Consider the following 52,076-nt stretch of genomic DNA (forward strand, 5'->3'; position numbering starts at 1 on the left):
AGGAAGAACACGCCGCCGAGCGCGGCGTACACCGCCAGCGTCACCAGATTGGCCGCGGTGAACACGCGCGAGGCGAACAGCGCGGGCGGCACCAGCGGGTGATCGCTGCGCAGTTCGATCAGCACGAACGCGGCGAGCAGGGCCAGCCCGCCGACGACGAGCAGCGGCATGGTGTCGATCAACCCGAAGGTCAACGCGCCGAGTGCGAGCGCGACCACGACGGCGCCCGGCACATCCAATCGGGTGGTGGCATTCGGATCACGGCTCTCCGGCACATGTTTCACCGCGACGAGCACGACCACCACCGCGAGCGGCACATTGATGAAGAAGATCGAGCGCCAGCCCGCCACCTCGATCAACCACCCGCCGAGGAACGGTCCGAGCGCGCCGGAGATGCCGGCGAAACCCGACCACAACCCGATCGCCGCGCCCTGATCGCGCTGATCAATGGACGAGGAGATCAGGGCGAGACTGCCCGGGGTCAGCATCGCGCCGGCCACGCCCTGCAGAAGCCGGGCGAGCACCAGCATCTCGATGTTCATCGCGGCACCGCACAGCACCGAGGCGAGCGCGAAACCGATGGTGCCCCAGACGAATACCTTGCGCCTGCCGAGCCGGTCACCCAGTGAGCCGCCGAGCAGGATGAACGACGCCAAGGTCAGCGTGTAGCCGTTCAACGTCCACTGCAGACCGGCGACGTCGGTGTCCAGTGATTCGCCGATCCTGGGCAGCGCGATGTTCACGACGGTGGCGTCGAGCGAGGCCACCGACGAACCGAGAATGGTCCCGAGCAGAATCCAGCGCCCGGTGGACGATTTCAGCCGCGGCAGATCAGTCGTGCTCACCGACCCAACATAGGCCCTGTCTCATAAGACCAGGCCAGGCGGCGAGCTGGACCGTGGAGGCCGCACCGGATGGGACTTACGAGACAGGGCCTCATGGGCAGGATCGAACAGCGGCGGTATTCCGGAGGGCTCAGAGCTCCTGGACGCAGACCACGAACTTGCGTTCCTCGTAGACATAGCCCGAGCCGCTGTCGCACGCGCTGACATCGGCGGCGCCCTCGACTCGGTTGACCACCTTGACGCCCTTCTGCGGTGTCGCGCCGGTGCAGTCGATCCGCTTCGGGTCGTCGCCGCCGACGTCCATGCAGCCGCCGACGACCCAGTCGATGTCGAGGCAGTAGGCGCCTTGCTCGATGCCGTTGAGGGTCTCTGCGTAGTAGTTGTCGGCATCGCCGACGCACGCGGTGCTCTTGGGCGCCTTGCCGATCACCTTGTAGTTGGCCGCCCTGCTGCCGCACGAGGCCTTCTCGATGGTGGCGTTGCTCGTGGTGCCGCCGAGGGTGACACAGTCACCGATATCGGCCTGGAAGTCGGTCTTGCCGCCCTTGTTGGTGCTGGTGGGCGCGGGCTTGCCGGACGAAGGTCTCGGGGTGACCGAGACGGCGTCGATGGTGCCGTTGTTCACCGCGGGCTGCGCGTGACCGCTGACGGTGGAGCTACAGCCCACCAGTGCGAGAGCGGCGACACCGACCGATGTCGCGAACGCGACACGACCCCAAGTCAGTCGACCAGACACGTACAGTCCTCCCGAGCTGTAGTGCTTCGAACTCGGACCCCCGGAAGAATTCGAAGTGAACAAAGCAGTGCTTGAAATACACGCCATGCATACACCATGGATCGCGGGCACGTCGACCCTGCCGCGGAATCAGGCTCCTAGCAACCGATCTGGGTACAGTGGTGTTTTCGGTGCGAGAGGAGTGGGTCCGTGAAGCCGATCAGCGTGATCGTATGCGCGACTGCCGCGGCGGGGGTCTCGCTGATGTACCAGGGCACCGCGTCAGCAACCGACGTGCAATGCTCTTCGGCGCATGGGACGGACATCACCGTCGTCGACGGCAACACCGCGTGCCGGGCCGCCAGCGATCTGCTGGGTGAGGCCAAATCGCTCGGTATCGACGGCATCGGTTACGCGAACGCCACGGCGGGCGCCCGCGCGGTCGGCATCGGCGTCGCGGGTGGCGTCGGCGCGGGCGAGGGTTCGGGCGGCATTCCGATAGCGGTCGGCGTCGGTCAGGATGCCATCGCGTTCAGTTCCATTGCTCGCGACGAGGTTTCGACCGGGCCCTGGCCGCGGGTCGCGGTGTCGGTCGCCTTCGAGGGGTCGCGGGCGAGCGTGCAGACCGCCGAGTCAGGCGTCGTCTGTCTGGGCGGTGGGGCGTTGGCCTGGAATTCGAGCACCGGCGACATCTGCCTCAGCACCCCGCTGGGCCGCTGGCAAAGCCGCGACGAGCGGTTACCCTGAGGGACGCTCCGATAAGCGGTGGTCAGGAGGTGACCCCATGGTTTCGGCGATGGCAGCAGGCGGCTGCGATGGTGGGTCCGAACGCGGCGAACTCACCGCGCCCAGGGAGATGCTGGTCGATCCCCGGTTCATCCGGCTCGCGGACCAATTCTTCAGCATGTTCGAACAACCCAGCCGCGGTGGCGGCGCGCTGGCGGTCTACCTCGACGGCAGACCGGTGGTCGACATCTGGGGCGGCTGGGCCGCCAAGGATCGGCGCTGGAACGGCGAGACCGTCGCGCTGACCTTCTCCACCGGCAAGGGCGTCGCCTCCACCGTCGTGCACCGGCTCGCCGAGCGCGGCCTGCTCGACTATGACGCGCCAGTGGCCACCTATTGGCCCGAGTTCGCCGCGCACGGCAAGGCCGACATCACCGTGCGCGACGTGCTCTCGCACCGCGCCGGGCTGCATCGGGTGCGCGGCCTGGTCCCCGGCCGCGAGGGCATCCTCGACTACGCGGCCGTGATCACGGCGCTGGCCGAGAGCCCGGCCGACCCACGCCGCATTCGCGCCTCCGGCTACCACGCGATCACCTTCGGCTGGCTGGTCGCCGAGATCGTGCAGCGGGTGACCGGCGACCCGTTCACCGAGGTGGTGCGCCGCGAGATCGCCGAACCACTCGGGCTCGACGAATTCTGGTTCCGCGTACCGGAAACCGAGCGCTACCGGATCGCCAAGATCTTTCCGCACCTGAGCCCGCCCGGTATCCGCTGGAACACCGCGTCGTCGGTGCTGTCCTGGGTGCGGCCGATCCGCGGGCTCGCCGAGGCGGGCATGCCGGAGAGCTTCGACGAACTGGTCCGCGACCCGCGCGTGCACGACGCGGTGATGCCCGGCTGGAACGGCGTTTTCTCCGCGCGCGCACTGGCCAGGATGTACGGCGCACTCGCCAACCAGGGCACGGTGGAACTTCCGCGGCCCGGCGGCGGCAGCCGGACGGTGCCGTTCCTGCGGCCGGAGACCATTCAGACGATCAATCGGGTGCAGCCCGCCGAGAGCCGCGACTACGTGCTCGGCCTGCCGCTGCGCTTCACCCTCGGCTACCACCGGCCGGTGCTGATGTCCAAGCAGCAGCCGCGAAAAGCCTTCGGCCACTACGGCGTCGGCGGGTCCGGCGCCTACGCCGACCCGGAACTGGGCATGTCGATCGCGTTCGTCACCAACCGGCTCGGCAACGCGGTGACCGCGCTCGGCGACGCCAGACTGGCCAGGTTGGCGGCGACGGCGCGGACCACCGTGCGCCGGGCCAAACCCGCGATCACCGTCGATGAGAGCGACAACTGACCGGGCTCGCCGATCGAACCGCCGCGCTGGCCGGCTCGTAGCTATAGATATGGACGGCGCGCACGCGACAACGGTCGCCGAACTCCGGCAGCCGCGGCCGATGCTGGGGCACGCGCTGCTGGCCTGCGTCGATTTCGAACGGTACTTCCGCTGGCGGCGGGCCAGGGACGGCGATCCCATCTACTGCCGCTTTCCCGGCATGGGTTCGGCGTTGTTCACCGGGACCGCCGCGGGGGCGCGCGAACTGTTCCGCGCGCCGGTCGACACCGTCGAGCCGCCGCTGCCCAACCCGATCGAGCCGCTGGTCGGCCCTGGATCGCTGATCCTGACCGCCGGTGCGCGGCATCGCCGCGATCGCACACTGCTCGCCCCCGCGTTCCACAGCGCGCGGATCCGCGAGTACGGCGAGCTCATCCGGACGGCCACCCGGCGGGAACTCGCGGGTGAGACCGGGGCGGCCTGGGTGCCGGGGGCGCGCATCGATGCGCGGGCGGCCGCGCGCTCGATCACCCTGCAGGTGATCCTCACCGCAGTGTTCGGTGTGGGCGGCAGGCAGGACCGGACCGAGTACGCCGCCGCGGTCGGCGCCTTCCTGGAGTCCTACTCCGGGCCGCTGATGCTGCTTCCGGTGTTGCGGCACAAGGCGTTCGGTTACGGGCCGTGGGATCGGTTCGTACGCGCGCGGGCACGGCTGGACAGGTTGATCCGCGCCGAGATCACCCGCAGGCGCGCCGACCCGCACCGCCGCACGACCGACCTACTCGGATTGCTGCTGAGCACCCACTACGACGACGGCACCGCGATCACCGACGCGCAACTGTGCGACGAACTGCGCACCCTGCTCGTCGCCGGACACGAGACCACCGCGACGACCCTCGTCTGGGCGCTGTATCACCTGCATCGCGCGCCGGCGACGCTGGAACGGTTGCGCGGCGAACTCCGCGACGCCGGGCCGCGAACCGATCCGGCGGAGCTGGCGCGGCTGCCCTATCTGGACGCGGTGTGCCAGGAGACGCTGCGGTTGCATCCGCCGGTGCCGATCGTGGTGCGCAGGCTGACCGCGCCGGGAACACTGTGCGGAATCGCCCTCGACGCGGGCGACACGTTGGGGATCGCGGTGCCGCTGCTGCATTCGGATCCCGCGGTCTGGTCCGAGCCCGCACGGTTCGAGCCGCAGCGGTTCATCGAACGCCGGTATCGGCCCTGCGAATTCGCACCGTTCGGCGGCGGGCATCGACGTTGCGTCGGTGCGGCACTGGCGGATTACGAGCTGCGCGTCGCGTTGGCGACCATGCTCGCGGCGGTGCGATTGCGCCTGCCGCAACGCGCGGCACACGGGCGCACGCCAATCTCGGTGCCGCACAACATAGCAACCGGTCCGCATCGGCCGATTCTGTTCGACATCGTGAGTGATTTACATCACGAAGATGTTTGACCGATTCCGCGACGCGGCCCACCAGCGACAGCGCGCGGCACGGCGGACTCGCCGACGTGACCGGTGACTTTCACTCAACCAGGTGAAGACCGACCGGCTATGTGACGGCTACCACACCACGCGGTCTGGCCGAATCACTATGAAAGACAACTGGCTTCATGTCACCCCGGGACGGTAGGAAGGACTGCAGGGTCGGGCCGTCAATACCCGGGGAGTGCTCTGTCGACACCCGGGCGAATGAGATCTTTTGTTCACGCGCGCGTCTACACGTGCGCGCGAGAGATGGAATGGACGAGAAACCTATGCATGTCGCTTCGCACACCGGGTCGCCAGCCGCGCACCGCAGAGGCGCTCGGTTGCCGCGCCGGTTGCGCGCGGGCGCCCTGCTGTCCGCGACGATCGCGGCCGCCGGCGTCCTCCTGGTCGCCCCAGCCAGCGCCGAGCCGTTCCCCTGGTTCGGTTCCGGGTCCGCCGGTTCGGCCAACGAGCCGGCACCACAGCCGAACTTCGCGCCGCCGTCGATCAACATCGCCGACGGCGAGGTCGTCGGGGTGGCGCAGCCGATCATCATCAACTTCAAGGAGCCGGTGCCCGACCACGCGCTCGCCGAGAAGTTCATCAAGATCACCTCGTCGCAGCCCGCGCCGGGCCACTTCTACTGGCGCGGCGACAAGCAGGTGCGCTGGCGGCCGAACGACTACTGGCCCGACAACATCGACGTGCGGGTGGAGGCAGGCGGCACGAGCAGCGCGTTCCGGATCGGCGACGCGTTCGTCAGCACCGCCGACGACAACACCCACATGATCACCGTCACCCGCAACGGCGAGGTGGTCAAGACGATGCCGACCTCGATGGGCAAGCCCAAGCACGAGACCCCGAACGGCATCTACATCGTCGGCGAGCAGCTGCCGAAGATGATCATGGACTCGTCCACCTACGGTGTGCCGACCACCGACCCCGAGGGCTACAAGCTCGAGGTCGAGTACGCGACCCGCATCTCCAACAGCGGCATCTTCGTGCACGCGGCCCCGTGGTCGGTCGGCCAGCAGGGCAAGTCCAACACCAGCCACGGCTGCCTCAACGTGAGCACCGAGAACGCCAAGTGGTTCATGGAGAACTCGCGCCGCGGCGACCCGGTGGTCGTGGAGAACACCCAGGGCGGCATCCTGAGCTCCAGCGACGGTCTGGGCGACTGGAACTAGCCAGCGCCATTCTCTCGAACTGGTCCGTCGGTTTCCCATACGACGGACCAGTTTCGCGTTTACGCTCCCGTCAGCTAGACGCGACAACTGATTTCGGGAGAACATGGGTAACTCGTCGGGTACGCCCAAAACTGAACCATCCGCTGAACCGCCGGCCCGGCGCGATTCGGTCGCCGCATCCGACGACCGGCAGAAGTCCCGGAGAGGCGGGGGAGCGCTCGAGAAGTTAAACAGCTCGGGGGGCATCGTTAACCGGCTGTTTGCTCCTTTCCGTAGAGTGCGCGACGTGCGAATGCGGCCGGAGCGAGTTCTACCCCAACCGCGTGGACGTGGCTGGCGCGGCCGACCCTGGCAGGACTACGCGCTGTTCCTCGTGCTCGTGGTACCCAACCTGGCGCTGCTGACGCTGTTCGTCTATCGGCCGTTGATCGACAACATCCGGCTCTCGTTCTACGACTGGAACATCTCCGACCCGGTGGCCACGTTCATCGGCGTCGAGAACTACCGCGAGTGGTGGGGCCGCACGGATTCCTGGGACATCGTCACCAACACCGTGGTGTTCACCCTGGCCGCGGTGGTCGGCAGCATGGTGCTCGGCCTCGCGCTCGCGCTGCTGCTGGACCGGAAGCTGTTCGGACGCAACGTGGTCCGCTCGGCGATCTTCGCGCCGTTCGTGATCTCAGGCGCCGCCATCGGCGTCGCCTTCCAGTTCATCTTCGATCCGAGCTTCGGCCTGGTGCAGGACGTGCTGCACCGGATCGGCGTGGACAAGGTGCCGGACTTCTATCAGAACCCGCACTGGGCGATGTTCATGATCACGGTGACCTACATCTGGAAGAACCTCGGCTACAGCTTCGTGATCTATCTGGCCGCGCTGCAAGGGGTTCGGGCCGAGTTGATGGAGGCGGCCGAGATGGACGGCGCGAGCCGCTGGACCACCTTCACCAAAGTGCTGCTGCCGCAGCTGCGCCCGACCACCTTCTTCCTCTCGATCACCGTGCTGCTGAATTCGCTGCAGGTCTTCGACATCATCAACGTGATGACCCGCGGCGGGCCACTCGGCACCGGGACGACGACCATGGTGTTCCAGGTCTACGAGGAGTCCTTCCGCAACTTCCGGGCCGGTTACGGCGCGACCGTCGCCACCATCATGTTCCTGGTGCTGCTGACCGTCACGCTGATCCAGGTGCGCGTCATGGATCGGAACGAACAGTGAAAAACGCAGGGGTGGAGACACTCTCGTATCGCAGGCGCCAGCGCGCGGTCATGGTGCTCGGTTACGCGGCCATGGTGTGCGTGCTGATCATCGTCGGGGTGCCGCTGTTCTGGATCTTCATCACCTCGTTCAAGGAGCGGCCCGACATCTACGTGCAGCCCGCGGTGTACTGGCCGCACAGCTGGCGGCCGGAGAACTACAGCGACGCCACCACGACGTTGCCGTTCTGGACCTTCCTGCGCAATTCGGTGATCGTCACCGGTGTCGTGTCCGCGGTGAAGTTCGTGCTCGGGGTGTTCAGCGCGTACGGGCTGGTGTTCCTGCGCTTTCCCGGCAAGAACGTGGTGTTCCTGGTGATCATCGCGGCGCTGATGGTGCCGAACCAGATCACCGTGATCTCCAACTACGCGCTGGTTGCCCAGCTCGGCTGGCGAAACACGCTGGTGGGCATCATCGTTCCGCTCTGTGGCGTCGCCTTCGGCACCTTCTTGATGCGCAACCACTTCCTGTCGCTGCCCTCGGAGGTGATCGAGGCGGCGCGGATGGACGGCGCGAACTGGTGGCGGCTGCTCACCAGGGTGGTGCTGCCGATGTCCGGGCCGACCATGGTCGCGTTCGCGGTGGTCACGCTGGTCAACGAATGGAACGAGTACCTGTGGCCGTTCCTGATGGCCGACGGTCCCGAGGTCGCGACGCTGCCGGTCGGGCTCACCCTGCTGCAGAACACCGAGAACCCGAGCGTCACCAACTGGGGGCCGGTGATGGCGGGCACGCTGCTCACGATGCTGCCGATCCTGCTGGTGTTCCTTGCGCTGCAACGTCACATGATCAAAGGCCTCACCTCGGGTGCGGTCAAGGGTTAGAAACAGGAGAAACCACGTGTCCACTTCTCAGTTCCCCGCGCTGTCGCGGCGCGGATTCCTCGGGCTGGCCGGCACTGTCGCCGCGGGTGCTGTCCTCACCGCGTGCGCGGGCACCGGCGGTGGGTCCAAGCAGTCCGGCGACTCCAACACGATCAACTTCTGGTCCAACCACCCGGGCAGCTCGAAGGACCAGGAAACCGAGCTGATCAAGCGGTTCACCGAGAAGTTCCCCGACCTGAAGGTCAACCTGATCGACGCGGGCAAGAACTACGAGGAGGTGTCGCAGAAGTTCAACGCGGCGCTGTCCGGCGGTGAGCTGCCCGATGTCGTTGTGCTGTCGGATGTCTGGTGGTTCAACTACGCGCTCAACGGTTCCATCGAACCGCTCGACGGGCACTTCGGCGACGCCGGTGTGCGCCTCGACGACTACGTCGACTCGCTGGCCTCGGACTACCTGTTCAACGGCAAGCACTACGCGCTCCCGTACTCCCGCTCGACGCCGCTGTTCTACTACAACAAGGACGTCTGGGCGAAAGCCGGTCTGCCCGACCGCGGTCCGAACAGCTGGCAGGAATTCGACGAGTGGGGCCCGAAGATCCAGTCGGTGGTCGGCGACGGCAAACTCGCGCACGGCTGGGGCGATGCGAAGAACTACCTGGCCTGGACCTTCCAGGGACCGAACTGGACCTTCGGCGGCGCGTACTCCGACGAGTGGACGCTGAAGTTCACCGACCCCGGCACCATCGCGGCGGGCCAGTTCCTGCGCGAGATGATCCACACCAAGAAGTACGCGGGCATCAAGCCGCAGATCGCCGTCGACTTCGGCACCGGCGTGATCGCCTCGACCATCGCCTCCACCGGTGACCTCAAGGGCATCAAGCAGAACGCCGAGGGCAAGCTGGCGTTCGGCACCGCGTTCCTGCCGCATCCGAACGGTCCCGGCGTCACCACCGGCGGTGCGGGCCTGGCGATTCCGGCGCGGATCTCCGATCAGCGCAAGATCAACGCGCTCAAGTTCATCGAGTTCATCACCAACCCGACGAACACCGCGTACTTCTCCCAGCAGACCGGATACATGCCGGTGCGCAAGTCGGCCGTGACCGACCCGACCGAGCAGGACTTCCTCGCGAAGAACCCGAACGCTAAGGTCGCCATCGACCAGCTGCCGCTGACCAAGTCGCAGGACTACGCGCGGGTGTTCGTGCCGGGCGGCGACCAGATCATCGGCACCGGACTCGAACAGATCGGCCTGCAGAACGCCGATCCGGCAACGGTTTTCGGCAACGTCACCAGTCAGCTGCAAGCCATCATCGACCGGCAGATCACGCCGAAGCTGCCCAAGTAGTACCCACGCCCTGGCCGTCGCGGCGGGCCGCTCAGCCGGTCTGCCGCGAGGCCGGGGACGCAATTCGATTCATCCGAGGAAAGGCCGACAACGATGGCAACCGTGCAGTTCGAGAGCGTCACGCACCTGTATCCCGGTGCGCCGACGCCCGCTGTCGACAGCCTCGACATCGACATCGCCGACGGCGAATTCATCGTGCTCGTCGGCCCTTCCGGCTGCGGGAAGTCGACCAGCCTGCGCATGCTGGCCGGGCTGGAGTCGGTGGAGGACGGCCGGATCCTGATCGGCGGCAAGGACGTCACGGGTCTGCCGCCGCGCGCCCGCGATGTCGCCATGGTGTTCCAGAGCTACGCGCTGTATCCGAACATGACCGTCGCGCAGAACATGGGCTTCGCGCTGCGCAACGCGGGCATGAACAAGGCCGACACCATGGCCCGGGTGCAGGAGGCGGCCAAGATGCTCGAGCTCGAACCGCTGCTGGACCGCAAACCCGCGAAACTGTCCGGCGGACAACGGCAACGGGTCGCGATGGGCCGCGCGATCGTGCGCAGGCCGCAGGTATTCTGCATGGACGAGCCGCTGTCCAACCTGGACGCGAAGCTGCGCGTGAGCACCCGGTCGCAGATCGCCGCCTTGCAGAAGCGGCTCGGCACCACCACCGTCTACGTCACACACGATCAGGTGGAGGCGATGACGATGGGCGACCGGGTCGCCGTGCTGCTCGACGGCAAGTTGCAGCAGATCGCCGCGCCGCGGGAGCTGTACGACAACCCGGTGAACACCTTCGTCGCCGGCTTCATCGGCTCACCGGGGATGAACCTGCTCGAGGCGCCGGTGCGCGACGGGGCGGCCGTGCTCGACGACCTGCGAATCCCGTTGCCGCGCACCGCGCAAGCCGGCGAGCGGGTGATCGTCGGCATCCGCCCGGAGTCGTGGGAGGTCACCACCGACGCCGACGGACTCACCGTCGCCGCCGAACTGCTCGAGGAACTCGGCGCCGAATCCTTCGTCTACAGCCACGGCGTGGCCGAGGGCTGGAACAGCCGCTCCGGCAAGGTGGTCGCCCGCGTCGACCGCCGCTTCCAGGTCGCCCTCGGCGACCAACTGCGCCTACGCCCCAAACTCGACGACGTCTTCTTCTTCGACGCCACCACCGAAACCCGCCTCTGACGAGTGTTCACTGACCGTCGTAGTCGAGCTGCGTTTCCGCATCGACAGGCCCTGCCTCCGCGTACGCCTCGTCGTATGATTCCACTGTCCCGGCATCATTGCGGCGAGTACGGCGTCTCTGAGCTTCTGGTTAGTTGATCGTTCTCAACAGTGTCGCCCTAGGCAGAATCGTCTTTGCGGCCGCCGCTGCGCAGGAGTTCGGTTTCGACCTCACCTGCCAGAGCGGTACACAGCTTGGCGTCGGCAGTCAGCAACGGTATGCGGCGCTCGATGGCCAACTGCGCGAACAACGCATCGTACATTCCTAACCGTTTGCGCGCAGCCAGGTCTGCTGCGAGCTCCAATCGATCGGCTGTGATCTCGTGCACTACAACCCCTAGGTCATCAATCACTCGAACCGCCGCAACGAACCCTTCGCGGGTCAACCGTCTCGTCAACAGTCCCTTCTTGCGCAGCACTCCCGCCACTTCAACTCGTGCGAAATCAACCGTCTCGAGCGAGATGGCTCCATCTATGAAGCGCTGCTGCACCTCACGGGCATGCTCGTATCCATCCTGATCGATGAACCAACGCAGAAACACGGCGCTATCGACGAGGTAGTTTTCAGCCACGGTCCTCGTCCCGGAGTCGATGCAGCTCCTCGTCGATGCCGGTAGCTCCGCGCATCCGCTCCTGCACATCCGCCAATGCCGCTGCGGCAGCGATCCGGCGACTACGGCGTGCTCGCTGGCGAGCCAGCTCCAGGACGGGCGCGATCTCCCCGTCCGGTAGCTGGTCGACCAGTTCGTGCAGCTCGTCGCGAAGTGCGCTCATGCTGCGAGTTTACCGCGAGAGCGGTATGTAACTACCAGATGCGGACGCGGGATTCGGGGGGCAGGTAGAGGGCGTCCTCGGGGGTTACGTCGAAGGCTTCGTGGAAGCTGTCGATGTTGCGGACGACCGCGTTGCAGCGGAACTCGGGCGGGGAGTGCGGGTCGACGGTGAGGCGGCGGATGGCCTCCTCGGCACGGGCCTTGGTGCGCCACACCTGAGCCCAGCCGTAGAAGACGCGCTGCAGACCGGTGAGACCGTCGATCACCGGGGCCTCGGCGCCGTCGAGTGAGATCTTGTAGGCCTGCAGCGCGATGGACAGGCCGCCGAGATCGCCGATGTTCTCGCCGATGGTGAATTCGCCGTTCACGGTGTGCTCGTCGGACAGGTCCTTGGGCGAGAGCACGTTGTACTGCTCGATCAAAGCCTTTGTCCGCTTACCGAATTCGGCGCGATCCTCGTCGGTCCACCAGTCGACCATGTTGCCGTCGCCGTCGTACTTGGCGCCCTGATCGTCGAACCCGTGCCCGATCTCGTGGCCGATCACCGCGCCGATGCCACCGTAGTTGGCGGCGTCGTCGGCGTTCATGTCGAAAAACGGCGGCTGCAGGATCGCGGCGGGGAAGACGATCTCGTTCATGCCCGGGTTGTAGTAGGCGTTCACCGTCTGCGGCGTCATGAACCACTCGTCGCGATCGACCGGGCCGCCGAGCTTGTTCAGGTCACGGTCGTGATCGGCGGCGTACCCGTTGCGGTAGTTGCCGACCAGGTCGGCGGGGTCGATGCGGACGTCGGAGTAGTCGCGCCACTTGTCCGGGTAGCCGATCTTCGGGGTGAACTTCTCCAGCTTGGCCAGCGCGGCCGCCCTGGTATCGGCGCCCATCCAGTCCAGCTGGGCGATGTTGCGCCGGTAGGCCTCCCGCAGGTTGGCGACCAATTCCACCATCCTGGCCTTGGCCTCTGGCGGAAAGTGCTCGGCCACATACAGTTTGCCGACCGCCTCGCCGAGCAGGTCCTGCACCAGCGCGACGCCGCGCTTCCACCGGTCCCGGATCTCCTCGGCACCGGTGAGGGTGCGCCCGTAGAAGGCGAAGTTCTCCGCGACCAGGGCGTCGGTGAGATACGGTGCGCGCGCCCGCAATACCCGCCACGCCGCCCAGGCCTGCCAATCCGCCACCGACTCGGCCGACCACACCTGCGCGAAGGTGCGCAGGTAATCCGGTTGCCGGACAACGACTTCGGCGAATGCCTCGGGGCCGGACGCGCTGACGTGCTCGGTCAGCGCCGAAGTCCATGCCGCCCAGTCGAACTCGGGATGCTCGGCCACCAGTGCGGCGAAGGTCGTCAGGTTGTAGCTGCGCTCGGCGTCGCGGCGGCGCACCACGTCCCAGTGCCCGGCGGCGAGCTTGCGTTCCAGCTCGAACACCCGCTGCCCGACGGTGTCCAGCTCCCGCGGCAGCAGGTCGGCGATGCGCGGGTCGGTCGCGGCGATGGCGAACATGCGCCCTACGTGCGCGATGTAGGCGGTCCGGATCTCGGCGTGCTCGTCCTGCCGGTAGTACGACTCGTCGGGCAGGCCGAGGCCGGACTGGGTGAGGTGCATCAGGTAGCGGGCGGAGTTCTTGTCATCGGTGTCGACGTAGCACCCGACGGCGCCGCCGACGCCGGTGCGCTGCAACCGGCCGAGCAGGGCCGCGAACGCGCCGCGGTCGGCGACGTCGTTGATCGCGGCGAGCTCGGCGGAGATCGGGGCGAGACCCGCGGCGGCGACCGTCTCGGTGTCCATGAAGCTGGTGAACAGGTCGCCGATCTTGCGCGCGTCGCTACCCGGCTCGGCGGCCGCGGCGGAGGCCCGCTCGATGATCGCCTGTACGTCGCGCTCAGCCTGGTCGTACAGCGTGCGGAAGGCGCCGTCCACCGCACGGTCGGCGGGGATCTCGTAGTCGTCCAGCCATTTGCCGTTGACATGCGCGAACAGGTCGTCCTGCACCCGTACGCCCTGGTCACGATAGGACAGATCAATGCCGGAGGGACTGGTCAGCTCGGAAGTCACGCTGTCCAGTATGCCCACCGCGGGCGCGGGCGTCCGGTGCCGAAGCGACCCGTCCTGCCGAGGGTGCGCTCCGAATCATCAGCAAGATCAACTCGTCCGCATTCGAGAGTGGAGGTCCGTGCCGTGCAGGATTCGTCTCGCGGTGGCTTACGTTGCCGGATGGTGCTGTCCGTCGCCGGAGTGGCGATGCTGGGTGGTGTCGTGGCCGCGGGACCGGCCGCGGCGGACTGGCCCGCGCCCGGGAAGGGTTTTCGCATTGCCAGCGTGGGGATTTCCGGTCAGTGCGTGGCCGCGGTGGGCGAGGTGGTGGGGCTGCAGCCGTGCACGCAGCCGGTCAGCGCTGAGCAGACCTGGTGGGCGATCGACGGCGCGTACGCCTCGCGACTGCGAAACGCGGCGACCGGCCGCTGCGTGCTGAGCGACAACGGCTTCCGAAACGTCGAGTGCGGCAGTGCGCCGCAGTGGCGGTATGTCCTGGTGAACGGGTATGTGGACCGGGCCGTGATCCACCTGAGGCAGAGCGGTCGCGGTGCGCTCACCTGCTGGCAGGCGTTCACCGGATCGAGCGGTGCTGTCTTGTCCGGCGGGATCCGGCCTGCCTCGGCATGCGACTCGATCAAGGGCGATCAGCTCCCCACGCTCAACATGTGGACCCTGACCTCCGTCTCCTGAGGATATGCACCCGTGGTCGGCGATAGTCATCGACGAACTGTCGCCTTGTGCCCGCGCGCGGGTCAGACGGTAGACGCGACGCGGTCGAATTCGCCGTCGTGCGCACCGAGCAGGAAGGCATCCCATTCAGCGGGGGTGTAGGTGAGCACGGTGTCGCCGTGCCGCAAGGTGGTGTGGCCATCGGCGGCGGTGTCGGCGACCAGCGAACCCTCCGTTCGCCTTCCGGCGCGCAAAGCGTCGAGGAACGCGGTCCAGTCGAGCGCGGTGACGGTGATGACGGGTTCGTCGGCGGGGCGATTGGCCGGATCCCGGCGGTATTTGCTGTCCCGGACGAGCACCGCGGTGCCGTCGAACCGGACCTCGACACACTGGTTGCCGTTGTTCGACCGGGTCGAGGTGAACCAGCCGGTGGAAACTGACCGGTGGGTAGAGGTGGTGGCCATGGGCAGGATTTTACACGCCGGCATAGGCTCTGATCAGGGTCGATGACTCGTCACGGGCCAGCGATTGTTCTTGTGCGCGAACGTAAGCGAAGCTGAGATCGCGGACCAGCTCCGGGTCGTCGACCGCCCCGCCGAACACCGCGCTCTCGGCCCAGCCGAAGGTCGGCAGCTGCTCGCCCGCGAAATCTATGAGATGAAAACTGGACCCGCCGAGCACCGCGCCCGCGGTCGCGGTGAACGGGATGACCCGTACCTCGACGGTGTCGAGCTCGTCGATCAGCTCGGCCAGATGGGTCAGCTGCCCGCGCAATACCTCGGGGCCGCCGGTCTGCTGCAGCAGGGTGCCCTCGCCGATCACGGCCGTGAGTTCGACCGGATCGGCGCCGCGTAATCGCTGCTGTCTGCGCATCCGAATCGCGACCAGCTGCTCGACCTGCACGGGGCGAATCATCACGTCGGCACTGATCAGCGCGCGGGCGTAGTCCTCGGTCTGCAACAGCCCCGGCACCACCAGACTGTCGTAGCTGCGGATGCTCTGCGCGCCGAATTCCATGCCGTAGAGCCGCTGCAACTCGGGCCCGATCAGCGCCGACGATCTGGTCCACCAGCCGCGCTGCTTGCTCGCGTCGAGCAGGGCGAGCAATTCGGCCCGCTCCTCGGCCTCCACCTCGAGCAATTCGAGCACCGGGCCGATGGTGTTGGTGGTCAGTACCCGTCTGCCCTTTTCCACATGTGACCAATTGGCGGGGGTGAAGCCGACGCGCTTGGCGAAACCCGCCGAATCGAACCCGCGCAATTCGCGCAGCTCCCGCAGCCGAAGCACCAGTTCCCAGCGGGCAACGGTAGGCGAGACGGGTGCCATGCCTGGCGATCGTACGCGCGGACTCGACACCGGCGTGTGACTATTGTCAATAGTGACGCGCCGCACTATGGTCGGGACGCAGCGGTCGATTTACTCCCACTTCACGCGATCCACCCGCATCGAGGCAGGTTCGTCATGAGTTTGTCCCGCACCGAGTCCGACGACCATCCGGGCGTTCCGGACTACACCGCGATTCAGGACGCGCTCGCCCGCTGCCGCAGCTACCGCAAGGACCACGGCCTCTACGGCATCGTCGATCCGGCACTCGGCCGCATCATGCTCGAGGTCGGCGCCGTCGGCGCGGTGGTCATGCCCGCCGCGCTGGGCAAACGCGTGCGGACCTCGCTCGTCGAGTCACCCACCGAGTCGCGGCCGGGGCCGATCATCGCCCATCCGCGCTCGTCGCGCTGGACGTTTCTGACCGGCCCGACCGACAACTCCTATCTGGACACCGTGCTGTTCGCGGACCTGTTCCGGGTCTGCGCGTCCGTCGCGCTGCCGGGCAGCCACGTCGTTCTGCCATCGCCCACCGACGAGAACACCGGCTACCGCAGCTGGATCGCGCCGCCCGAGCACGACTTTCGTCGCGATATGGGCGAGGTGCTCGCCGCGATCCGGGCCTGCGCGAGTGGCTAGCGCGTTGGGACAGGCTGCGGTGTCAGCGTGATGCTGAACCGATTCTCGAGCTTCTGGTTCCACTCCCGCTCGCACTGGTCGAGCTTGGCCTGGTCGTTGCCGGCCTTGCTGACACAGTCGATGAAGTCCTTGCCGCCGGAATCGACGAAGAAGCTGTAGCCGACGACGGCCAGCACGGCCGCGATGATCATGCCGAAGATGCCGAGCACCAGGCCGGTGATGGCCATGCCCGTCCCGCCCGCACGACCTGACCTGGCCTTGACCGCCGCGATGATGCCGAAGATCAGCGCGAAGACGCCGAACAGGAAGCCACCGACCACGGTCCAGCTGGTGAGCAGCGCGATGATGCCGAGGACCAGCGCGGTGATCGCGAGACCCTTGCCCTTGGGCGACTCCTGCCAGTACTGACCGGGTTGCTGACCCGGCGGCGGGTATCCGGGCGGCGGAGGATATTGGCCGTATTGGTCTGGAGGGGGCGGGTATTGCGACATGAATTTCCTCTCCGGGTGGCGCAGTGATCGCCTACTGATCGACCACGCTACGGGCGAACGTTAATAGCTTCGGGTATATCGACACCGGCGCGACAGATGTCGACCGCGCCACACCCCGGCCCGCACGCCTACTGCGCGCCCAACCGGGCGTGCATCTCCCAGACCAGAACCTCCGATGGCCGGTGGGCGCGTACGCGCTGACCACCGGTCCGAGTCAGCCGGACCGCGTCGCCCTCGTCCAGGGTGCCGACCCCTTCCATCTCCACCTCGCCGCGCGCGACGAACACGTGCAGATACGGCGCGTCGGGCAGGTCGATGACCGAGTCGGCGTCGCCGGACATCCTGGCCACGTGCAACGCCGCGTGACTGCTGTTGATGGCGATCGCGGTGCGATCCCGATAGCGCGGCAGGCCCGCCGCCACGGTCACCAAACCGCCGCCGGCCAGCGCGTCATCGATCTCCAGCTGCTGGTAGCCCGGGGTCAGCCCCGGCTCGTCCGGTACCACCCACATCTGGACGAAATGCACCGGCTCGTCGTGTTCGGCGCCGTCGAGACGCCACGAATCGTTCTTCTCCGAATGCAGGATGCCGGTGCCCGCGCTCATCCGCTGGGCCAGACCGGGATAGATGACACCGCTGTGCCCGAGCGAATCCTGGTGCACCAGACTGCCGCCGAGCACCCAGGTGACGATCTCCATGTCCCGGTGTGGGTGGGTTTCGAAGCCCTGACCGGGCAATACGATGTCTTCGTTGTTGACCAGCAGCAGGCCGTGATGGGTGTTGTCGGGATCGTAGTGCTCCCCGAACGAGAAAGAGTGCTTCGAATCCAGCCAGGACACCCGCGTCTTCATGCGGTCGCCTGCTCGATGGACGTCGATGTGTGGTGTCGTGAGTGTGGACATCGCGGTCCTCCTCTCGGGCCCGTGCACCGATCACCTTTCAGGGTAGGAGCACTTCCGTGGCGGTACTCCACATTCCTAGTAAATTGTCCTGCACTCGGCATTTTACGCGAGCGACCAGCGGGTGAACGCCAGGCGAGCAGCACCGACCGGCCCGCGCGAACGGCGGGCAGCACCACCGCCGCCGCACCCGCCACGCCGGACCGTTTCCGAGCTGGATTCGTAACATGTTGTGCCGCAACGAAACCGGAGGTGAGTTCGCGATGCGACCCGATACGCTCGCCAGTCTCGAGCAGCAGCTCCGCGCTCAGGCCCGCCGCGACGGCATCGCACACTTCGTCGTCGGCGTCGCGGTGTTCCGCGACGGCAAACTTCTGGTGGTGCGCCGGGTGCCCGACGACTATCACGGCGGCATGTACGAACTACCCGGTGGCGGCGTGGAATCCGGCGAGAGCTTCGCCGACTGCGTGCACCGGGAGCTGTTCGAGGAGACCGGCCTTCGGGTGCGCACGATCACCGACTTCCTCGGCGGCTTCGACTACGCGACCCGAACGAAATCCAAGGTGCGCAAGTACAGCTTCGTGGTCACGGCCGAACCGGGGGAGGTGGCGCTGGCCCCCGGCGAGCACGACGCGTTCGCCTGGATCGATGCGGGTGCGCTCGAGCAGCTGCCGATGGCACCCGATATGCGTGCGGCGGTCAGCGCCCTGGTCAACGACTAGACAGAACCTTGTGACCAGGGCCTTTTCGCTGATTCGGCGCGGCGGCACCGGACCTATTAACCTCGCGGCGTGCCCACTGGTCGCTCCGAGAGCCCCACATCCGCGGCCGGGCGGCCGCTCCCGCTGCGGGTCGCGCTGCGCGAGAGTCCGGGCGTGTTGCGATTGGCGGTGGTGCGCTTCGCCGGGCAGTTCGGCGAGGGCATGTTCCAGGCCGCCCTCTCAGGGGCGATCCTGTTCAACCCCGACCGGCAAACCGACCCGCTGGCCATCGCGGCCGGCTTCACGGTGTTGCTGCTGCCCTACTCACTGATCGGGCCGTACGCGGGCGCGCTGCTGGACCGCTGGGATCGGCGGGCGGTGCTGCTGGTCGCGAACGTACTGCGCGCGGTGTTGATCGGGGCGGTGTGCGCGGGCCTGCTCGCGGGCATCGACGAGACGCCGCTGCTGTTGCTTGCCCTGGCGGTGGTGGGGATCAGCCGGTTCGTGCAGTCGGGCGTGTCGGCGGCGCTGCCGCGGGTGCTCGCGCAGGAATGGCTGGTGCCGATGAATTCGGTGCTCGCCACGGTGGCCTCCGGGTGCGCGGCGCTCGGCGCGTCCGCCTCGGTCGCCGTGATCGGCCTGATCGGGGCCGGTGATTTCGGCTCGGCGGTCGCGGTGGCGATCAGCGGTATCGGGTCGGTGCTGAGCGCGCTCTTGGCGGCCGGCTTCGCGCCGCGGGTGCTCGGGCCGGAGCGGGACGCGACGGCCGGGCACGACAGCGCGGTGCACGCGATCCTCACCGGGCTGCGCACCGGCGCGACGGCGGTGTGGGAATCGAAGCAGGTCACCACGGCGATGCTCGGCATCGGCACGCATCGGATCGTGTTCGGTACCAACACCTTGATCATGGTGCTGGTGCTGCGGCAGACACCGGCGGCGGGTTCGGGCCTTGGCAACGGGCTGATCGGCTTCGGCGTGGCCATCGCCGCGACGGCGGCGGGCATGCTGGTGGCAGCGGTCGTCGCGCCGCTGCTGATTCCGCGGCTCGGCCGGCCGCGCACCGTCGTGCTCGGACTCGTGTCCGCGACGGTGGTGCAGTTGACGCTCGTCTCACCGATCGCCATCGCGGAGGCGGGGACGGCTGCCCAGCACGCGCATCGGCTGCTGCTGGTCGGCGCGTTCCTGTTCGGCTTGGCCGGGCAGACGATCAAGCTGGCCGGTGACGCGACGATGCAGATCGATATCGACGACGCCCGCCGCGGCCAGGTGTTCGCGTTGCAGGACACCGTGTTCAATATCGCGTTCATTATCGCGATCGCCGCCGCGGCCGTGGTTATTCCGGACGATGGACGCTCACTGCCGGTGATTGTCGCCGGCGCCGGTATCTATTGCGTGGGCATTGTCGCGATCGTGTGGAATACCCGGCGGCGAACCGATCCGTCGGTCGGCTAGTGCCTCGTCCAGGAAGGTCGGTGCGATTATCGGCGGTCTGGGGCGTCCGCTGGTAAGGCGGAGGAGGAGCCGATACGGAAATACCGCGGCAGGCACGGTATTTCAGGCGATAGTGGGTGCTCGGCCGGGATCACCTCCGGTTCGATTCATCCCGTGGGCGAGATAATCGGGCAGATCCTGGTGACTCGCGTGCGGCAGGTTGTCCGGCGCGGTGCCCGGTGGCTTGACCTCGGTGTGGATGGCCGGGGGATGGTAGCTCGCCGGACGCATGGCCTCGAGCGGTTGCTCGACCGGGCAGGGGAGCACCGCCGAATCCTGCTGTGCACCAGCCGAGTCCGGCTCCGGTGGCACGTCGGCGGCGAAGCCGCCGGTGCGGTGGATCCAGTTGAGCGGCTCGTCACCCGCGTCGGCGACGGTGCCGGTGACGTGGTGGTTCCAGGTACCGAGGCCGGTGGGGTCGGTATAGAAGTGGTCGAGCACGCCGTCGTCGTTCAGGTCGAGGGCGGCCACATCGGCGACGCCGAGACCCGCGCTGTCCCATAGGGCATCGTCGACGAGACCGTCACCGTCGAAGTCGAGCCGGACCGCGTCGTGCGGACCGGCCAGCGACAGATCCGCCTCGCTGGTCCAGACCTGCGGCGGGCCGACGCCGGTACCGAAGACGTACTCGATCTCGTCCATATTTGATTGGACGCACGCGTTCGCCAATCGGTTCCGATATTTCGCCACAAATAATTTCGTTCGCGAAGTCCAGCATTCCGGCGCGTCGGTCCGGTACGTTGATTTCGCTTCGCCCCGATTCGACAGGGAGTCAACGAGTTCGAGAGGGAGTCAACGCGACATGGGTTTTCCGGCGATGATCTTCGCTGCGGTGCACCACCTACTACTCGGTGGGTGGGGCACCATGCTGCTGCCGCTCACCGAGCTCGCCGAATAACTCCCCCCTGAGGTAATGCGCCGACCCGGCCGCCACCCCGCCTGTGTACCGGCAGTGTTCGGTGTGCTGCTCAGCGGCGTGCTGACGACGCCCGCCCAGGCGGGTCCACTGCCGTGGGCACCTGCCCCGGTGAACAGTTGCGGCGAGGTCGGTTTCGATCCGCGCCTGCGCGAACCCGATCCGGCACAGCCCGTGCCACCGCCCCTGGCACTGCCCGAGCGGATCGATATTCCGATCCCGGTGCCGCAGCTCGTCCCGGTGCCGGTACCGGGCCCGCCGCAGCAGGACGTCCGCATCGACGCACCGCCGCTCGGCCCGGATCCGTGCCACACGCCGTGCCCCGAGGTGCGCGACATCGCGCGCGAACCCGAGCGGTCCGAACCACCGGAGCAACCGCCGCCCGGCGCGCCGATCACGGTGCCGCGCATCGGGATCACACCGGAGATCGAGCCGATCCCGGTCCCCGTGCCCGACGGCCCGGCACCGGAACCGACTCCGGCGCCGCCGCGGGTCACCCCTCCGGTGGCACCGGGTCCGCTCGCGCCGCCGGTGGCCGAACCGCGCGTCGGCACGGTCGAGCTGGCCGGACAGGTCACCGGGCACGGCTCGCCGAATCGCACCGACGTGCGCTGGCAGGTGGACGGCACCGACCTCGGCGTGCTGTGGGAAACCAAGCCCGGCGAGGTCGCGGTGGCCTTCGGCGACACCTTCGGCAAGGGCTGGGCCACCGGCGGCGCCGGCGGACAGGACCAGGATTGGCGCAGCAATGTGCTCGGCTACAGCACCGATCGCGACCTGTCCGACGGACTCTCGCTGGATCGCATGGTGCAGGACAGCAGGTGCCACGCCGCCGAGATCCTGAGCAGCCGCAAGATCAAGAACTGGGAGATCACCACCATCCCGACCTCGGGCTTCGCGCTGGGCGAGCGGCAGTATCTGAGCTACATGTCGGTGAACCGGTGGAGCCGGATTCCTGGCCTGTGGCGCAACAACTACGGCGGCCTCGCCTACTCCGACGACAACGGGCGCACCTGGACCAAGGATCAGCATGCGAAGTGGGACAACGTCTTCGGCGTCGGGCGGTTCCAGGTCGTCGCGATGGTCCCGCACGGCGAGCACGTCTACATGTTCGGCACCCCCAACGGGCGGCTCGGGGTGATCGGGCTGGCCAGGGTGTCGAAGGAAGACGTGCTCAACACCTCCGCCTATCAGTACTGGGTGAACGGGAACTGGGTGCCCGCGGCCGAAAACCAGGCCACGCCACTGGTGGCCGGACTCGCCGGTGAGGTGTCGGTGCGCTTCGACGAGGACACCGAGCAGTGGCAGATGGTGTATCTCGACCCGACGCGCGGGGCGATCGTGCTGCGCAATGCCGCGCAGCCGCAAGGGGAGTGGACCGAGGCGGTGCCACTGCTCGACACCGCCGACTACCCGAGCTCCTACGGGGGTTTCCTGCACCCGTGGTCGACCGGGCGCGACCTGTACTTCACCCTCTCGACCTGGCAGACCTACAACGTGTATCTGATGCACGCGCAGTTGGATTCACCGCGCTGACGCGGCGCGCAGTCATCCACCGCCGGCCGTGCACCACGCAACTGTCCACCGCCCGGCCGTCCACCGCCAGCCGTCCACCGCCAGCCGTCGACTGTTCAGCCGTCGACGTCGACGAACCGGACGCGATCGCCCACGCCGATCAGCGCGGGCGGCTCGCGCTCCAGATCCCACATCCGCAGCTCGGTGCTGCCGATCAGGTGCCAGCCGCCGGGTGTGCTGCGCGGATACACCGCCGAGTAGCCACCGGCCAGCGCGACCGCACCCGCCGGGATGGTGGTGCGGGCCTGCGGCCGGCGCGGGACGGACAGCCGCGCGTCCTCGGCCACCAAATAGCCGAAGCCAGGGGCGAATCCGATGAACGCGCACTGCCAGATCGTTCCGGTGTGCGCGGCGACAACCTCCGCCTCGGTCATGCGCGACAGGCGAGCGACCTCGGCGAGGTCGGCGCCATCGTAGCGCACCGGAACGAGCAGCGGTTCGGCGGGAGAATCGTTGTGCGCCAGTGTTCCACGGGAAACATCGGCCGAATCCCGTTCCGGCGCAGACTGTCGCAGCGTGCGTAATAGCTCATCGAGCGAGCGGCGTACTGATTCCGCGTGCTCGGGTGAAAACAGCGTCACCAGAACGGTTTCCGCGGCGGGCAGCACATCCTCGACGCCGACCGGTGGGTCGCTGCGCAGCACCTGGGCGAGTTCCACCACCTCGATCGGCGGCGGCACCAGCACCAGCAGCGCCCGATCGCCCGCCGCGCGGATCAACCGCCGGCTGCTTGTCGGCGTGCCGCTCATCCGCTCAGCAGAACGGCTCGACCGGCACACCGGCCTCGCTGAAGGCGGTCCGGATCCGCCGGGCCATCTCTACCGCGGCCGGGGTGTCGCCGTGCACGCAGAGGCTCGCCGCGCGCACCGGCACCGTGCCCGCACCGTCGACGAGGTGCGCGGCACCCGACACCGCGATCGACATCGCCTGAGCCACCGCAGCATCCGCGTCGAGCACCGCGCCGGGCAGGCCACGCGGCGCCAGCGTGCCCGTCGGTGTGTACGCGCGATCGGCGAAACCCTCACCGACGAAACGCACCCCGGCGGCGACCGCGGCCTTCTCCAGCTGCGAGCCGGCCGGGCCGAGCAACGCCAGCTCCCCGTCGTATTCGGCGAGCGCGGCCAGCACCGCGTCCGCGAGCGCCTGATCGCGTCCGGCCGAATGGTAGAGCGCGCCATGGGGTTTCACGTAGCGCACCCGGTCACCGGCGGCCTTGGCGAACGCGTCGAGACTGCCGATCTGATACAGCACCTCGTCACGCAGCTCGGCCGGGTCCATCACGATCTCCCTGCGGCCGAAACCGGCCAGATCGCGATAGCCGACGTGGGCGCCGATCCTGACCCCCTTCTCGACGGCCAACCCACAGACGCGCCGCATGATCGAGGGGTCGCCGGCGTGGAAACCGCAGGCGATGTTGGCGCTGGTGACGATGTCGAGCACCGCCGCGTCGTCACCCATCGGCCACGGGCCGAAACCCTCGCCGAGATCACTGTTCAGATCCAGCGGCACCGTCACGCCTGCCTTTCTCCACTGCTGTCATTACCTGCCCTCATTGTCCTCGCCCGCGCGTCGCCGCGGGATCGGCGGCCCGGCATCACGGAAAGTCGCTGGTCGCAGGCGGTACGCAGGGTGAATTGCCGCGGCGGAGCGAGGCGAGTTGGGTCACAACGCGATGGTCGCCGTCGGTGCGGGCAAGTACGCTCGGAGCAATCATGGCCATGTATTTCGATCCGAAGTCCTGGTCGCCGATGCGAGCCGTCGATCTCGGCAAGCGCCTGTTCGATCAATCCTGGCTGGAGCAGTGGGTCTCGGTCACCACCGCCTGGGTCGATCCGGTCGTCGACCTCGGGGCGGGCACCGTCACGGCGCTGCTGCCCGATGTCCTGATGACCATGCTCAGCGAGGGCATCCTCAGCCGGTTCGGCGGTCAAGAGGTGAACGCCACCCTGCTCGGTCACGACCTGCACGCCACGCTCCAGGTGCTGAAGGTCCGCCGTCGCGGCGCGCACTTCCAGACCAAGACGGTGCTGTCCCGGCTGCGCTGGGACGATCACCCGATCGAGGCGGTCACCGTGATCGCGCACGAGGTGCGGCTGATCCCCGGCGTACCGACCAAGGTGCGGGCCGGGCGGATGGACCTCGAGGGCACCCTCACCACCGCGGCGCTGATCGGCTGGCTCAACGCCCAGCCGCTGGACTGGACGTTGCGGCTCGACGACAACGGCTCGATCCGAGCCAGGCACCGCCGCCGCAGGCTCAGCGCCGTGGTCGAGGCCGCGGTGACCGACAACGAGGTGCGCGTGCAACCGCAACGGGTCAACTGGTTCGGCGTCCGGCTGCCGCGCCGACTGGTCGGCACCCCCACGGTGCGGCTCGAAGACCTGCCGAAACAGGCGCGCATCGCGCACGCCACCCGCGAGGGCGACCTCGTCCGGTTCCGGGTGGAACTGCCGGAAATCACCGGCTCGTTCGACCTCGCGCAGATGCGCGCCGCGATCGTCGCCGGAACCACCCTGATCGTCTTCTGATCAGGCCTGCGCCTTCCACCACTCCCGCAACGCCGTCTCGGCCTCGTCCCTGGTCATCGGGCCGCGATCGAGCCGGAGCTCCTTGAGGAACCGCCACGCCTTACCGACCTCGGGCCCCGGCGGCAGACTGAGCAACTCCATGATCGCGTTGCCGTCCAGGTCGGGCCGGACCTTGGCCAGGTCCTCCTGCTCCTGCAACCGGGCGATCCGCGCCTCTAGCTCGTCGTAGGTGGCGCGCAAGGCCGCTGCCCTGCGCTTGTTCCTCGTCGTGCAATCGGCCCGGACCAGCTTGTGCAGGCGAGGCAGCAGGTCGTCGGCATCGGTGACGTAGCGGCGCACCGCCGAATCGGTCCACTGGCCCTTGCCGTAACCATGAAACCGCAAGTGCAGGAAGACCAGCCGGGCCACGTCCTCGGTGAACTGCTTCGGATACTTCAACGCCCGCATCCGCTTGCGCACCATCTTCGCGCCGACCACCTCGTGATGGTGGAAGCTGACACCGCCGCCGGGCTCGTTGCGTTTGGTGTCCGGCTTGCCGATGTCGTGCAGCAGCGCGGCCCAGCGCAGCACCAGATCCGGATCGCCGTCCTCCAGGTCGATCGCCTGCTGCAGCACGGTGAGCGAATGCCAGTAGACGTCCTTGTGCTGGTGATGCTCGTCGATCTCCAGCTTCATCGCGGGCACCTCGGGCAACACCCGCTGCGCCAACCCCGTCTCGCACATGATGTTGATGCCGTCGATCGGATGCGCGCCGCCGATCAACTTGTCCAACTCCACCCGCACCCGCTCGGCGGTGATCCGATCGATCTGCTCGGCCATCTCGCTGATCGCCGCCCGCACCCGCGGATGCAACTCGAAACCGAGCTGCGAGACGAACCGGGCCGCCCGCAACATCCGCAGCGGATCGTCGTTGAACGAATCCTGCGGCGCCGCAGGAGTATCCAGCAGGCCCGCGAGCAGCGCGTCCATCCCGTTCAACGGGTCGACGAAGTCGAGTGCCCCGTCGGCGCCGATCCGCACCGCCATCGCGTTCACCGTGAAATCCCGGCGCACCAGGTCGTCGTCGAGCGAATCACCGAAGGTCACCTCGGGATTGCGTGACACCCGGTCGTAGTTGTCGGAACGGAACGTCGTGATCTCCAGCTGCTGACCGGACTTCGACCCGCTGACCGTCCCGAACGCCAGACCACCGGTATCCCACAGATGATCGGCCCACCCGCGCAACATCTCCTGCACCTGCTCAGGACGCGCGTCGGTGGTGAAGTCCAGGTCGGTGCCCAACCGGCCGAGCACCGCGTCCCGCACGCTGCCGCCCACCAGATACAGCTCGAACCCGCGCGCCGCGAACATCGCACCGAGCGGAGTCAGCACGTCGGACAACCCGCCCAACGTCACCGCCGCGGCAGCCAGCAATCGGGTACGTCTATCCAGCTCTGCGTCCTCGGACTTGGGCGAAACCACGAATCAGCAGCTTACTGGGTTGCCTTTGCGGCGCCGGGCGGCGCTGCGTGTTCGCGCCCCGAGCGGCCTGGCGGCCGAGTGCCCGAAACTGGCGCCCGGGTGTGGTGGGCGCCCCGCGGTGCTGCGGCCGACAACGCCGCAAACGCAACACAGTAGGATTGCTTGGTGTCTCCGGCCGATCGCGCGAACAGTCGACGCCGCCAGCCTCGGCGCCGCGGTTCGGCCGCCAACGCGGCGAAACCACGCATGCGCACGGTGCGGGAAACGTCCGCGGGCGGGCTGGTCGTCGACGGTTTGGACGGTCCACGCGAGCAGCGCAGCGCGGCCCTGATCGGCCGCACGGACCGGCGCGGGCGGTTGCTGTGGTCGCTGCCGAAGGGCCATATCGAGGAGGGAGAGACCTCCGAGCAAACCGCGATCCGTGAGGTGGCCGAGGAGACCGGCATCAACGGTGTGGTGGTGGCCGAACTCGGCAGCATCGACTACTGGTTCGTCACCGAGGGTCGCCGGGTACACAAAACGGTGCATCATTATCTCTTGCGCTCCATCGGGGGCGAACTGTCCGACGCCGACGTGGAGGTCACTCAGGTGGCGTGGGTTCCGTTGAGCGAGTTGAATTCCCGACTGGCCTACGCGGACGAGAGACGTCTTGCCGAGGTGGCGAACAAGCTGATCGACCGGATGGAGACCGGCAAGCGATGACCCATACTTTTCGGCGTCGCGCAGCGATTCCGGTGGGGATCTTCGTCGCGCTCCTGACCATCCTGGGGTCGATGACGACGTTGCCGCTGCTCGCGCAGGCGCAACCCACCGGCTCCGGGACCGTATCGGGCCCGAAATTCCTGAAGCTGTCGGTGGATTCGGTGAGCCCCACCGCCGTCACCAGCACGAGCGATCCGGTGGTGACGGTCTCGGGCCGGGTCACCAACATCGGCGATCGCGCGGTGAAGGACATCAGCGTGCGCATCCAACGCGCCGCAGTGGTCACCGATCCGGGCAACCTGCGCGCGGCGCTGCGCCTCGACCAGGTCAACTACGAGGTGAACGGCCCGTTCGAGGACGTCGCCCCGCAACTGGCTCCCGGCCAGTACAAGCAGTTCTCGGTGAGCATCGCCCTGCGGCCGGGCGGCGGCACGAGCGGGTCACTGGATATCACCGACCCCGGCGTCTATCCGATGCTGCTGAACGTCAACGGCGAACCGGCGTTCGGCAAGCCGGCCCGGCTCGACGATGCCCGCTTCCTGCTGCCGGTCCTCGGCCTGCCGCCCGGGTCCAAGGACGCCGACCCGGCGGAGGCGGTGACCGCGCCGACGAACGCGCCGGTGGCGACGACGCTGCTGTGGCCGCTTGCCGACCGGCCGCGCATGGTCGCGGGCATTCCCGGTTCGGTGGACGGCAAGGTCGAGCTCACCGACGACGAATTGGCCGCCTCGCTCGGCAAGGACGGCAGGCTCGACCAGTTGCTCGGCGCGCTGGAGAGCGTGTTCGATCTGACGCCGGGCCGCGATCGCACGCTGCTCTCCTCGATCTGCCTCGCGGTCGATCCCGACCTCCTGCTCACCGTCGACGCGATGACCAGGGGCTATCGGGTGCTGGCCAGTCCGTCCGACCCGGACGGCGCGACCAGGGCGGGTGCGGGCGCCACGCACGCGCAGACGTGGCTGGAGCGGTTGCGCAAGCTCGCCGGATCGATGTGCACGGTGGCGTTGCCGTTCGCTCAGGTCGACCTGTCCGCGCTGGCGGCGGTCAACGACCCGGACCTCTCGGCGCGAGCGGTGAACGCACCCGCCGAGATCGTCGACTCCATCCTGGGCGTGAAATCGGTCCGCGGGGTGAGCCTGCCGGATTCGGGCAGCATCGATGCCGGCGCGGGCACGCTCTTGCGCAGCCACGGCTTCGGCACCGCCGTGCTCGCCGACACCGCGGTCGCACCGGAAGGCACGGCCGGTACCTCGGAGGTGTCGCAGCAGACGGCGACCCGTGGCGACACCAAGACCCCGACGGCGACGCCCCAGGTGCCGGACACGGGAGCGCCGGAACTGGTTCGCCTGCCCGCGATCACGGCACCGGTGCCGTCGGCGCCCGAGCCCGCCGCGCCGGGCGGGCATCTGACGAGCGGCACCGCGTCCTCCGCGACCAGTGGCACCGCGTCGGCCACACCGAGCAGTACCACCGCGACGGACAGCGGACCCGCGCCGAGCAATGCGCACACCGCCCCGCCCGCAGGCGATGCGGCGCTGCACGCCGCGACCTTCGACATCTGGTCGGCGACCGCGCTGGCCGCGGTCGGCTCGTCCAACCCGCCGACCCCGTCGTTCACGCCCGCCTCGGTGCGCTATGAGGTCAGCAACGATTCGCGCGCCGCCCGGCTGCAGGACGCGCTCGGCGCGATCTCCTGGTCGGCGCTGAATCCGCAAGCGGACAAACCACGCTCGCTGCTGCTCGTGCCGCCGCAACAGTGGGGAGCGAACCGCGAGGAGGGTAAGGCGCTGCTGCGTCAGGTCGAACTGCTGATGCGCGCCGACCTGGCGACCCCGCGCCCGTTCCAGGACCTGATCGCACAGCCGACCGACCCGAAACCCTATGAACTGGACTACCTCGCGCAGGCCGAGCAGGACGCGGTGCCGGGACGGTTCATCGATCCGGTGCGTGATCAGGGCAGGCGGATCAGCGAGCTGATGCGGGCGATGGTCGAGGTGCCCGAGCTCAAACCGACCCCCGCGCAGTTCCTCACGCCGTTGCGCGACGACCTGATCCGGGTGCTGAGCTCGTCGGATCGGCGCACCGGCGACGCCACCCAGGCCGACACCTTCGCCCAGCGCCGGGTGGACCAGACCGTCCGCACCATGGACAACCTCTATCGCTCGGTAACCGTCCTGCCGCCAGGCGGGGTGTACACCCTCGCCTCCGAGCAGAGCCCGTTGCTGCTGGTCGCGCGCAACGATCTGCCGGTCTCGATCCGGATCAAGTTCCGCATCGAGGCCCCGCGCGAGACGAAGATCACCGACCTCGGCGAGCAACAGCTGCCCCCGCGCGGGACACGCTCGTTCCAAATCCCGACCGAGGTGAGCGACAGCCGTAACCTGGTGATTCCGATCTCCCTTACCACACCCGACGGAATCCCGCTGGGCAATGCCACACAAGTCTCGGTGCGTTCGAACGCCTATGGTCAGGCCCTGGCAATAATTACGGCATGCGCCGCATCGCTGCTGTTCCTGTTGATCATGCGCCGCTTGTGGCGGCGCTTCCGCGGGCAGCCCGACGTTGCCGACGAGGGCCTCGACCCGCCGCTGCGCCGGCGGGTCATCCGCTACGGGCGCGCCAAGCAGCGGGCGCTGCAGCAGGAGCATCAGGAGGCACAGTGAAGGACGGTCATCTAGCGTCCTCCGTCGTTTCCTGTGCGCAGGCACCAGCCGCGGCTACCGGATTTGGACGTCCGGCGAACCGCGGTGGCAGAGTGGAGGACAATCGCGGGAGGCTCGCAGCAGCGCAGGGGTGGTGCGAGTGATGGGCACCGACACCGCGCGTAACAATCCCGCAGCACTGCTCATCAGCGCCGACCGGGTGCGGCTGTCCCGCGGAAAACAGGAGGCATGATGAGCGACGATGATCCATCGGCGCATCGGCCTCGATCCGAGCGGCGCGACGGGCCACCGGTCCGTCGGGCGCCGGTCGCACCGTGGGAACGGCACCCGCCACAGGCGCAGGAGCCGGAGCCGGATATGAATCCCGGCCCCTATGACGCGCCCGCACCGCGGGTGCCGCAGGTCAGTCGTCCTTCGACGCCGCCGCAGCGGATACCGCCGGGACAGCGCCTGCCTTCGGGGCCCGCGCAACGTCCACCGGGGCCGCCGCAACGGCCCGCTCCCGCACCGCATCCCGGTCAGCGGCAGTATCCGGCGCAGCAACCACCGCAGGCGCAGCAACCACCGTCCGCGCCGCCGCAACAACCACGCCCGGCGCCGGTCCAACGTCCCGGCCCGCCGCCAGGGCAGTCCGGCGGGATGCCGGCCGCACCCCGGCCCGCGCCCGGCCAGTCCGGTGCCATGCCCGCCGCGCCACGCCCTGCCCAGTCCGGTGCCATGCCCGCCGCGCCACGCCCCGGCCAGTCCGGCGCGATCCCCGCCAGCGCGCCGCGGTCCGGGCCGATGCCCGCCGCCCCGGCTCGACCGGTTCCCGGCCCGCCGCCCGCGCCCCGGCCCGGTCCCGCGCGGCCCGAGCCGACCCCGGCCGGTGCGCCGCAGTCCGGTCGGGTACCGCCGCCGCGGTACGCCCCGCCGCAAGCACGGCCCGAGCCATATCCGCCGCCGCGCCGCAGCCAGCCCGTCGCCAACGACGCGCCACCGGTCGACGTGGCGAAGCGGCCGCGTACCCAGGAGTGGCCCGCCGCGACCGCGACCAAAGAACCCGAGCAGAGCGCGAATTCGCGGTTGCTCAAGGACTCCGGTTCTATCGCGATCGCCACGCTGATCAGCAGGCTCACCGGTTTCGGTAAGCAGCTGCTGCTCGCGACCGTGCTCGGCCCCGCCATCGCAAGCGCGTTCACCTCGGCCAACCTGATCCCGAACATGATCACCGAGCTGGTGCTCGGTGCCGTGCTCACCGCGATGGTGGTGCCGACGCTGGTCCGCGCGGAAAAGGAGGACGCCGACGGCGGCGCCGCCTTCGTACGCAGGCTCGTCACCGCGGCGTTCGTGGTGCTCGCCTTCGCCACGCTGCTGGCCACCGCGACCGCGCCCATCTTGGCAACCCATGTCTTCGTCGCCGCCGACGGCAAGGTCAACACCGCGCTGACCACCGCGCTGACCTTCCTGCTGCTGCCCGCGATCCTGTTCTACGGCATGTCCGCGCTGTTCACCGCGATCCTGAACACCAGGCAGGTGTTCCGGCCCGGCGCATGGGCTCCGGTGCTGAACAACATCGTCGTGCTGCTCGTGCTCGGGCTCTACGCGCTGACACCGGGGGAGATCACCCTCGATCCGGTGCGGATGAGCGACCCGAAACTGCTCGTGCTCGGCATCGGTATCACGCTCGGTGTGGTCACCCAGGCGCTGACCTTGGTCCCGGCGATCCGCCGGGAGGGCATCGACCTGCGCCCGCTGTGGGGTGTCGATACCCGGCTCAAGCAGTTCGGCATGATGGGCCTTGCCATCATCCTGTACGTGCTGATCAGCCAGTTGGGCCTGATCTTCGCCAACCATGTGGCCTCGGGCGCGGACGAGGCGGGCCCGGCCATCTACTCCTACGCCTGGCTGCTGCTCCAGCTGCCCTATGGCGTGCTCGGCGTCACCGTGCTCACCGCGATCATGCCGCGCCTGAGCCGCAACGCGGCCGACGGCGACACCCCCGCGGTGGTCGACGACCTTTCCGTCGCGACCCGGCTGACGATGATCGCGCTGTTCCCGGTGGTCACCTTCATGACGATCGCCGGGCCGGAACTCGGCCAGGCGCTGTTCGGCTACGCCCGATTCTCCGGCGACGCGCAGCGACTCGGCCACGCGGTCAGCTGGTCGGCCTTCGCGCTGATCCCGTACGCACTGGTGCTGATCCATCTGCGGGTGTTCTACGCCAGGGAACAGGCATGGACCCCGACCTGGATCATCCTCGGCATCACCACGGTCAAGACCATCCTCTCGGCGCTGGCCCCGGTGATCGCCGACGACAGCGACTCGGTCGTGATCGTGCTCGGTGTCGCGAACGGACTCGGCTTCACCGCGGGCGCCATGATCGGTGGCTATCTGCTGCACCGCAGCCTCGGCGATCTCCGGATGGCCAACGTCGGGCGCACCGTCACCAGGGTGGTGCTCTCGTCGCTGGCCGGCGGCGCGGTCATGTGGATCGTGGATCGGGTGCTCGGGCTGGAGCGGCTGAGCGATTCGTTCGGCGGGCCCGGCTCGCTGATCCGGGTGGCGATCACCGCCGTCGTGATGTTCGCGGTGGCCTTCGGGCTGATGCGGCTCGCGGGCGTGCCCGAGGTCGTCGGCATCACGGTCGCCATCTCGCGCCGCCTCGGCTGGACGCCGCCCGCACCGGATCTCGATCTCGACGGTCCGGTCGACGACCCGTACCCGACCCAGATTCTGCGCAGGCCCGATCCCTATCCGGCCTACCCTGCCTTCGATCCGTACATGGACGCGCAAACCATGGTTCTACCGGTGATCCGAGCCGATGCCGTTGACATCACCGGCATGGGCGAGTTCCCGTACCCTGTTCGGCAGAGAAGCACAAGTGGCGAAATCGCCGAAACCTCGACATACCAGGGCGAAGGAGGACCGAGGGTGAGCGACGACGCGGTGGGCGGCGTCCCAGCCGCTGATTCTTCTGCGACCACGGCAGGCGGGCTTTCGACCGACGCTCCGCCACCCGGTGGCGAGCCGTCGGATCCCGCGTACGCGAACCGCGAGCTCGGTGCCGGTCCACCGGTAGCGGAGGCGGACCCGCGGGAGCACGAGGCGGGTCCACCGGAACAGCACGAATCCCAGAACCAGCTGCCCCCGCGCGACCCGATGTACGACACCGGGATGATCCCGATCGGCGCGCCGGAGATGCCGCCGCTCGGTGGCGACACCCCGGGCGGACGACGGACCCCGCGCGGCCCCAAGCTGATTCCGGGCGCCTCGGTGGCAGGCGGTCGCTACCGGCTGCTCGCCGGGCACGGCGGTGCCCGCGGCCTCAAGTTCTGGCAGGCACTCGACATCAAGCTCGACCGTGAGGTCGCGCTGACCTTCGTCGACGCCGACCAGAAGGCCGCGGACAACTCCGGTCACGACGGCCCGCAGGCCATCCTCTCGCGCACCCTGCGCCTCGGCCGGATCAACTCGCCCGGTCTGGCCCGCGTGCTCGATGTGGTGCGCGGCAGCTCGGGCGGCATCGTGGTGGCCGAATGGACCCCGGGTCGCTCGCTGCGCGAGATGGCCGAGACCGTGCCGTCGCCGATCGGCGCCGCACGGGCCATCCGCGCCCTCGCCTCGGCCGCCGAACTGGCACACCGCGGCGGTGGCTCGCTGTCCATCGATCACCCCGACCGGGTGCGGATCAGCGCGTCCGGCGACGCGGTGCTCGCCTTCCCCGGCACCCTGTCCGATTCCGACGCGCAGTCGGACGTGCGTGGCCTCGGCGCCATGCTCTACGCCCTGATCACCGCCCGCTGGCCGATCCGCTCCGGTGGCGTCACCGGCACGGCGGCGACGGTCGGCGGATTGCGGCTCGCCGACTTCGGCCCGGACGGCACGCCGGTGGAACCGCGCCAGATAAGACCCGAGGTGCCGTTCGAGATCTCGGCGGTCGCGGTGCGGTCGCTGGAATCCAACAAGGGCGTGCGCACCGCGGCGACCGTGCAGCACGTGCTCGAACAGGCCTCGGTGGTCGATCAGAAGACCGACTTCATCCCGGTGCTGCGGCTCGGCCAGCGGGCCACCCCGCCCGCACCCGACGAGTCGCTGGCCGACCCGGAACTGCTTGCCGCCGAACGGGAACGCTCGCAGCGGATGATGTGGATCATGGTCGGCCTCGGCATCCTGGCCGCGCTGGTGGTCGGCATCGTGATCTGGTGGATGGTCAGCGTGTTCGCGCCAGGCGCCTCCGACGCCCCGCTGAACGAGCAGCGCAATATCGGCCTCACCACCAACAGTGCCCCCGCGCCGACCCCGGCCGCGGTGGGGCCCTCGGTCGGCACCGGGGGTGTCCAGGTGCCGGTGACCGCGGTCAGCGTGTTCTCCCCCGAGGGCACCCCGGACGGTGTCGGCAACGTCAACGCGGTGCTGGACCAGAACCCGGCCACCATGTGGCGCACGGACCAGTACTTCCAGCAGTTCCCCGCCCTCAAGAAGGGCGTGGGGCTGCTGGCGACGCTGCCGAGCGCGGCCAAGCTGACCAACGTCACGATCAACTCGCCGAGCCCAGGCACGTCGGTCGAGATCCGTACCTCGCCCACCGACTCGCCGACGCTGGATCAGACCCAGCTGATCGGCTCGGGCAAGCTCGTCGAAGGGCTCACCGATATCCCGGTCCGCACCGACCAGGCGGCCCGCTACGTCCTCATCTGGATCACCGGACTCGGCAATTCCGGTGGGCAGTTCCAGAGTTCCATCGCCGATATTCGTTTGGATGCCACCCCGTAGCACCGCTGATCGTCTTCCGCCGCACGTGAAGTGACCGTGCCGGCCCGCGCGCACCTCTTCCGCCGCGCGGCTCATCCCTGAATCCCGTTCAGTTTGTTGCTGCCGGATCGCGACTGACGATATGATCTCTTCGCGCTCTCAGCAGGGGAGCTTCCCGGGTTCTGGTGCCTCGATCCTGGATGCTGCGAAATTTCGGTAATGGTCTTTGGTGTCCGTTGCCACCGTGAGCGCTGGTCAAGGGGTTGGCATTGTCGTCCGAATCGAACGAGGATTTCCGCGGGGGGACGTCGCGCCCAGTCGCGTACCGCGAACGCTCGTTCGTGGCCGCCGACTGCAGCGACGTCGAGTTGCTGCGGGCGCACGTGCGCGGCCAGCGACATGCCTTCGCGGAGCTACTACGCAGACACAACGATCATCTCTGGCAGACCGCCCTGCGCACCTCCTATACCCGCGAGGACGCGGCCGATTCGCTCCAGGACGCGCTGCTCTCGGCCCATCGCACCGCCGCCAAGTTCCGGGCCGAGGCCGAGGTGCGCAGCTGGCTGCACGCGATCGTGGTGAACGCCTGCCTGGACCGGATCCGGCGCAACAAGATCCGCAAGGCCGTCTCGCTGACGCCGGAGACCATGCCGGAGCCGCGGGACGAACGCGACGCCGTCGCCGAGCTGGAGATGTCGCTGGTGGTCGACCGCGCGCTGTTCTCGCTGCCCGCCGATCAGCGCACCGCCCTGGTCGCGGTGGATCTGGAAGGGTATAGCGTGGCGGAGGCCGCCGCGATGCTCGGCGTTCCGGAGGGGACCATCAAGAGCCGCTGCGCTCGCGGCAGGCAACGCCTACAGGAACGGCTGGAATTTCTGCGCGATCCGGGGAACCGGAAGTAGTCGAGATGCGTCATTAATAGTGACGAACCCGTTGACGATGTCCCAGTAAGTCCCCGGCCCGAGGGATCAGCGATGGCAGACGAGAACACCGGAGGTGCGATGGCAACCAGGTCCGTGCCGCAGCCTCCGTTCTCACCGGAGCTGCTCGCCGACCTTCACGCCGGCAATCTCGCGCCCGAACTGCACGAACAGTTGTGGCCCGCGGTCCGGCGCGACGGGGAGGCACTGCGTTTCGTGCACGCCCTGGACGAGGTCAGCTCCGAATTGCGCGCGCTCGGCCGTTCCGACCGCGTCATCCACCGCATGCCCGAGGACGTCACGGCCCGGCTCACCGCGTTCGTCGACGGACTGGACGCGGACGGCGCGCCAGAGGACGCGGGCGAGACGATCTACCACCTGCCGGTCGCCGGTGAAAACCACGATGGTGCAACGGTTCCCGACGATGCCGCACGGTCCGACGGCGCTGTTCGATTCAGCGGCGCTGCTCGGCTCGATGATGCCGCTGGGTCCAACGACTCCACTCGGCTCGAGGGCACTACTCGGTTCGACGATGCCGCTCGGTTCGACGATGCCGCTCGGTTCGACGATGCCGCTCGGTTCGACGATGCCGCTCGGTCCGACGGCGGTGACCAGCTCGACGGACCTGCTCGGCCCAATGGTCCCGCCGGGTTCTACGACGCTGTGCGTCCCGGGGACGTGGCGGTCGCCGCAGGTGCCGTGCCGGAGCCCGCGGTACCCGCTGCAACGCCCGTCTCGCTGGACGAGCGGCGCCGGAGCAGGCTGCGCTGGCTCACCGCCGCGGCCGCCGCGGTGGCGGTCGTCGCGTGCGCCTCGATCGCGCTGACCGTCGTCCGGGGGAACGACACCCCGCCGGTCGCCCAGCCCACCTCGGAGGGCGCCGAGCTCGACGAGCCCACCGCGGCCGCCATGCTCACCGCCCTCGGCCGCAACGACGCCTCCGGCCTGCTCAGCAACCCGGCCGCGCGAGAACGCTGCGTGCGCGCCAACGACCTGGAGCGCACTGTGCTCGGCTCGATGAACATCAGCTATCACGGCAAAGACGCGGTCCTGCTGCTGCTCACCGGCCCGCGCACGCCCAAGATCACCGCGCTCATCGTCGGAACCGGTTGCAGCACAGACGATCCGCAACGACTGACCGTGCAGGACATCGGCTGAGTGAGCAGGCCCACCCGGCGGCGCCGAAGTGTGCCAGGCCACTGAGCCGAAGCTCACCGCACACTCCACCAGCGCAGGAACAATAGCCATTACGCTGTTGTTGACCGAGACGTCCGTCGATATCTGCCTGGGAAGGGCCTCATGAGTGCGCCAGTACGTGACCTGATCATCGTCGGCTCCGGTCCCGCCGGCTACACCGCAGCGGTGTACGCGGGTCGTGCCGAGCTGCAGCCGTTGTTGTTCGAGGGCACCCAGTTCGGTGGCGCGCTGATGACCACCACCGAGGTCGAGAACTACCCGGGCTTCCGCGAGGGCATCATGGGCCCGGACCTGATGGAGCAGATGCGTGAGCAGGCCAAACGCTTCGGCGCCGAGATCCGCACCGAAGACGTCGACGCCATCGACCTCAGCGGCCCGATCAAGACGGTGACCGTCGGCGACGAGACCTATCAGGCGTACGCGGTGATCCTGGCGATGGGCTCGGCGGCCCGCTACCTGAACATCCCGGGCGAGCAGAAGCTGCTCGGCCGCGGCGTCAGCGCCTGCGCGACCTGCGACGGCTTCTTCTTCAAGGGGCAGGACATCGTCGTGGTCGGCGGCGGCGACTCCGCCATGGAGGAGGCCACCTTCCTGACCAAGTTCGCCGCCAGTGTCACCATCGTGCACCGCCGCGAGGAGTTCCGTGCCTCGCGCATCATGCTCGAGCGCGCCAAGGCCAACGAGAAGATCAAGTTCGTGCTCAATACCGAGATCGCCGAGGTCAACGGCGATACCAGCGTGACGAGCCTGACCCTGCGCGACACCCGCACGGGGGAGACCTCGGAGCTGGCCGCGACCGGTCTTTTCGTCGCGATCGGCCACGATCCGCGCAGCGAGTTGGTCCGCGGCCAGGTGGAGCTCGACGACGAAGGTTACGTGCAGGTTGTGCACCCGTCGACGGCCACCAAGGTGCCCGGCGTGTTCGCCGCCGGCGACCTGGTCGACCACACCTATCGCCAGGCGATCACCGCCGCGGGCACCGGCTGCCGCGCGGCCATCGACGCCGAGCGCTGGCTCGCCGAGCAGGGTGACATCACTTCGAACACCCTCGAGCACGCGAGCAACACGGCGGCCGTGCCTGCCAACTGACCTCTCGCCCCCAGGGAGTGGTTCGCCCGCGTGGCCGAAAAGGCCACGGGGGCACCGCAATTCAGCAAGGAGAAGACCCATGTCCGATAGTGCCAAGACCGTCGCGGTCACCGACGCATCCTTCGCCGACGACGTGCTGCTCAGCGAGAAGCCGGTGCTCGTCGATTTCTGGGCGTCCTGGTGCGGTCCGTGCAAGATGGTCGCCCCGGTGCTGGAGGAGATCGCGGGCACCCACGCGGACAAGCTCACCGTCGCGAAGATCGATGTCGACGCCAACCCCGAGACGGCCCGCGATTACAAGATCCTCTCGCTCCCCACTATGATGCTGTTCCGCGGCGGTAAGCCGGTGAAGCAGATCGTCGGAGCGAAGGGCAAAGCCGCCCTGCTGCGCGAACTCGACGACGTCATCTGATCCTGGCATTCGACTGCCATAGGCACCAAAGGTCGTCGGGATCGACCGACGCGCCGTAGGATGCCTGGACCCGGGAATGCCGAATTCCCGTCCGGGTCTGAGACAATCGACCGATGCCGGTCGTGCGAAGGTGTATCCCATCGCATGAGTGGGTACCCGGATTGACGCGGAAGGAAAGGGCTCTCACGCATGCACCGACTTCGTCACGGCGATAGCGGTCCAGCCGTAGCAGAGGTTCGGAGCACCCTGGCAAGTCTCGGGTTCTTGCACGCACACGTCGATGCCGACGGCGCCGACGCACGCGAGTACTGGAAGGACACCGAGGCGACCTTCGACCATCGACTCGACTCGGCGGTCCGCGCGTTCCAACAGCACCGCGGACTGCTCGTCGATGGTGTCGTCGGCCCGGCCACCTATCGCGCCTTGAAAGAGGCGTCCTACCGGCTGGGTGCCCGCACACTGATCTATCAGCTCTCCGCGCCGCTGTACGGCGACGACGTCGCGACCCTGCAGCGCAAGCTGCAGGATCTCGGCTTCTACGTGCACCGGGTCGACGGCTACTTCGGGCCGCACACGCACGAGGGGCTCACCTCATTTCAGCGCGAGATCGGCCTGGCCGCCGACGGCATCTGCGGGCCGGACACGCTGCGTTCGCTCGACCTGCTCGGCGCCCGCGTCACCGGCGGCAATCCGCACCGGATCGCCGAGGAAGAGGTGGTGCACCGGGCGGGGCCGCAGCTCACCGGCAAGCGCATCGTGATCGATCCCGGTCTGGGCGGACCGGACAAGGGACATCCGGTGCCCTCCGAATACGGCGACGTGTACGAGTCGGAGATCCTGTGGGACTTGGCAAGTCGGCTCGAGGGCCGGATGGCCGCGACGGGCATGGAGACGTTCCTGTCCCGCCCGTGGGGCGCCAACCCCACCGATGCCGAGCGGGCCGACACGTCCAACGCCTTCGACGCCGATCTGATGATCTCGCTGCGCTGCGCGACCAACCCGAGCCCGCTGGCCAACGGTGTCGCCGGCTTCTACTTCGGCAACTCCCATGGCTCGGCGTCGATGATCGGCCAGGTGCTGGCCGGATTCATCCAGCGCGAGGTCGTCGCGCGCACCTCGCTGCAGGACTGCCGGACGCACGCCAGGACCTGGGATCTGCTGCGCCTCACCAAGATGCCGACCGTGCAGATCGATATCGGCTATCTGACAAACGATTACGACGCCAACGTGCTCACCAACCCGCGCATGCGCGACGTGATCGCGGAGGCCATCCTGATCTCGGTCAAGCGGCTCTACCTGCTCGGCCAGGACGACCAGCCGACCGGCACCTATACCTTCGCGGAATTGCTCGCCGAAGAACTGGCCGCCGCCGACCGCATGTAGGTCCACCCCGAAACCAGAAGGGCCCCGCACCGATTCACCGGTGCGGGGCCCTTTTCGACACGTTCAGCGCACGCCGACCCGGGCGGGCGGAGTCATCGACGCGGCCGCGAGCAGCTGATCGAGGGCGCGCTCGACGTCTTCCTTCCAGCCGTGATCGGAATTGATCTCCAGGCGCAGCCGCGGGAACTTGTGGTGCGGCGCGACCACCTCGAAGCCGACATCCTCCAGGAAATCGGCCTCGATCATGCAGGTCTCGGGGGAGCATTCGGCCGTCGGGCCCGCCGCGGCGCCCTTGATCGGCGCGATGATCCGCTCCATCAGCGTCATCGAGCCGAACCGCTCGGACAGCGCGTGCGCCGGGGGATCGGACCGGATGCCGAAGGCCTCGAGCGCCCGCACGCCACGGCGCACCAGATCGGCCACCACGGCCTGCATCAACTGATGGGCAACCTCCGCGTCCTGGTACGGGAATTCGGCCCGCAGCGTGGTCAGCAGGACCGCGTCCGGGCTCACCGGCGAGGTGGGGAAGAGGGTGGCGCGCGGCACCGCGCTCGGTGGCGAATACAGCGCACACCCGGCGACATTGCCGTCGACGTTGGCCACCTGCCCGCACGAGCCCCACTCCAGCAGGACCGTGGACAGCCAGGCCTCCTTCTCGAAGACCGGATCGCTGAAGCCCCGGGAGTCCTCGGCCACCGCGGGATCCATCTCCCAGAACACACAACGCCGGGAGTGCGCGGGGAGCTTGTCGAGCTCGCCGAGGGTCAGGGCCGTGACGCTGGTCGCCATCGCTCTGCTCAGCCTCCAGCTCTCCGATTCATCCACGCTCATGCTCCGCCTCGCCTACGCTCGGCTCCGGCGCGCGGAGACGGTCCGGCCCTGTCGTCGGGCACTCGCTCATACCGCATCACTATTCACTCGCCAGCAAGAATAAGCGATCAACTGATCCCGCCTCATTCCACGTCGCTGTGCTGTTGGTAAGGAACTTGTGCTGGGCTCGATCCCGGAATCACACGTCGTCACAGTGACGTTTCAGTCCCGGGTCCTTACCTGTCGCATTCACAAGTTTATTTTTGCCACTTCTGTCACAAGTCGCGTTGGCTCTGTTCCATCAGGCGAACGATGCGCTCGAGGTCGTCGACCGAACCGAACTCGACGACGATCTTGCCCTTGCGTTTGCCCATGCTCACGATCACCCGGGTGTCGAACGAGCCGGACAACCGATCGGCCACATCCTGCAGACCCGGCATCTGGATCTGCTTGCGCTGGGGGGTAGGGGCCTCCTCCGGATCCGGGGCGAGCGCCTTCTCCTGGTTCGCGAGGATGACGGCCTCCTCGGTGCTGCGCACCGATAAGCCCTCGGCGACAATGCGCTTGGCCAGTTCGTCCTGCGCGTCCGCACCGCCTTCCAGACCGAGCAGCGCCCGCGCGTGCCCGGCGGACAGCACGCCCGCCGCGACCCGGCGCTGCACCGAGATCGGAAGCTTCAGCAAACGGATCATGTTCGTGACCGCTGAGCGGGACCGGCCGATCCGATCGGCCAGCGCCTCGTGCGTGACGCCGAACTCCTCCAGCAGCTGCTGATAGGCCGCCGCCTCTTCCAGCGGGTTGAGCTGCACCCGGTGGATGTTCTCCAGCAACGCGTCCCGCAGCATCGACTCGTCCGCGGTCTCCCGGACGATCGCGGGGATGACGGTGAGGCCCGCCTCCTGCGAAGCACGCCACCGGCGTTCGCCCATGACGAGCTGGAACTTGTCGACCCCAGGCTCCAGCCGGCGCACCACGATCGGCTGCATCAGGCCGAATTCCTTGATCGAATGCACCAATTCGCCCAGCGCCTCCGCCTCGAACACCTGGCGCGGCTGCTTCGGGTTGGGTTCGATCTGCTCCGGCGGAATCTCGCGGTACACCGCGCCGCCGGACGCGAGGTCTTCCGCTTCCGGGTCAGGAACCCGATGCAGATAGGCCGAAGCGGGCTGCGGCCCGATCGGATCCAGACCGATGACGCTGGCCGCTTGACTGCTGAGCCCCGGCGCAGTCGCCGGTCCCGTCGGGATCAACGCGGCGAGACCGCGTCCTAGCCCACCCTTCTTCGCCTGACTCATCGGTCCACTGACCCCTTCCTCGTTCCGCCACCACACCCGGTCTCATCGACCTGGCAAGTATCGCGCCAGATCACTCCGCGCCTTCGGCGACCCGCACCACCGAGCGCGCCGCCATTTCCCGTCCGGCATCGAGGTAGCTCATCGCGCCTCGGGAGCCTGGATCATAATCGAGCACCGTCATCCCGTAGCCCGGCGCCTCGGAGACCTTCACGCTGCGCGGGATCACCGAGCGCAGCACCACGTCACCGAAGTGTCCGCGGACCTCCTCGGCGACCTGGTCGGCCAGCTTGGTCCGGCCGTCGTACATCGTGAGAATCACGGTGGACACGTGTAAGTCGGGATTCAGGTGCGCCTGCACCAGACCGATGTTGCGGAGCAGCTGACCGACGCCCTCCAGCGCGTAGTACTCGCACTGAATCGGGATCAGCACCTCCTTGGCCGCGACCATCGCGTTGACGGTAAGCAGGCCGAGCGAAGGCGGGCAGTCGATCATCACGTAGTCGATGTCGTACCCGGCGATATTGGCCTCCTGGATGGCGGCCTTGAGCCGGCCCTCCCGCGCCACCATCGACACCAACTCGATCTCGGCACCGGCCAGATCGATGGTCGCCGGGATGCAGAGCAGACGTTCGTTGTGCGGGCTCTGCTGGATCGCGTCCTTGACCGACGCTTCGCCGATGAGGAGTTCGTAGCTGGACGGCACCCCCGAGTGATGCTCGATGCCGAGGGCGGTGCTGGCATTGCCCTGCGGGTCCAGATCGATCACGAGGACCGTCATCCCCTGGTGCGCCAGAGCGGCCGCGAGATTCACCGCGGTGGTCGTCTTACCGACGCCGCCCTTCTGATTGGCGATGGTGATGATGCGTTGCTCGTGCGGTTTCGGCACTGTCACCTTTCCTGGATGCAATATCTGGCTAGCGCGTTGCGCTTCGGCCGCGATCGGGGTCTCGCTGGGGGAGATGTTCCCGAACGGCGTGCTTCCGAATGTCTCCGCGTCGAAATTGCTGGAGTCCAGCATTCCCGGCACACGCGACGTAGTTTCCCGTGAAACATTCGCCGGACCGCTCGACATAGACAGCTCCTAACCCGAGAAACTCAGATCACGCGCGGCCGACGGAGCGTCGGCGCCGTGTCATCAAACAAGCTGCGTCGGATCGAACATGATGCCCAACCGGGTTCGCGGCGCCCGATCGACCGAGCGGAGCCCTTGCCGCTGTCAACACCAGATCCTCCGTGGCACCAACGCTCACGCCCGACGTCCACTAGCTTGCCAGCCCCGAGCGGGATAGGAAAGCTGAATCGCGGCAACGGACGAAGGACACGCAAATCTGTCCCCATTCAGCCATCGATTCCCGATGTTTCACATGAAACCCCGCACCCGCCAAAGGGGTTACGAGGTCTCCGGCGGGTCGCCGGGCGTGCCGAACCCGATGTTTTTCATGTGAAACCGTTGGCGGCGTAGGGGAGTACGGGTCGAGCCACCAAAGGCAATACGTCAGTGTGACGTATCCCCGGCAGAGGTCCGGTGCCCCCTCCGAGACCGAGCTGCCCCCTCCCCAAGATCGAATTCCCCACTCGCCCAGTCGGGTCGCCCAGTCGGGTCGCCCAGTCGGGTCGCCCAGTCGGGTCGCCCAGTCGGGTCGCCCAGTCGGGTCGCCCAGTCGGGTCGCCCAGTCGGGTCGCCCAGTCGGGTCGCCCAGTCGGGTCGCCCAGTCGGGTCGCCCAGTCGGGTCGCCCAGTCGGGTCGCCCAGTCGCGCGGTGTCATGTCCTGCTGGATGGCTCGGTTGCGGATCGCGCTCCTTCTTAGTTGTTGGGGCGGGATACCGGTCGAGGGAGGCGGGCGCGGTGTCGCGGATTGATTCACGTGAAACAGACGTAGCGGCCGATGGATCCGTTCGCCCGCGTCGGGGACGGACCGCCGTCCCGAACTCGTGGCGATAGGCGCCGGCGGGCACAACGGGGTGGCATTCCGCTATCGAGACCAAGGGGGCACACAGGTCTGTTGGGTGGGCTAGCGGTACGCGTCCCTGCTTTCCCAGCGCCCGATGTTTCATGTGAAACCGAGCGGCATGGGCGCTCCGCGCTCAGCCTCCCAGGATTCGCAGCCCGGCGGACGAGGGGTAGAGCCGGCGCAGTCTGGATGGTGATCCCGGGTGCGCCAACGACGATGATCGCGCCGAGCGCACTGGGGTGCCTGACGATAGAGGCGGAGCGTCATCCGGGACGGACAGCGCATACGCACAAGCGAGGAATCAACCTGTCCCTCCCCGCGAGACCGCGCACCGCTCGCCAGCACGGCGCACCAGACACTGGGACTAGGCACCGCACACCCGAGACCGCATCGGTACCGCGCACCGCTCGCCCCTGCCCCTGCGCATCGAGCATCGAGCACCGAGCACCGAGCACCGAGCACGGGCACGGGCACGGGCACGGGCACGGGCACGGGCACGGGCACGGGCACCACGAGACCGCATCCGTCGCCCCCTCGCATCGCACCGGCCGTCGCGCATCGACCATCTCGCAATGCCCATGGGAATACGAGCACCAGAGATCGGGCACCAGATGCCGGGACCTATGCACCGGGCAGTCGACACCGCTCGACGGACAACCCGGACAACAGACATCGCACACTGCGCACCGGGCACCTGACATCACAGACTGCTCGCCCGGCACCACTTGCCCGGCACCACTCACACGGCACCACTCACACGGCACCACTCACACAGCACCACTCACACGGCACCGCCCACACAGCACCACTCACACGGCACCGCCCACACAGCACCACTCACACGGCACCGCCCACACAGCACCGCCCACACAGCACCGCCCACACAGCACCGCCCACACGGCACCACTTGTTGGACACCCGCTCACCGGACACATCACACGCGCAGCGCCACTTGTCGGACACCTGCTCTCCCGACACCACTCGCCGGACACCCGCCCGCCCGACACCACTCGCCGGACCCCACCCGCCGGACACCCACTCACCCGCCGGACACCACACGCCCAACACCGCTCGCCCGACACCACTCGAGAGGCATCGAGCACCGCGTCAGGGTCCCGCTCGTCGGGGGGTTCGCGCCACCGGGGTGCTGCGTACCGCGCGCCTCGCGCCGGGCACCCAGACGTTATGGGGTGACAGCTCTGCGCTTCGCCCCGCATCTAGTTGGCAGGGAGGGTGGGGGTGATCGGCGACCTAGATGTCGGGCGTTCGCACAGTCAAGTCCGGATCCCCGTATACCGGCGCGCCTGTCTGAAAGCTGCGTGGTTGGCCAGCGATCGTGTGCCCCAAATCGGGGACGAATGTGCTTCGCCCCCCCGCGACGCTGAACCAGCACGCGCAGGCGTCTGCTGTTGGATCCGCGGGGTCGGTGCTGCAGCTTCCCGAATCCATCGCCGACTCTATCCACGCGGGCGCCGGATACTCGGTCAGGGTGGGCATCCACGCCTAAGACGAGAAGTCCGTGCCGTGGCCATTCCGATGATCCGAACTGACCGACAGCTCAGCCCGGCGGGATCGGATCTGTCGCGTTCGTTCATTCGGAGGAAGGCGTCGTCGCTCGTCTAAGCCTGCGTTGCTTCACGTGAAACGTCGGCCGGGGTCGCCATTGGAGTCGCATGAGGCGGGTGCTCTGAAGGCGGACAGGTTTGGTGGATCCGCAGATTCGGGGAGTAGTGCACTGATTGCAGTCACGAAGGGAGCGGAGGGTTGTTGGTGTCGTCGTTCAGGTGGGTCGGTCTCGGGCGATCTCCAATTGATGTTGTTGAGCCCTAGGTAGCCCTCTGGGGCCACGGTGACCAATGATTCACGTGAAACCTCACCCCCGCTGAGTGACTGAGTCCGCGATCGGCGGCTGAGTCCGCAAGCTGGGCGACGCGAGCGGCTCCAGCAGCGGCCCGTCGTATAGGCGACGCGGCCTGGACGCGCGATGAGGACTGCGAGGGGCGGGATGGTCGCGGGCCGTGCGTAGTTCCGTTCCCTCCGGACGGCCGGTGCGGCCTCGGGGGCGCGCTGACCCGACGACGGCTCACGCCAGACCCCAGCACGGGATAGGACCGCCCGCCAAACCAAAGTTCGGGCTCCGACGACAATCCGGCACGCGCCAACGCCCGTCCAGTTCGGTCGGTGATTCGACCTGCCTGTCCGCCAAAGCCGTCAACTCCCGGTTCCCGAGACGGGTGCGCGGACTCCCATACGAACGCCCGATCAACGCGTAGCAACCCACGACGGGAAGTTCGCCGCCGATGATTCACGTGAAACCTCCGCGTCGCTTGGCGTCAAAACTCCGAGTCCTAACTGAAGTCACGCGCGACGTTTTCGCCGCATCCGACGGCGGTTTCGCCGCACAGATGTCCCCCTGATCGACCCACCCGTTCAGCACCGGGGACGTGAACCGGCGCGCCCGTTGACGGCTGGCCCGGGTGCCGAGAGTGGCCCGACCCCGGCTGCGAGGAACCGCGGGCACCGCCATACGAAACGCCCCACGGACCGACCACGAGGGATCGGGGTCAGGCAAGTACGTCAGCAGTCCGGGCGGCACGGAGCAAACGATGTCCGGCGGAACGTGGCACCCGGAAGACGAAGCAGAGGGACCCCACGCAGGCGGAGGACAAGAACCGGCCGGACCCGATGCATCCCGGCGTGACCGACCCCACCCCCTGCGGGCCGAATCCCGAGCTATAGTCGGCACTGTCGCGAAAAACGATGTGCCCGCGGGCTTCTCCGCCCGGCACGTCGCGCATACATCGATTCGTTCTGATCGTTGAGCGGCTCCTTGTCGAGGCCGGGCATCCGCCCGTCCCGGCACTGTCCATCGCCGACGCGGGGTCGGCGCAACGGAGGAGCGCGGTATGCGGAATTCCATCGCCATTGTCGGAGCCGGGTTGGGCGGGCTGACGCTCGCCCGGGTGCTGCAGGCGCACGGTGTCGACGCGACGATCTATGAGAGTGAGGCGTCGGCGAAGAGTCGTGGGCAAGGCGGCCTGCTCGATATTCATGAGGAGACCGGCCAGGTCGCGGTGCGGGCGGCCGGTCTGTACGACGAGTTCCGCGCTCTGGTCCGTCCAGGCGAGGACGCCAAGCGCGTGGTCGACCACCGCGGCACGGTGCTGCTCGACAAGCCCGCCGACCCCGGCTCGGCCCGTCCCGAGGTGGATCGTGGCGAGCTCAGGCAACTGTTCCTCGACTCGCTGACGCCAGGGACGATCAGGTGGGGGCACAAGCTCGACGCGGTTCGGCGCCATGCAACGGGAGGATACGAGCTCGCCTTCGCCAACGGTTGCGCCGCGCACGCCGACATCGTCATCGGTGCGGACGGCGCCTGGTCGAGGGTCCGTCCGCTGCTCACCCGAGCCGAGCCGCGCTACAGCGGTATCTGTTTCATCGAGGTCGCCCTCGGGTCAGACACCGAGCCCCACCGGGCGAGTGTGGCCACGATCGGCAGCGGCACGCTGATGGCGGTCGCACCGGGTAAAGGCATCATCGTGCATCGCTACGCCGACGGAAGCGTGCGCGGCTATGTGGCACTGAACAAGCCCGAGGAGTGGGTGCGGTCGATCGACTTCGTGGATCCGTCCGCCGGGCTCCGCCGGGTTGCCGACGAGTTCGACGGCTGGTCGCCACTACTCACCGCATTCGTGACCGAGAGCGACGCGCGACCGTGGCTGCGACCCATCTATGCCCTGCCCGTCGGCCTCGACTGGGATCGGGTGCCGGGCGTGACGCTCGTGGGTGACGCCGCGCATCTGATGTCACCGTTCGCCGGGGAGGGCGCCAACCTCGCCATGTTCGATGGCGCGGACCTGGCCAGCAAGCTGGTTACGGAACAACGCGTAGAGGTCGCGTTGCATGCCTATGAGAAGCGGCTGTTCCTGCGCGGCCGCGACGCCGCCGACCGCTCGGCGCGAAATCTGGAGACCTTCTTCGGTCCGGAAGCACCGCGCAGTGTGGTCGACCTGTTCGATCGCCACTGACAGTCACGTGACGATTCGCACCCGATGCTCCGGGGCCACACCGGCGAGGCAACTCTGGACAAGATCAGGTCAGGCAGCGCACGGCCCCGACGCACGAAGGGGCGCAAGCCGATTCGGGGACGGCCTTATTTCCCCTTGCGGGTCCGTCCGCGCCCGCCGTCCGCCCGCTTCGCCGCACGCGCCTGCTTGCGCGCGGCGGCGTGTTCGCTGCGACGCTCGGCGCGGGGGAAACGCTCGGCGCTGATGACGAGGGTGGGGGTGGAGACGAGCCCGGCACCGCAGGCGAGGACCTGAGTGTTGCCTGCTCCGATCCGTTCCAGCGCGGCGGCGTCGCGTTCGAGTTCCTCGGCGGCACTGACCCCCTTGAGGGCGAGCATGTGGCCGTGGTCGCGGAGCAGGGGGAGCGACCACTGGGTGAGTTTGGCGAGGGGGGCGACGGCGCGGGAGGTGACGACATCGGCGCCGCCCGCCTCCTTCATGACGCCGGATTGTTCGGCGCGGCCGCGGACGACGCTGACGTCGAGGCCGGCGGCTTCGATGAATTCGCTCAGGAAGATGGTGCGGCGCAGCAGCGGTTCGACCAGGGTGATGCGCAGGTCCGGGCGCGCGATCGCGAGCGGGATGCCGGGCAGCCCGGCACCGCTGCCGATGTCCACCACCGACGCCCCCTCGGCGATCAGCTCGCCGATCACCGCGCAGTTGAGGATGTGCCGATCCCAGAGCCGGGGCACCTCACGCGGACCGATCAGGCCACGCTCGACGCCCGCGGTGGCGAGCGCCGCGCAGTACTGACGGGCGAGATCGAGTCGCTCACCGAACACCACCGCGGCGGTCGCGGGCGGTTCCAGCTCGGCAGGCAACGCGGTGGTTCCACCGAGATCTCGTTCCACGTGAAACATCCTTCCGAACTCGAAATGATCAGAGAGACAAACAAGTACAGGGACGCACCACTCTGCCGGACATGAACAAGGCCTCCGATCCGAAGACCAGAGGCCCTATCCAACCACTACCGTCAGAGTGACGAAATACGCCGTCCCCTAACGATGTCCGGCCATCGGTGCGCGGATTCGCTCAGGACGGAACGACGACCACGTGCCGGTTCGGCTCGACGCCTTCGCTCTCGCTCTCGACGCCATCGATCGCCGCCACCGCGTCGTGCACGATCTTGCGCTCGAACGGGGTCATCGGCGCGAGCGCCTCCGGGGCACCGGATTCCAGCACACGCTGCGCGGCGGCGGTGCCGAGGGCGCTCAGGTCCTCCCGGCGCTTGGCCCGCCAGCCGGCCACGTCCAGCATGAGCCTGCTGCGCACGCCGGTCGCCTGCTGCACGGCTAGCCTGGTCAGTTCCTGGAGCGCGTCGAGCACCTCACCGTTGCGACCGACCAGCTTCGACAGATCACGTCCACCGTCGATGCTGACGATGGCGCGGTCGCCCTCGACGTCGAGATCGATATCGCCGTCGAAATCGAGCACGTCGAGCAACTGCTCGAGGTAGTCGCCCGCGATCTCGCCCTCTTCGATGAGGGCTTCCTCCGCGTCGTTCACGACATCGTCGGCGTCCGTTCCGGCGTTCACCATCGTCGTCGCCACTGTGGCGTCCCCTCCGTCGGTCTCAACTGTCATTTGGGTTTCCTTCATCTGCTCATCGCGCTCGCCGGGCGCTCGCCGCCGGACGGTGCGCGATCAAAGGGTTGCTCAGCGTGGTGGCCTGCCCGGCCACCAGGAGTGTGATCAGCGTCTGCGCTTCTGGTTCGCCCGGCCGCGGTTACCCGGCCGCTTCTGACCGCCCGGCCTGCGCTGACCCGCGGCCTTGCTGGGGGTCTTCGCGGTGCCGTTGGTCGACGGGGCACCCTCGACAGCGTCCTCGACGGCGTCCGTCGCGGAACCCGACTTCTTCTTCACGTTGACCGGCTTGGCGCCCGGCTTGGGCGCGTTCTGTGCCCGCTGCTCCAGCTTGGCCAGCTTCTTGGCTTCCTCTTCCTTCTCCATGCGGCCGAAGACGAGGTGCTGCTGCCCGTAGGTCCAGATGTTGTTGGAGACCCAGTACAGGAGGATGGCGATCGGCAGGAACGGACCACCGACGAGCACACCGAGCGGGAAGACCCACAGCGCGAGCTTGTTCATCATCGCGGCCTGCGGGTTGGCGGCCGCCTCCGGCGTCTGCCGCGCGACCGAGGCGCGCGCGTTGAAGTGCGTTGCGAGACCGGCGATGATCATCAGCGGGATGGCGACGAGCGCGATGTTCAGCTTGTTCGGCAGCCCGAGGCCCTCGATGGCGAAGGCGCGCAGCTCGGTGTCGGGGATCGTGATGAAGGCCGAGATCGGCGCACCGAAGATACGGGCGCTCAGGAACGACTGGACATCGGCGGCGTTGAAGACGTAGTTGGGCGTGTTCGCGTTGTCCGCGATCGACATGCCCAGCTGGCCGAAGCCGTGACCGGTCCGGTTGAACGAGCGCAGCACGTGGAACAGGCCGAGGAACACCGGCACCTGGGCCAGGATCGGCAGGCAGCCCATCAGCGGGTTGAAGCCGTGATCCTTCTGCAGCTTCTGCATCTCGACGGCCATCTTCTGGCGGTCGTTCTTGTACTTCTTCTGCAGCTCTTTGATCTGCGGCTGCAGTTCCTGCATCTGTTTGGTGGTGCGGACCTGCTTCACGAACGGCTTGTAGAGCAGCACGCGCAGCGTGAACACCAGGAACACGACGGCCAATGCCCAGGCGATGCCACTGTCTTTACCGAGACCGGGCACCAACGCGAAAACCCGATGCCAGAACCACAAGATCCAGGACACCGGATAATAAATGAAGTCGAGCACGGCTCTATGCACTCCCGTCGTTCGTATCGCCGATCACCGCGCGCGGTGATCCTTTCCAAGCGTTCGGCTCCGACACCGGGCCGGTCTGCAGGTCTGTTTCCTGCGACGCCGGATCGGTGGCTGCCTCGGTTCCTGGTGCGGTGCGAACGGTGCTTCGCTTCCGCTCCGGAACCGGGTCCCACCCACCAGGGTGCCAGGGCGCACATTTGGCCAGTCGCACGGCTGCCAATCCGAGGCCGATGAACAGCCCGCGCGTCCGTAACGCGGTCACCGCGTACTCGCTGCAGGTCGGGGTGAAGCGGCACACCGGCATGCGGGTGGGGGAGACGTAGGTCCGATACAACTCGATCAGGAAGATCAGCGCGTTCGCCGGTAGCCGGCCGATCGTGGCGGTGCGGCTCATACCGTGCCGACCCCGAGTTTGCGCATGGCGGTACGCATCTGGCGCAACAGTTCGGCCGAGGAGGCGTCCGCCGCGCCGGGCAGGGCGCGGATGACGACGTCGGTGTCGCTGGGCAACTCCGAGATCATCTGGTGACACATATGACGCAGGCGGCGGGCTACGCGGTGTCGAATCACCGCGTTGCCCACCGCCTTGCTGACGATCAATCCGAAGCGTGGTCCGCCGACGCGGATGGACACCGCGGCTGGATCACCATGCGGTTCGCTCATGTCCACGACTCCGTCATACCCCTGCTTCGACGCCGGGGCATGGCCGACTGCGCAGCCGACCTGATGGGTGAAGACATGCACGACCAGATCGCGCCTCCCGATTCGCTGGCCGCGGCGCACCGTCCGGGAGAAGTCGGCACGATGATGCAACCGATACGGCTCAGGCAACACCCGAGCGTCCGCGCGCGAGGATCAGGCAGTGAGTTCGGCGCGGCCCTTACGGCGACGCGCCGAAACGATGGCGCGACCCGCACGGGTGCGCATCCGGAGACGGAAGCCGTGGACGCGCGCCCGACGACGGTTGTTCGGCTGGAACGTCCGCTTGCCCTTGGCCACGGTCAACACTCCTCGAGTCAGTGGGCGCCATTCGGTGCCCGAAGCTTGTTCGGTGATACAGGTATTCGCGATGAATCGCAGGTCTGGTCATCATCGGCGCGTCGGTCTTGGCGCACAGTCGGTCGATATCGACCTACCCGCGGTCAGCACAAGACCGCCACCGCACCAAAGGGTGACTGTACGAGGGTACTGATCGGCTTCGAGCGGGTCAAACTCGGCCCACCCCGCTGACCTCGGCCGCTCGACCAGCGCAAACCCGCGACGACCTGGTGCGGCGGCTGTGCATATCACTGCCCAGGCCTGTGAGTATCACCGTGAGTTCGTCCACACCCCTAGCCACGCCCGGGCGGGCACACCAGCTATGTTGCTCATCGTTAGCCACAGATCTGCTGGTCAGGGCCTTACCCGGCGGCCGCACACGCTCATTTCACAACTCCCCAGAGTTCTCCACATCTGTGGATAATTGTGTGGAAAGACCCCTGGAGTGGCATATTCGTAGGGCCGACGGTGCCACGCCGCCGCCCGGAATGGGGATCTGGGCAGCGTCCGAACCGGTTACGGACGTACGCAGGATCACGGTACCGACCCGAGGATGGTCGTCGCCATCACCTCCCCGCGTGCCCCGGCCGTCTGCTCCTATCGACCTACTTCCGGGGAGGAAACTGC

Annotated in this window: 45 protein-coding genes (1 of these 45 cut by a window edge); 23 read left to right on the plus strand and 22 right to left on the minus strand. The window is 67.9% G+C overall.

All coding sequences use genetic code 11. The features are described 5' to 3' along the window. Both F5X71_RS36225 and lppU read right to left on the minus strand, forming a co-directional pair. On the minus strand, positions 1 to 845 hold the 5' portion of the coding sequence (locus F5X71_RS36225) for an MFS transporter (protein ID WP_167466031.1). 622 nt of this gene lie to the left of the window's left edge; the window shows 845 of its 1,467 coding nt (coding positions 1–845); it begins with the start codon at positions 843 to 845; its stop codon lies beyond the left edge, outside the window. A 130-nt stretch (positions 846 to 975) separates the two neighbouring features. After that, positions 976 to 1,581, minus strand: coding sequence for an LppU family putative lipoprotein (gene lppU / locus F5X71_RS36230; protein ID WP_167466032.1), 606 nt, complete (start codon positions 1,579 to 1,581; stop codon positions 976 to 978). Between the two features lie 189 nt (positions 1,582 to 1,770). On the opposite strand from lppU, the gene F5X71_RS36235 reads away from it, so the two are divergent. The 8 genes from F5X71_RS36235 (at position 1,771) to F5X71_RS36270 (ending at position 10,862) form a co-directional block, all read left to right on the plus strand. Beyond that, positions 1,771 to 2,307 (plus strand): DUF6764 family protein, encoded by a 537-nt coding sequence (locus tag F5X71_RS36235; protein ID WP_167466033.1) that lies wholly within the window; start codon positions 1,771 to 1,773, stop codon positions 2,305 to 2,307. A gap of 49 nt (positions 2,308 to 2,356) precedes the next feature. After that, a complete protein-coding gene (locus tag F5X71_RS36240; protein ID WP_167467004.1) occupies positions 2,357 to 3,631 on the plus strand; it encodes a serine hydrolase domain-containing protein in 1,275 nt (424 codons plus the stop codon). Positions 3,632 to 3,680: 49 nt separating this feature from the next. After that, positions 3,681 to 5,066 (plus strand): cytochrome P450, encoded by a 1,386-nt coding sequence (locus F5X71_RS36245; RefSeq protein WP_167466034.1) that lies wholly within the window; start codon positions 3,681 to 3,683, stop codon positions 5,064 to 5,066. A 302-nt stretch (positions 5,067 to 5,368) separates the two neighbouring features. Further along, positions 5,369 to 6,268, plus strand: a complete 900-nt coding sequence (locus F5X71_RS36250; RefSeq protein WP_238815639.1) for a L,D-transpeptidase — start codon at positions 5,369 to 5,371, stop codon at positions 6,266 to 6,268. Positions 6,269 to 6,554: 286 nt separating this feature from the next. Continuing rightward, complete coding sequence (locus tag F5X71_RS36255) at positions 6,555 to 7,484, plus strand: carbohydrate ABC transporter permease (RefSeq protein ID WP_174817205.1); 930 nt, start codon at positions 6,555 to 6,557, stop codon at positions 7,482 to 7,484. A 50-nt stretch (positions 7,485 to 7,534) separates the two neighbouring features. Further along, positions 7,535 to 8,347 carry a carbohydrate ABC transporter permease gene (locus F5X71_RS36260; RefSeq protein ID WP_174817291.1) on the plus strand — a complete coding sequence of 271 codons (813 nt, stop codon included), beginning with the start codon at positions 7,535 to 7,537 and terminating at the stop codon, positions 8,345 to 8,347. Positions 8,348 to 8,363: 16 nt separating this feature from the next. Further along, a complete protein-coding gene (locus tag F5X71_RS36265; RefSeq protein WP_174817206.1) occupies positions 8,364 to 9,692 on the plus strand; it encodes an ABC transporter substrate-binding protein in 1,329 nt (442 codons plus the stop codon). A gap of 93 nt (positions 9,693 to 9,785) precedes the next feature. Continuing rightward, on the plus strand, positions 9,786 to 10,862 hold the full coding sequence (locus F5X71_RS36270) for an ABC transporter ATP-binding protein (protein ID WP_167466037.1): 1,077 nt from the start codon (positions 9,786 to 9,788) through the stop codon (positions 10,860 to 10,862). Between the two features lie 158 nt (positions 10,863 to 11,020). Here the strand turns inward: F5X71_RS36270 and F5X71_RS36275 are convergent, their stop codons facing one another. The 3 genes from F5X71_RS36275 to F5X71_RS36285 are packed head-to-tail and all read right to left on the minus strand — an operon-like array spanning position 11,021 to position 13,725. Further along, positions 11,021 to 11,473: a type II toxin-antitoxin system VapC family toxin gene (locus tag F5X71_RS36275; protein WP_167466038.1), complete on the minus strand. Its 453-nt coding sequence runs from the start codon at positions 11,471 to 11,473 to the stop codon at positions 11,021 to 11,023. Further along, positions 11,466 to 11,675 carry a hypothetical protein gene (locus F5X71_RS36280; protein ID WP_167466039.1) on the minus strand — a complete coding sequence of 70 codons (210 nt, stop codon included), beginning with the start codon at positions 11,673 to 11,675 and terminating at the stop codon, positions 11,466 to 11,468. Before F5X71_RS36280 ends, F5X71_RS36275 begins: the two co-directional genes overlap by 8 nt. A gap of 31 nt (positions 11,676 to 11,706) precedes the next feature. Beyond that, positions 11,707 to 13,725: a M13 family metallopeptidase gene (locus F5X71_RS36285; RefSeq protein ID WP_167466040.1), complete on the minus strand. Its 2,019-nt coding sequence runs from the start codon at positions 13,723 to 13,725 to the stop codon at positions 11,707 to 11,709. Between the two features lie 159 nt (positions 13,726 to 13,884). Here F5X71_RS36285 and F5X71_RS36290 point away from each other — a divergent pair, with 159 nt between their 5' ends. Then, positions 13,885 to 14,397 (plus strand): hypothetical protein, encoded by a 513-nt coding sequence (locus F5X71_RS36290; protein WP_167466041.1) that lies wholly within the window; start codon positions 13,885 to 13,887, stop codon positions 14,395 to 14,397. A gap of 62 nt (positions 14,398 to 14,459) precedes the next feature. On the opposite strand, the gene F5X71_RS36295 is transcribed toward F5X71_RS36290, so the two are convergent. Continuing rightward, positions 14,460 to 14,840: a DUF397 domain-containing protein gene (locus tag F5X71_RS36295; RefSeq protein ID WP_167466042.1), complete on the minus strand. Its 381-nt coding sequence runs from the start codon at positions 14,838 to 14,840 to the stop codon at positions 14,460 to 14,462. A gap of 10 nt (positions 14,841 to 14,850) precedes the next feature. Continuing rightward, positions 14,851 to 15,702: a DUF5753 domain-containing protein gene (locus F5X71_RS36300; RefSeq protein ID WP_167466043.1), complete on the minus strand. Its 852-nt coding sequence runs from the start codon at positions 15,700 to 15,702 to the stop codon at positions 14,851 to 14,853. 135 nt (positions 15,703 to 15,837) lie between these two features. On the opposite strand from F5X71_RS36300, the gene F5X71_RS36305 reads away from it, so the two are divergent. Further along, positions 15,838 to 16,338 carry a hypothetical protein gene (locus F5X71_RS36305; RefSeq protein ID WP_167466044.1) on the plus strand — a complete coding sequence of 167 codons (501 nt, stop codon included), beginning with the start codon at positions 15,838 to 15,840 and terminating at the stop codon, positions 16,336 to 16,338. On the opposite strand, the gene F5X71_RS36310 is transcribed toward F5X71_RS36305, so the two are convergent. Then, positions 16,335 to 16,829 (minus strand): DUF4190 domain-containing protein, encoded by a 495-nt coding sequence (locus F5X71_RS36310; RefSeq protein WP_167466045.1) that lies wholly within the window; start codon positions 16,827 to 16,829, stop codon positions 16,335 to 16,337. The genes F5X71_RS36305 and F5X71_RS36310 overlap by 4 nt on opposite strands. A gap of 128 nt (positions 16,830 to 16,957) precedes the next feature. Next, positions 16,958 to 17,731, minus strand: a complete 774-nt coding sequence (locus F5X71_RS36315; protein ID WP_167466046.1) for a pirin family protein — start codon at positions 17,729 to 17,731, stop codon at positions 16,958 to 16,960. 260 nt (positions 17,732 to 17,991) lie between these two features. Here F5X71_RS36315 and F5X71_RS36320 point away from each other — a divergent pair, with 260 nt between their 5' ends. Both F5X71_RS36320 and F5X71_RS36325 read left to right on the plus strand, forming a co-directional pair. Next, entirely contained in the window at positions 17,992 to 18,450 is a 459-nt protein-coding gene (locus tag F5X71_RS36320; RefSeq protein ID WP_167466047.1) for an NUDIX hydrolase, read from the plus strand. A gap of 123 nt (positions 18,451 to 18,573) precedes the next feature. After that, entirely contained in the window at positions 18,574 to 19,881 is a 1,308-nt protein-coding gene (locus F5X71_RS36325) for an MFS transporter (RefSeq protein WP_167467007.1), read from the plus strand. A gap of 102 nt (positions 19,882 to 19,983) precedes the next feature. Here F5X71_RS36325 and F5X71_RS36505 read toward each other — a convergent pair whose 3' ends face one another. Continuing rightward, positions 19,984 to 20,562 carry a hypothetical protein gene (locus tag F5X71_RS36505; RefSeq protein WP_174817207.1) on the minus strand — a complete coding sequence of 193 codons (579 nt, stop codon included), beginning with the start codon at positions 20,560 to 20,562 and terminating at the stop codon, positions 19,984 to 19,986. A gap of 271 nt (positions 20,563 to 20,833) precedes the next feature. Here F5X71_RS36505 and F5X71_RS36335 point away from each other — a divergent pair, with 271 nt between their 5' ends. Next, the gene (locus tag F5X71_RS36335; protein ID WP_167466048.1) at positions 20,834 to 22,372 is read left to right on the plus strand and encodes a DUF4185 domain-containing protein; all 1,539 of its coding nucleotides are present in this window, start codon (positions 20,834 to 20,836) and stop codon (positions 22,370 to 22,372) included. A gap of 95 nt (positions 22,373 to 22,467) precedes the next feature. Here F5X71_RS36335 and F5X71_RS36340 read toward each other — a convergent pair whose 3' ends face one another. Then, positions 22,468 to 23,160, minus strand: coding sequence for a 5-oxoprolinase subunit B family protein (locus F5X71_RS36340; protein WP_167466049.1), 693 nt, complete (start codon positions 23,158 to 23,160; stop codon positions 22,468 to 22,470). A gap of 4 nt (positions 23,161 to 23,164) precedes the next feature. Continuing rightward, a complete protein-coding gene (locus F5X71_RS36345; RefSeq protein ID WP_203218399.1) occupies positions 23,165 to 23,920 on the minus strand; it encodes a LamB/YcsF family protein in 756 nt (251 codons plus the stop codon). A 203-nt stretch (positions 23,921 to 24,123) separates the two neighbouring features. On the opposite strand from F5X71_RS36345, the gene F5X71_RS36350 reads away from it, so the two are divergent. Continuing rightward, positions 24,124 to 24,939 (plus strand): hypothetical protein, encoded by an 816-nt coding sequence (locus tag F5X71_RS36350; protein ID WP_167466050.1) that lies wholly within the window; start codon positions 24,124 to 24,126, stop codon positions 24,937 to 24,939. On the opposite strand, the gene F5X71_RS36355 is transcribed toward F5X71_RS36350, so the two are convergent. Further along, entirely contained in the window at positions 24,940 to 26,400 is a 1,461-nt protein-coding gene (locus F5X71_RS36355; protein WP_167466051.1) for a CCA tRNA nucleotidyltransferase, read from the minus strand. Between the two features lie 165 nt (positions 26,401 to 26,565). On the opposite strand from F5X71_RS36355, the gene F5X71_RS36360 reads away from it, so the two are divergent. The 8 genes from F5X71_RS36360 (at position 26,566) to F5X71_RS36395 (ending at position 39,500) form a co-directional block, all read left to right on the plus strand. Then, positions 26,566 to 27,102 carry an NUDIX hydrolase gene (locus F5X71_RS36360; RefSeq protein ID WP_167466052.1) on the plus strand — a complete coding sequence of 179 codons (537 nt, stop codon included), beginning with the start codon at positions 26,566 to 26,568 and terminating at the stop codon, positions 27,100 to 27,102. Beyond that, a complete protein-coding gene (locus tag F5X71_RS36365) occupies positions 27,099 to 29,765 on the plus strand; it encodes a hypothetical protein (RefSeq protein WP_167466053.1) in 2,667 nt (888 codons plus the stop codon). Before F5X71_RS36360 ends, F5X71_RS36365 begins: the two co-directional genes overlap by 4 nt. A gap of 231 nt (positions 29,766 to 29,996) precedes the next feature. Then, on the plus strand, positions 29,997 to 34,520 hold the full coding sequence (locus F5X71_RS36370) for a lipid II flippase MurJ (protein WP_428981430.1): 4,524 nt from the start codon (positions 29,997 to 29,999) through the stop codon (positions 34,518 to 34,520). 320 nt (positions 34,521 to 34,840) lie between these two features. Beyond that, on the plus strand, positions 34,841 to 35,401 hold the full coding sequence (sigM, locus tag F5X71_RS36375; protein WP_167466054.1) for an RNA polymerase sigma factor SigM: 561 nt from the start codon (positions 34,841 to 34,843) through the stop codon (positions 35,399 to 35,401). Between the two features lie 99 nt (positions 35,402 to 35,500). After that, a complete protein-coding gene (locus F5X71_RS36380) occupies positions 35,501 to 36,577 on the plus strand; it encodes a hypothetical protein (RefSeq protein ID WP_167466055.1) in 1,077 nt (358 codons plus the stop codon). Between the two features lie 141 nt (positions 36,578 to 36,718). Further along, entirely contained in the window at positions 36,719 to 37,705 is a 987-nt protein-coding gene (gene trxB, locus F5X71_RS36385; protein ID WP_167466056.1) for a thioredoxin-disulfide reductase, read from the plus strand. A gap of 79 nt (positions 37,706 to 37,784) precedes the next feature. Beyond that, positions 37,785 to 38,117 carry a thioredoxin gene (gene trxA / locus F5X71_RS36390; RefSeq protein WP_167466057.1) on the plus strand — a complete coding sequence of 111 codons (333 nt, stop codon included), beginning with the start codon at positions 37,785 to 37,787 and terminating at the stop codon, positions 38,115 to 38,117. Between the two features lie 189 nt (positions 38,118 to 38,306). Further along, positions 38,307 to 39,500: an N-acetylmuramoyl-L-alanine amidase gene (locus tag F5X71_RS36395; protein WP_167466058.1), complete on the plus strand. Its 1,194-nt coding sequence runs from the start codon at positions 38,307 to 38,309 to the stop codon at positions 39,498 to 39,500. A gap of 63 nt (positions 39,501 to 39,563) precedes the next feature. Here the strand turns inward: F5X71_RS36395 and F5X71_RS36400 are convergent, their stop codons facing one another. The 3 genes from F5X71_RS36400 to F5X71_RS36410 form a co-directional block, all read right to left on the minus strand. Beyond that, complete coding sequence (locus F5X71_RS36400) at positions 39,564 to 40,289, minus strand: GNAT family N-acetyltransferase (protein WP_167467010.1); 726 nt, start codon at positions 40,287 to 40,289, stop codon at positions 39,564 to 39,566. Between the two features lie 296 nt (positions 40,290 to 40,585). Beyond that, positions 40,586 to 41,605, minus strand: coding sequence for a ParB/RepB/Spo0J family partition protein (locus tag F5X71_RS36405; RefSeq protein WP_167466059.1), 1,020 nt, complete (start codon positions 41,603 to 41,605; stop codon positions 40,586 to 40,588). 70 nt (positions 41,606 to 41,675) lie between these two features. Next, positions 41,676 to 42,623 (minus strand): ParA family protein, encoded by a 948-nt coding sequence (locus F5X71_RS36410; RefSeq protein WP_238815641.1) that lies wholly within the window; start codon positions 42,621 to 42,623, stop codon positions 41,676 to 41,678. A gap of 3,840 nt (positions 42,624 to 46,463) precedes the next feature. On the opposite strand from F5X71_RS36410, the gene F5X71_RS36415 reads away from it, so the two are divergent. Further along, positions 46,464 to 47,585 (plus strand): FAD-dependent oxidoreductase, encoded by a 1,122-nt coding sequence (locus F5X71_RS36415; protein WP_167466061.1) that lies wholly within the window; start codon positions 46,464 to 46,466, stop codon positions 47,583 to 47,585. 125 nt (positions 47,586 to 47,710) lie between these two features. On the opposite strand, the gene rsmG is transcribed toward F5X71_RS36415, so the two are convergent. The 6 genes from rsmG to rpmH all read right to left on the minus strand — a co-directional run bounded on the left by rsmG (position 47,711) and on the right by rpmH (position 51,410). Beyond that, positions 47,711 to 48,484, minus strand: coding sequence for a 16S rRNA (guanine(527)-N(7))-methyltransferase RsmG (gene rsmG / locus F5X71_RS36420; RefSeq protein ID WP_167466062.1), 774 nt, complete (start codon positions 48,482 to 48,484; stop codon positions 47,711 to 47,713). 172 nt (positions 48,485 to 48,656) lie between these two features. Continuing rightward, positions 48,657 to 49,163: a protein jag gene (locus tag F5X71_RS36425; protein WP_238816087.1), complete on the minus strand. Its 507-nt coding sequence runs from the start codon at positions 49,161 to 49,163 to the stop codon at positions 48,657 to 48,659. Between the two features lie 153 nt (positions 49,164 to 49,316). Next, positions 49,317 to 50,402 (minus strand): membrane protein insertase YidC, encoded by a 1,086-nt coding sequence (yidC, locus tag F5X71_RS36430; protein WP_167466064.1) that lies wholly within the window; start codon positions 50,400 to 50,402, stop codon positions 49,317 to 49,319. 4 nt (positions 50,403 to 50,406) lie between these two features. Beyond that, complete coding sequence (gene yidD, locus F5X71_RS36435; protein WP_014989222.1) at positions 50,407 to 50,805, minus strand: membrane protein insertion efficiency factor YidD; 399 nt, start codon at positions 50,803 to 50,805, stop codon at positions 50,407 to 50,409. Beyond that, positions 50,802 to 51,245 carry a ribonuclease P protein component gene (rnpA, locus tag F5X71_RS36440; RefSeq protein WP_167466065.1) on the minus strand — a complete coding sequence of 148 codons (444 nt, stop codon included), beginning with the start codon at positions 51,243 to 51,245 and terminating at the stop codon, positions 50,802 to 50,804. Before rnpA ends, yidD begins: the two co-directional genes overlap by 4 nt. A gap of 21 nt (positions 51,246 to 51,266) precedes the next feature. Beyond that, on the minus strand, positions 51,267 to 51,410 hold the full coding sequence (gene rpmH / locus F5X71_RS36445; RefSeq protein WP_005516618.1) for a 50S ribosomal protein L34: 144 nt from the start codon (positions 51,408 to 51,410) through the stop codon (positions 51,267 to 51,269). Between the last annotated feature and the right edge of the window lie 666 nt (positions 51,411 to 52,076).

It is taken from the genome of Nocardia brasiliensis (assembly GCF_011801125.1).
GTDB lineage: Bacteria > Actinomycetota > Actinomycetes > Mycobacteriales > Mycobacteriaceae > Nocardia > Nocardia brasiliensis_C.

Coding starts and splice junctions, on each gene's coding strand:
- F5X71_RS36240 (WP_167467004.1), top strand. CDS start 2,357: ATGGCAGCAGGCGGCTGCGATGGTGGGTCCGAACGCGGCGAACTCACC.
- F5X71_RS36245 (WP_167466034.1), top strand. CDS start 3,681: ATGGACGGCGCGCACGCGACAACGGTCGCCGAACTCCGGCAGCCGCGG.
- F5X71_RS36250 (WP_238815639.1), top strand. CDS start 5,369: ATGCATGTCGCTTCGCACACCGGGTCGCCAGCCGCGCACCGCAGAGGC.
- F5X71_RS36260 (WP_174817291.1), top strand. CDS start 7,535: ATGGTGCTCGGTTACGCGGCCATGGTGTGCGTGCTGATCATCGTCGGG.
- F5X71_RS36270 (WP_167466037.1), top strand. CDS start 9,786: ATGGCAACCGTGCAGTTCGAGAGCGTCACGCACCTGTATCCCGGTGCG.
- F5X71_RS36280 (WP_167466039.1), bottom strand. CDS start 11,675: ATGAGCGCACTTCGCGACGAGCTGCACGAACTGGTCGACCAGCTACCG.
- F5X71_RS36290 (WP_167466041.1), top strand. CDS start 13,885: ATGGTGCTGTCCGTCGCCGGAGTGGCGATGCTGGGTGGTGTCGTGGCC.
- F5X71_RS36295 (WP_167466042.1), bottom strand. CDS start 14,840: ATGGCCACCACCTCTACCCACCGGTCAGTTTCCACCGGCTGGTTCACC.
- F5X71_RS36300 (WP_167466043.1), bottom strand. CDS start 15,702: ATGGCACCCGTCTCGCCTACCGTTGCCCGCTGGGAACTGGTGCTTCGG.
- F5X71_RS36305 (WP_167466044.1), top strand. CDS start 15,838: ATGAGTTTGTCCCGCACCGAGTCCGACGACCATCCGGGCGTTCCGGAC.
- F5X71_RS36310 (WP_167466045.1), bottom strand. CDS start 16,829: ATGTCGCAATACCCGCCCCCTCCAGACCAATACGGCCAATATCCTCCG.
- F5X71_RS36315 (WP_167466046.1), bottom strand. CDS start 17,731: ATGTCCACACTCACGACACCACACATCGACGTCCATCGAGCAGGCGAC.
- F5X71_RS36320 (WP_167466047.1), top strand. CDS start 17,992: ATGCGACCCGATACGCTCGCCAGTCTCGAGCAGCAGCTCCGCGCTCAG.
- F5X71_RS36505 (WP_174817207.1), bottom strand. CDS start 20,562: ATGGACGAGATCGAGTACGTCTTCGGTACCGGCGTCGGCCCGCCGCAG.
- F5X71_RS36335 (WP_167466048.1), top strand. CDS start 20,834: ATGCGCCGACCCGGCCGCCACCCCGCCTGTGTACCGGCAGTGTTCGGT.
- F5X71_RS36340 (WP_167466049.1), bottom strand. CDS start 23,160: ATGAGCGGCACGCCGACAAGCAGCCGGCGGTTGATCCGCGCGGCGGGC.
- F5X71_RS36350 (WP_167466050.1), top strand. CDS start 24,124: ATGGCCATGTATTTCGATCCGAAGTCCTGGTCGCCGATGCGAGCCGTC.
- F5X71_RS36365 (WP_167466053.1), top strand. CDS start 27,099: ATGACCCATACTTTTCGGCGTCGCGCAGCGATTCCGGTGGGGATCTTC.
- F5X71_RS36370 (WP_428981430.1), top strand. CDS start 29,997: ATGAGCGACGATGATCCATCGGCGCATCGGCCTCGATCCGAGCGGCGC.
- F5X71_RS36380 (WP_167466055.1), top strand. CDS start 35,501: ATGGCAACCAGGTCCGTGCCGCAGCCTCCGTTCTCACCGGAGCTGCTC.
- trxB (WP_167466056.1), top strand. CDS start 36,719: ATGAGTGCGCCAGTACGTGACCTGATCATCGTCGGCTCCGGTCCCGCC.
- trxA (WP_167466057.1), top strand. CDS start 37,785: ATGTCCGATAGTGCCAAGACCGTCGCGGTCACCGACGCATCCTTCGCC.
- F5X71_RS36395 (WP_167466058.1), top strand. CDS start 38,307: ATGCACCGACTTCGTCACGGCGATAGCGGTCCAGCCGTAGCAGAGGTT.
- F5X71_RS36400 (WP_167467010.1), bottom strand. CDS start 40,289: ATGGCGACCAGCGTCACGGCCCTGACCCTCGGCGAGCTCGACAAGCTC.
- F5X71_RS36405 (WP_167466059.1), bottom strand. CDS start 41,605: ATGAGTCAGGCGAAGAAGGGTGGGCTAGGACGCGGTCTCGCCGCGTTG.
- F5X71_RS36410 (WP_238815641.1), bottom strand. CDS start 42,623: ATGCTGGACTCCAGCAATTTCGACGCGGAGACATTCGGAAGCACGCCG.
- F5X71_RS36415 (WP_167466061.1), top strand. CDS start 46,464: ATGCGGAATTCCATCGCCATTGTCGGAGCCGGGTTGGGCGGGCTGACG.
- rsmG (WP_167466062.1), bottom strand. CDS start 48,484: ATGTTTCACGTGGAACGAGATCTCGGTGGAACCACCGCGTTGCCTGCC.
- F5X71_RS36425 (WP_238816087.1), bottom strand. CDS start 49,163: ATGGTGAACGCCGGAACGGACGCCGACGATGTCGTGAACGACGCGGAG.
- yidD (WP_014989222.1), bottom strand. CDS start 50,805: ATGAGCCGCACCGCCACGATCGGCCGGCTACCGGCGAACGCGCTGATC.